The organism is Pseudomonas sp. SDO524_S393 (genome assembly GCF_054071875.1).
On the sequence record NZ_JBSVVZ010000002.1, the window covers coordinates 111,469 to 167,781 of the forward strand.

Annotated in this window: 58 protein-coding genes and 5 tRNA genes (2 of these 63 cut by a window edge); 17 read left to right on the forward strand and 46 right to left on the reverse strand. The window is 60.0% G+C overall.

Translation table 11 applies throughout. From position 1 onward, the window contains the following. The 13 genes from ACW9IB_RS01990 to thrS form a co-directional block, all read right to left on the reverse strand. On the reverse strand, positions 1–144 hold the 5' portion of the coding sequence (locus ACW9IB_RS01990; protein WP_457412064.1) for a DEAD/DEAH box helicase. The gene continues 2,001 nt to the left of window position 1, outside the view; the window shows 144 of its 2,145 coding nt (coding positions 1–144); it begins with the start codon at positions 142–144; the stop codon falls past the left edge of the window. Between the two features lie 6 nt (positions 145–150). Beyond that, a complete protein-coding gene (locus ACW9IB_RS01995; protein WP_457412065.1) occupies positions 151–1,797 on the reverse strand; it encodes a dsDNA nuclease domain-containing protein in 1,647 nt (548 codons plus the stop codon). Between the two features lie 233 nt (positions 1,798–2,030). After that, positions 2,031–2,183, reverse strand: a complete 153-nt coding sequence (locus ACW9IB_RS02000; protein ID WP_457412066.1) for a hypothetical protein — start codon at positions 2,181–2,183, stop codon at positions 2,031–2,033. 52 nt (positions 2,184–2,235) lie between these two features. Further along, on the reverse strand, positions 2,236–3,639 hold the full coding sequence (locus ACW9IB_RS02005) for a Shedu immune nuclease family protein (RefSeq protein ID WP_457412067.1): 1,404 nt from the start codon (positions 3,637–3,639) through the stop codon (positions 2,236–2,238). A gap of 259 nt (positions 3,640–3,898) precedes the next feature. After that, positions 3,899–3,975: transfer RNA gene (locus ACW9IB_RS02010), tRNA-Pro, on the reverse strand. 90 nt (positions 3,976–4,065) lie between these two features. Then, a complete protein-coding gene (locus ACW9IB_RS02015; RefSeq protein WP_003174972.1) occupies positions 4,066–4,422 on the reverse strand; it encodes a MerR family transcriptional regulator in 357 nt (118 codons plus the stop codon). Beyond that, positions 4,403–4,705, reverse strand: a complete 303-nt coding sequence (ihfA, locus tag ACW9IB_RS02020; RefSeq protein WP_002553164.1) for an integration host factor subunit alpha — start codon at positions 4,703–4,705, stop codon at positions 4,403–4,405. The genes ACW9IB_RS02015 and ihfA overlap by 20 nt, the downstream gene beginning before the upstream one ends. Before the next feature lie 3 nt (positions 4,706–4,708). Beyond that, positions 4,709–7,087, reverse strand: a complete 2,379-nt coding sequence (pheT, locus tag ACW9IB_RS02025; RefSeq protein ID WP_457412068.1) for a phenylalanine--tRNA ligase subunit beta — start codon at positions 7,085–7,087, stop codon at positions 4,709–4,711. 26 nt (positions 7,088–7,113) lie between these two features. Next, complete coding sequence (gene pheS, locus ACW9IB_RS02030) at positions 7,114–8,130, reverse strand: phenylalanine--tRNA ligase subunit alpha (protein WP_457367303.1); 1,017 nt, start codon at positions 8,128–8,130, stop codon at positions 7,114–7,116. Positions 8,131–8,239: 109 nt separating this feature from the next. Further along, positions 8,240–8,596, reverse strand: coding sequence for a 50S ribosomal protein L20 (gene rplT, locus ACW9IB_RS02035; RefSeq protein WP_002553161.1), 357 nt, complete (start codon positions 8,594–8,596; stop codon positions 8,240–8,242). A 30-nt stretch (positions 8,597–8,626) separates the two neighbouring features. Beyond that, positions 8,627–8,821 carry a 50S ribosomal protein L35 gene (gene rpmI, locus ACW9IB_RS02040; RefSeq protein ID WP_002553160.1) on the reverse strand — a complete coding sequence of 65 codons (195 nt, stop codon included), beginning with the start codon at positions 8,819–8,821 and terminating at the stop codon, positions 8,627–8,629. Positions 8,822–8,881: 60 nt separating this feature from the next. Further along, the gene (gene infC, locus ACW9IB_RS02045) at positions 8,882–9,433 is read right to left on the reverse strand and encodes a translation initiation factor IF-3 (protein WP_457367338.1); all 552 of its coding nucleotides are present in this window, start codon (positions 9,431–9,433) and stop codon (positions 8,882–8,884) included. Continuing rightward, on the reverse strand, positions 9,433–11,355 hold the full coding sequence (thrS, locus tag ACW9IB_RS02050) for a threonine--tRNA ligase (protein ID WP_457367302.1): 1,923 nt from the start codon (positions 11,353–11,355) through the stop codon (positions 9,433–9,435). The genes infC and thrS overlap by 1 nt, the downstream gene beginning before the upstream one ends. Before the next feature lie 364 nt (positions 11,356–11,719). Between thrS and ACW9IB_RS02055 the strand changes: the two genes are divergently transcribed. Together ACW9IB_RS02055 and ACW9IB_RS02060 are read left to right on the forward strand one after the other, a co-directional pair. Next, positions 11,720–12,046 (forward strand): hypothetical protein, encoded by a 327-nt coding sequence (locus ACW9IB_RS02055; RefSeq protein ID WP_457367301.1) that lies wholly within the window; start codon positions 11,720–11,722, stop codon positions 12,044–12,046. Between the two features lie 288 nt (positions 12,047–12,334). After that, positions 12,335–12,547, forward strand: coding sequence for a cold-shock protein (locus ACW9IB_RS02060; protein ID WP_003234260.1), 213 nt, complete (start codon positions 12,335–12,337; stop codon positions 12,545–12,547). 73 nt (positions 12,548–12,620) lie between these two features. Here ACW9IB_RS02060 and ACW9IB_RS02065 read toward each other — a convergent pair whose 3' ends face one another. Both ACW9IB_RS02065 and ACW9IB_RS02070 read right to left on the reverse strand, forming a co-directional pair. Further along, positions 12,621–12,941, reverse strand: coding sequence for an I78 family peptidase inhibitor (locus ACW9IB_RS02065; protein ID WP_457367300.1), 321 nt, complete (start codon positions 12,939–12,941; stop codon positions 12,621–12,623). Between the two features lie 142 nt (positions 12,942–13,083). Further along, complete coding sequence (locus ACW9IB_RS02070) at positions 13,084–13,392, reverse strand: hypothetical protein (RefSeq protein ID WP_457412070.1); 309 nt, start codon at positions 13,390–13,392, stop codon at positions 13,084–13,086. Between the two features lie 155 nt (positions 13,393–13,547). On the opposite strand from ACW9IB_RS02070, the gene ACW9IB_RS02075 reads away from it, so the two are divergent. Beyond that, on the forward strand, positions 13,548–13,760 hold the full coding sequence (locus ACW9IB_RS02075) for a hypothetical protein (protein ID WP_457367298.1): 213 nt from the start codon (positions 13,548–13,550) through the stop codon (positions 13,758–13,760). 33 nt (positions 13,761–13,793) lie between these two features. Here ACW9IB_RS02075 and ACW9IB_RS02080 read toward each other — a convergent pair whose 3' ends face one another. The 7 genes from ACW9IB_RS02080 to ACW9IB_RS02110 are packed head-to-tail and all read right to left on the reverse strand — an operon-like array spanning position 13,794 to position 20,761. After that, positions 13,794–14,822, reverse strand: a complete 1,029-nt coding sequence (locus ACW9IB_RS02080) for a nucleoside hydrolase (RefSeq protein WP_457367297.1) — start codon at positions 14,820–14,822, stop codon at positions 13,794–13,796. A gap of 26 nt (positions 14,823–14,848) precedes the next feature. Then, entirely contained in the window at positions 14,849–15,253 is a 405-nt protein-coding gene (rbsD, locus tag ACW9IB_RS02085; protein ID WP_457367296.1) for a D-ribose pyranase, read from the reverse strand. Then, positions 15,250–16,167, reverse strand: a complete 918-nt coding sequence (rbsK, locus tag ACW9IB_RS02090; RefSeq protein ID WP_457367295.1) for a ribokinase — start codon at positions 16,165–16,167, stop codon at positions 15,250–15,252. The genes rbsD and rbsK overlap by 4 nt, the downstream gene beginning before the upstream one ends. A gap of 29 nt (positions 16,168–16,196) precedes the next feature. After that, positions 16,197–17,213, reverse strand: a complete 1,017-nt coding sequence (locus ACW9IB_RS02095) for a LacI family DNA-binding transcriptional regulator (RefSeq protein ID WP_457412071.1) — start codon at positions 17,211–17,213, stop codon at positions 16,197–16,199. 3 nt (positions 17,214–17,216) lie between these two features. Then, positions 17,217–18,194, reverse strand: a complete 978-nt coding sequence (locus ACW9IB_RS02100; RefSeq protein ID WP_457412072.1) for an ABC transporter permease — start codon at positions 18,192–18,194, stop codon at positions 17,217–17,219. Further along, positions 18,191–19,744, reverse strand: a complete 1,554-nt coding sequence (locus tag ACW9IB_RS02105) for a sugar ABC transporter ATP-binding protein (RefSeq protein ID WP_457412073.1) — start codon at positions 19,742–19,744, stop codon at positions 18,191–18,193. The genes ACW9IB_RS02100 and ACW9IB_RS02105 overlap by 4 nt, the downstream gene beginning before the upstream one ends. Before the next feature lie 57 nt (positions 19,745–19,801). Further along, positions 19,802–20,761: a substrate-binding domain-containing protein gene (locus ACW9IB_RS02110; RefSeq protein WP_457412074.1), complete on the reverse strand. Its 960-nt coding sequence runs from the start codon at positions 20,759–20,761 to the stop codon at positions 19,802–19,804. A gap of 562 nt (positions 20,762–21,323) precedes the next feature. Here ACW9IB_RS02110 and ACW9IB_RS02115 point away from each other — a divergent pair. The 3 genes from ACW9IB_RS02115 to ACW9IB_RS02125 all read left to right on the forward strand — a co-directional run bounded on the left by ACW9IB_RS02115 (position 21,324) and on the right by ACW9IB_RS02125 (position 23,535). After that, entirely contained in the window at positions 21,324–22,412 is a 1,089-nt protein-coding gene (locus ACW9IB_RS02115; RefSeq protein ID WP_457367290.1) for an asparaginase, read from the forward strand. A gap of 177 nt (positions 22,413–22,589) precedes the next feature. After that, positions 22,590–22,841: a DUF1654 domain-containing protein gene (locus tag ACW9IB_RS02120; protein ID WP_457412076.1), complete on the forward strand. Its 252-nt coding sequence runs from the start codon at positions 22,590–22,592 to the stop codon at positions 22,839–22,841. Between the two features lie 4 nt (positions 22,842–22,845). Then, entirely contained in the window at positions 22,846–23,535 is a 690-nt protein-coding gene (locus tag ACW9IB_RS02125) for an endonuclease (RefSeq protein WP_457367288.1), read from the forward strand. A 33-nt stretch (positions 23,536–23,568) separates the two neighbouring features. On the opposite strand, the gene ACW9IB_RS02130 is transcribed toward ACW9IB_RS02125, so the two are convergent. Continuing rightward, positions 23,569–23,949 (reverse strand): SPOR domain-containing protein, encoded by a 381-nt coding sequence (locus tag ACW9IB_RS02130; RefSeq protein WP_457412077.1) that lies wholly within the window; start codon positions 23,947–23,949, stop codon positions 23,569–23,571. 247 nt (positions 23,950–24,196) lie between these two features. Here ACW9IB_RS02130 and csrA point away from each other — a divergent pair, with 247 nt between their 5' ends. Beyond that, on the forward strand, positions 24,197–24,391 hold the full coding sequence (csrA, locus tag ACW9IB_RS02135) for a carbon storage regulator CsrA (protein WP_457367286.1): 195 nt from the start codon (positions 24,197–24,199) through the stop codon (positions 24,389–24,391). Between the two features lie 252 nt (positions 24,392–24,643). After that, positions 24,644–24,913 (forward strand): hypothetical protein, encoded by a 270-nt coding sequence (locus ACW9IB_RS02140; protein ID WP_457367285.1) that lies wholly within the window; start codon positions 24,644–24,646, stop codon positions 24,911–24,913. 20 nt (positions 24,914–24,933) lie between these two features. On the opposite strand, the gene ACW9IB_RS02145 is transcribed toward ACW9IB_RS02140, so the two are convergent. After that, the gene (locus ACW9IB_RS02145; RefSeq protein WP_457412078.1) at positions 24,934–25,602 is read right to left on the reverse strand and encodes an HAD-IA family hydrolase; all 669 of its coding nucleotides are present in this window, start codon (positions 25,600–25,602) and stop codon (positions 24,934–24,936) included. A gap of 227 nt (positions 25,603–25,829) precedes the next feature. On the opposite strand from ACW9IB_RS02145, the gene ACW9IB_RS02150 reads away from it, so the two are divergent. The 4 genes from ACW9IB_RS02150 (at position 25,830) to ACW9IB_RS02165 (ending at position 29,084) form a co-directional block, all read left to right on the forward strand. Further along, positions 25,830–26,600, forward strand: a complete 771-nt coding sequence (locus tag ACW9IB_RS02150; protein ID WP_457412079.1) for an alpha/beta hydrolase — start codon at positions 25,830–25,832, stop codon at positions 26,598–26,600. Between the two features lie 112 nt (positions 26,601–26,712). Next, a complete protein-coding gene (locus ACW9IB_RS02155) occupies positions 26,713–26,973 on the forward strand; it encodes a DUF2790 domain-containing protein (RefSeq protein ID WP_457367282.1) in 261 nt (86 codons plus the stop codon). A gap of 42 nt (positions 26,974–27,015) precedes the next feature. Continuing rightward, positions 27,016–27,687: a heavy metal response regulator transcription factor gene (locus tag ACW9IB_RS02160; RefSeq protein ID WP_457367281.1), complete on the forward strand. Its 672-nt coding sequence runs from the start codon at positions 27,016–27,018 to the stop codon at positions 27,685–27,687. Next, positions 27,684–29,084 (forward strand): heavy metal sensor histidine kinase, encoded by a 1,401-nt coding sequence (locus ACW9IB_RS02165; RefSeq protein ID WP_457412081.1) that lies wholly within the window; start codon positions 27,684–27,686, stop codon positions 29,082–29,084. Before ACW9IB_RS02160 ends, ACW9IB_RS02165 begins: the two co-directional genes overlap by 4 nt. Before the next feature lie 7 nt (positions 29,085–29,091). Here ACW9IB_RS02165 and pcp read toward each other — a convergent pair whose 3' ends face one another. The 6 genes from pcp to ACW9IB_RS02195 all read right to left on the reverse strand — a co-directional run bounded on the left by pcp (position 29,092) and on the right by ACW9IB_RS02195 (position 34,638). Next, complete coding sequence (gene pcp, locus ACW9IB_RS02170) at positions 29,092–29,733, reverse strand: pyroglutamyl-peptidase I (RefSeq protein ID WP_457412083.1); 642 nt, start codon at positions 29,731–29,733, stop codon at positions 29,092–29,094. A 7-nt stretch (positions 29,734–29,740) separates the two neighbouring features. Then, the gene (locus ACW9IB_RS02175) at positions 29,741–30,691 is read right to left on the reverse strand and encodes a DUF979 domain-containing protein (protein ID WP_457412085.1); all 951 of its coding nucleotides are present in this window, start codon (positions 30,689–30,691) and stop codon (positions 29,741–29,743) included. Further along, complete coding sequence (locus ACW9IB_RS02180) at positions 30,688–31,407, reverse strand: DUF969 domain-containing protein (RefSeq protein ID WP_457367277.1); 720 nt, start codon at positions 31,405–31,407, stop codon at positions 30,688–30,690. The genes ACW9IB_RS02175 and ACW9IB_RS02180 overlap by 4 nt, the downstream gene beginning before the upstream one ends. A 241-nt stretch (positions 31,408–31,648) precedes the next feature. Then, positions 31,649–32,395: an IclR family transcriptional regulator gene (locus ACW9IB_RS02185; protein WP_457412086.1), complete on the reverse strand. Its 747-nt coding sequence runs from the start codon at positions 32,393–32,395 to the stop codon at positions 31,649–31,651. Between the two features lie 105 nt (positions 32,396–32,500). Further along, positions 32,501–33,700, reverse strand: a complete 1,200-nt coding sequence (locus ACW9IB_RS02190) for a CaiB/BaiF CoA transferase family protein (RefSeq protein WP_457412087.1) — start codon at positions 33,698–33,700, stop codon at positions 32,501–32,503. Next, positions 33,697–34,638: a hydroxymethylglutaryl-CoA lyase gene (locus tag ACW9IB_RS02195; protein ID WP_457412089.1), complete on the reverse strand. Its 942-nt coding sequence runs from the start codon at positions 34,636–34,638 to the stop codon at positions 33,697–33,699. The genes ACW9IB_RS02190 and ACW9IB_RS02195 overlap by 4 nt, the downstream gene beginning before the upstream one ends. A 268-nt stretch (positions 34,639–34,906) precedes the next feature. On the opposite strand from ACW9IB_RS02195, the gene ACW9IB_RS02200 reads away from it, so the two are divergent. After that, positions 34,907–36,193, forward strand: coding sequence for a CitMHS family transporter (locus ACW9IB_RS02200; protein WP_457412091.1), 1,287 nt, complete (start codon positions 34,907–34,909; stop codon positions 36,191–36,193). Between the two features lie 12 nt (positions 36,194–36,205). On the opposite strand, the gene ACW9IB_RS02205 is transcribed toward ACW9IB_RS02200, so the two are convergent. After that, positions 36,206–37,408 (reverse strand): ROK family transcriptional regulator, encoded by a 1,203-nt coding sequence (locus tag ACW9IB_RS02205; RefSeq protein ID WP_457367272.1) that lies wholly within the window; start codon positions 37,406–37,408, stop codon positions 36,206–36,208. Positions 37,409–37,614: 206 nt separating this feature from the next. Between ACW9IB_RS02205 and ACW9IB_RS02210 the strand changes: the two genes are divergently transcribed. Genes ACW9IB_RS02210 through ACW9IB_RS02220 form a run of 3 tightly spaced genes read left to right on the forward strand, consistent with a single transcriptional unit; the run spans position 37,615 to position 41,070 of the window. Continuing rightward, a complete protein-coding gene (locus ACW9IB_RS02210; RefSeq protein ID WP_457412093.1) occupies positions 37,615–39,018 on the forward strand; it encodes an APC family permease in 1,404 nt (467 codons plus the stop codon). 8 nt (positions 39,019–39,026) lie between these two features. After that, positions 39,027–40,058, forward strand: a complete 1,032-nt coding sequence (locus ACW9IB_RS02215; RefSeq protein WP_457412095.1) for an ROK family protein — start codon at positions 39,027–39,029, stop codon at positions 40,056–40,058. Then, a complete protein-coding gene (locus ACW9IB_RS02220; protein ID WP_457412097.1) occupies positions 40,039–41,070 on the forward strand; it encodes an SIS domain-containing protein in 1,032 nt (343 codons plus the stop codon). Before ACW9IB_RS02215 ends, ACW9IB_RS02220 begins: the two co-directional genes overlap by 20 nt. Positions 41,071–41,316: 246 nt before the next feature. Here the strand turns inward: ACW9IB_RS02220 and ACW9IB_RS02225 are convergent. Beyond that, positions 41,317–41,393: transfer RNA gene (locus tag ACW9IB_RS02225), tRNA-Val, on the reverse strand. A gap of 184 nt (positions 41,394–41,577) precedes the next feature. On the opposite strand from ACW9IB_RS02225, the gene ACW9IB_RS02230 reads away from it, so the two are divergent. Continuing rightward, entirely contained in the window at positions 41,578–42,861 is a 1,284-nt protein-coding gene (locus ACW9IB_RS02230) for an NAD(P)/FAD-dependent oxidoreductase (RefSeq protein WP_457412098.1), read from the forward strand. Between the two features lie 387 nt (positions 42,862–43,248). Here ACW9IB_RS02230 and ACW9IB_RS02235 read toward each other — a convergent pair. The 14 genes from ACW9IB_RS02235 to ACW9IB_RS02300 all read right to left on the reverse strand — a co-directional run. Next, positions 43,249–43,325, reverse strand: a tRNA-Asp gene (locus ACW9IB_RS02235). Positions 43,326–43,432: 107 nt separating this feature from the next. Beyond that, positions 43,433–43,509 (reverse strand) — tRNA-Asp (locus tag ACW9IB_RS02240). 56 nt (positions 43,510–43,565) lie between these two features. Then, positions 43,566–43,641: transfer RNA gene (locus ACW9IB_RS02245), tRNA-Val, on the reverse strand. A gap of 107 nt (positions 43,642–43,748) precedes the next feature. Continuing rightward, positions 43,749–44,513 (reverse strand): SDR family oxidoreductase, encoded by a 765-nt coding sequence (locus ACW9IB_RS02250; protein ID WP_457412099.1) that lies wholly within the window; start codon positions 44,511–44,513, stop codon positions 43,749–43,751. An 11-nt stretch (positions 44,514–44,524) separates the two neighbouring features. After that, a complete protein-coding gene (locus tag ACW9IB_RS02255; protein ID WP_457368870.1) occupies positions 44,525–45,736 on the reverse strand; it encodes an O-succinylhomoserine sulfhydrylase in 1,212 nt (403 codons plus the stop codon). Positions 45,737–45,800: 64 nt separating this feature from the next. Then, positions 45,801–47,306 carry an amidophosphoribosyltransferase gene (gene purF, locus ACW9IB_RS02260; protein WP_457412100.1) on the reverse strand — a complete coding sequence of 502 codons (1,506 nt, stop codon included), beginning with the start codon at positions 47,304–47,306 and terminating at the stop codon, positions 45,801–45,803. Positions 47,307–47,347: 41 nt separating this feature from the next. Continuing rightward, positions 47,348–47,905 (reverse strand): CvpA family protein, encoded by a 558-nt coding sequence (locus ACW9IB_RS02265; protein WP_457368871.1) that lies wholly within the window; start codon positions 47,903–47,905, stop codon positions 47,348–47,350. 257 nt (positions 47,906–48,162) lie between these two features. After that, entirely contained in the window at positions 48,163–48,831 is a 669-nt protein-coding gene (locus tag ACW9IB_RS02270; RefSeq protein ID WP_457412101.1) for an SPOR domain-containing protein, read from the reverse strand. Continuing rightward, entirely contained in the window at positions 48,815–50,122 is a 1,308-nt protein-coding gene (folC, locus tag ACW9IB_RS02275; RefSeq protein WP_457412103.1) for a bifunctional tetrahydrofolate synthase/dihydrofolate synthase, read from the reverse strand. The genes ACW9IB_RS02270 and folC overlap by 17 nt, the downstream gene beginning before the upstream one ends. Then, positions 50,119–51,039, reverse strand: coding sequence for an acetyl-CoA carboxylase, carboxyltransferase subunit beta (accD, locus tag ACW9IB_RS02280; RefSeq protein WP_457368874.1), 921 nt, complete (start codon positions 51,037–51,039; stop codon positions 50,119–50,121). The genes folC and accD overlap by 4 nt, the downstream gene beginning before the upstream one ends. 244 nt (positions 51,040–51,283) lie before the next feature. After that, positions 51,284–51,916 carry a phosphoribosylanthranilate isomerase gene (locus tag ACW9IB_RS02285; protein ID WP_457368875.1) on the reverse strand — a complete coding sequence of 211 codons (633 nt, stop codon included), beginning with the start codon at positions 51,914–51,916 and terminating at the stop codon, positions 51,284–51,286. A 63-nt stretch (positions 51,917–51,979) separates the two neighbouring features. Further along, positions 51,980–52,834, reverse strand: a complete 855-nt coding sequence (truA, locus tag ACW9IB_RS02290) for a tRNA pseudouridine(38-40) synthase TruA (RefSeq protein ID WP_457368876.1) — start codon at positions 52,832–52,834, stop codon at positions 51,980–51,982. A 267-nt stretch (positions 52,835–53,101) separates the two neighbouring features. Next, complete coding sequence (locus ACW9IB_RS02295) at positions 53,102–55,684, reverse strand: FimV/HubP family polar landmark protein (RefSeq protein WP_457412105.1); 2,583 nt, start codon at positions 55,682–55,684, stop codon at positions 53,102–53,104. Between the two features lie 163 nt (positions 55,685–55,847). After that, positions 55,848–56,313, reverse strand: the 3' portion of a protein-coding gene (locus ACW9IB_RS02300) for an aspartate-semialdehyde dehydrogenase (protein WP_457412106.1). 536 nt of this gene lie beyond the right edge of the window; only the last 466 of its 1,002 coding nucleotides appear in the window; its start codon lies beyond the right edge, outside the window; the stop codon is at positions 55,848–55,850.

A 56,313-nucleotide genomic window follows, 5' to 3' on the forward strand; every position in this document is an offset into this window, starting at 1 on the left:
GAGTGCACGGATGACGAGGTCTCGCCCTTCCCACTCTGGGTTCCCCCGATTCACGGCAACACTGATAGCTTGGAGAAGCTCGATCTTGGAGTTTGAATCTTCACCGAGCCGTTCGAGTCGTTCCTTAACTACTTCATATCTCATGTCAGCCTAAACCCTGCAACGTGAGTTGAACTCTTTGATCAAGTTCTGGATGCTTTCGATAGGAACAAGAAACACTGCAATTCGGATCTGGTCCATTTTCTTCGGCAGATGTACTTTTAATGAACTGTAGTGGTCGTTGATCTCGTGCCTCAGCCGATCAATATAGTCAGAGAGGTATCCAGAGGATAAGGCATCACTGTCGTAAGCTAGTAACACAGGAAAGCACAGCACCTTCAGCATCTCTTCAGCAGGCGCGTTCCGTTCCAACACTTTGTTGAAATCCTCCGAATTGGAGCGAAGGTGATTCGGTTCGCGCAGTGAGATGATGATCTCGCGCTCGTTAGTCAGTGCGGCTTTGTTAATTGTAGAATCCAGAGTGCTGCAAACCTGCGCTATAGTCTGGGCCATGGTTCCCACAGTAATCATCCTCGCCAACCCCAGCCAGAGTTGATCGACCTCGCCTGAGCGCTGAACAATATGGGCGTTCCCGAACTCGGATAGGCCTGTCTTTGAGGCAAAAAACACTTTGCACGCGATCGGCTCGCTATTTTCCTTATTTCTCAAAATCACATGCAGGATCAGTTCTGCAATTAACTTATCGCGCTCCATGCCATTCTGAGTGAACGTAGCAATCGCCTTCGACAGAATCGTCTGAGCATGATGAACTTGAAAATTCACGATCTCGCTGGCTTGCAAGCAGAACTCGGGGAGCCACTGAACCAGGTGCTCAGCGAGTTCCTTATGCCTCCACTCGCCAAAGTCATATTGAACGTCGTACCCGGTCAGGCTGCGTAGCAGTCCCTCCTCGGTTGCGGCATGGAACTCGACCAGAAAAGGTGGAGGCTTGGATTTATAGGGCTTCGAGTAGGTGATGTTTTTGCTATCAGCCGCCGCCAGGAGTGTATCGAGACGATCCATGGCAGCTGCGCGCGTAATGACTTTTTGTGTAGATTCGGAGATGGCGTTTGCAGTTGCCGCATCATCTGCCCAACCCAGAAATTCCGCGTAGATTGCCTGCTGTTGTTTGTGCGTAGGCCACGAGCCTTGAAGATCGATTATTTCTGCTAGCTTGCGCAGATTCACCGACTCCAGCGCATCCAAATCGCCACAGATCTGCCACACAAAATTGTCCGCCCAATAGCAAAAGTCGCGCCCCATGGGTGAGCGTGTTTTCTTGAACTTTTTAGCAAGGGCTGTCCCACGGCTGGTCGCAAGGTCAGGCTGAGTTCGCTTTTCAAGCTCCAGTTTGAAGCAACTCAAAGCTTTGGCGGTATCACGCTTGGTGACCATTCGGAACAGAGCTTTTCCAGGACGGCAGTCACAAAGCAGTGACTTCTGCAGTAGAGAAGTGTCAGCCCGACCGTTGTCCAGAGCGGTTGCTTCACTCTGGTTCCACTTGCTGTCACCCTCGGTAGTTTTGACCTGAATATATTCGTTAACCGTCTCACCAGACTGGCGAGAGACCAGTACGATGTCATCAGCAGTCTCACACTCGACCTGCTGGTAACTGCTATCGCGGAGCATCTTTAATATGAAGGAAACGGCAACGTGATCCTGATACTTGAAACCTTGCCTTGCCGCAGGCCCACCTTTGTTCGATGGGATTTTGATAAGCACCATGACGTCCCTGTTAGCCTGAATCGAGCCGGTCACGTCGGCATCCTGAGCTCACTCAGGGATAGCAGACGCGCGTGTTAGTGCGAAAGCTACCACTAATGGCAATTGGCCGACTATCCCTATTCCACAACCCTCGCGACGCCAGAGCCGCGACACTGAAACATTCATGGAGGAAGCATGCAGATCACACTGCAAGGTGAGAACGACCTGGAACAGGCACTTCGCGAGATATATCGACGAGCCTCCACGTATGAGGGGCCACTGATGCACTAGTTCATGGAGCAGGCCAGCTCAGCGCACCAATCAAGCCTCTGCGCCTCGATCAGCAAGAGCGCGGCTTGCGCATGCTCGTTGATCTGCTCCTGGCCCCAGTCGTCTCCATTGTCCAACACGTGGAACATGTGCGCCAGTTGCCCTGCCAACCTTGCCTGTCCTTCAGCTGAGATGTAGCTTTGACAACCCTGACCAAATTTCCTAGAAAGGCAGGTCATCCGGTGGTATATCGTCCAGCGGTTCTTCGCGTGGGGATAGGTGCTCCAACAACAATCGCAGCTTGCCCAGCAGTTCGTCGAAGGTGATTACTTCCACATTCTTGCAGGCATTTCGAAACACCTCGAAGCTTCGGCGCTGCATGTCTTCCTTGGGCATCATGCCGGCGATGACCACGCATCTGATGGCATCCGGACGTGAGTCTCGAAGCTCTGGACGTTGCTGATGAATCAGCCAGTTTTCGTGAAGCTTGCTCTGCTGGTAAAGCACTTGGGTAACCGCCCCACTTAGCTCCTCGTCAGGCGCGAACACTTCCCTGTTTCGGTAGGGCTTCGCACGCAGCAACGAACTGCCTGGCTTCTTGATTTCCACGATGGCTAGAGCGAGGCCTTGCTCGGCGAACAAATAGTCACCAATCTGTGCACCGGTCCCGTCCAGCCTCGAGCCCTGGGCATGGAACTGGGTGTGAAGCAACCTGACGGGACGGGCGAAAATCATGGTGAGGATGAAGATATTGCGCTCGAAAAACTTCTGCCAGGCATTTTCAGAAAGTTCTTTCTGGAGCATGCTTTCGTACTGTTCAATCATCTGGGCCAGGGTGACGCGTTCAATCTCGGCATGCAGCTCGATAAGTTCCTCGGGCGCCTCCGCCGCCAGCTTCTCCACATTGGAGCGCACCGCTTTGACCGTGGCTTTTCGCCCAGAGCGAGCGACTTCTTTGCTTTGTCTTCCCCGGTCCAGGCGGACCTCAACCAGTTGGCCTTCAGGGTTGACTTGGACAATCGGTGGAAATCTCTCAGAATCCAAAGGTGCCAAAAGCGCGTTGCGGATGTGAGCTGTTCTGGCCTGTTTCACGACGTCGCGCATTTTGCGAGTCGTGCGTTCGAAAGCCCGCCGTATCCCTTGAAGCTCATCCTCCGGAATTCGCACGGTATTGCCGTCCACCCGCAAAATGTCGTCACGCGCCAGCACGATGGTGTTGAGTTTCGGGAAGCTGGAAAGCCCCCGCCAAATGTCATCCAATTCCTTGGTAAGCCCTAGCCCATAGGTGCATGGGTTGGACGTGTGCCACGGAAGCGACAGCTCGATGTCAGAAACCGCCGATGCAGGATTATCCGGTAGGCTTTTCCCAAAGTACTTTTCATAAGTGATTGTTCGGAAGCGGCCATGCCGAGGCTTCAGGTAGCGCTGTGCATGAGGATTGGAAAACACAGGATAGGTGACAATCTGCTTCGGAAATACCCTCGCCAGCCAATGCCAATCGGGTTCGGGCTGACTCTGCCAACGACGAGGGTCAGAGGCATCCCGCACGAAAGTTTGCATGAACAGATCCCGGTACTCCAGGCCTTCATCGGTCACGCCAGCTTCAATCCGAAACGCTGGTTCCATGACCTCAACATCCGTGTACCACCTGCTTTGCCCCCGACGATGTTGCACTGCCATTGGTCTCCCTCCTGAGACTTGCACGAGATCTTTCCAAGAATCATGCAAGGTGATTATCACGGACAGTTGCGTGGATTTGTAGTGGTTCCGCGTACAGACGTCGAAGCCACCTAGATCCAGAATATTCGTGGGAGTAAATGTGGGAGTATTTTTCAGACATGAAAAAGCCCAACCTTTTCAGATCGGGCTAAGTCATTGAAAAATATGGTCGGGACGGAGTGATTCGAACACTCGACCCCTAGCACCCCATGCTAGTGCGCTACCGGACTGCGCTACGCCCCGACTAGGCGTGTTACTGGGTTCGCTTCGTAACGAAGCGAACGGGAATATACCGCAAGCTTTTGAAATGTGGAAGTATTTTAAAAGCCTGAATTACTTCTTGAGAACCACGAGTACATCTTCGAGCTCGGAGATCATCTGGCGGATCAGTTGTTTGTACTGGGTGGTGTCGTCTTTGGCTTCATCACCGGACATGCGCTGGCGCGCGCCGCTGATGGTAAACCCCTGGTCGTACAGCAACGCACGGATCTGCCGGATCATCAGCACGTCCTGACGCTGATAATACCGGCGGTTTCCGGTGCGTTTGACGGGGTTGAGTTGAGGAAACTCCTGCTCCCAATAGCGCAGCACGTGCGGTTTTACCGCACACAGCTCGCTGACTTCACCAATGGTGAAGTAGCGTTTGCCCGGGATGACGGGTAGTTCGTCGTTATGACTTGGTTCCAGCATAAGCCTCAACTCGGGCCTTCAACTTCTGCCCTGGACGAAAGGTGACCACACGGCGAGCCGTGATCGGGATTTCTTCTCCCGTTTTTGGATTGCGGCCAGGCCGCTGGCGTTTGTCCCGAAGGTCAAAATTGCCGAAACCGGACAATTTGACCTGTTCGTTGTCTTCCAGAGCGTGCCGAATTTCTTCGAAGAACAGCTCGACCAATTCCTTGGCTTCGCGTTTGTTCAGACCCAGCTCTTCGTACAGACGTTCCGCCATCTCAGCTTTCGTCAAAGCCCCCATACGTCACTTCCTTAACGTGGCGTTCAACCTTTGTTCGAGCGAGGTGAGGATATTTTGTGTCGTGGTATTCACCTCATCGTCATTAAGAGTGCGCGATGGATGCTGCCAGGTCAAGCCAACTGCAAGGCTTTTTCTATGCGGATCAATGCCTTTACCCTGATAGACGTCAAATAGCCTGAGGTCTGTCAGCCATTCCCCTGCATTTTCACGGATTACATCCAGAACAGCCGTGGCAGCCACGTCACGATCGGCGATCAGCGCCAAGTCGCGGCGCACTTCAGGAAAGCGCGACAACTCGCTGAATTTGGGCATTTTGCCCGATGCCACTTCAGCCAGGACCAACTCGAAAACGAAGACCGGACGGTCGAGACCGAGGGTTTTCGACAGCTCAGGGTGAAGCGCACCCACAAAGCCCACCAAACGGCCTTCACGCTCGATACGCGCGGTCTGGCCTGGGTGCAGCGCTGGGTGCTTGCCTGGAACGAAGGTGAAATCATCCAAGGCACCGGCAAAACCCAGCACGGCTTCCACGTCGGCCTTGACGTCGAAGAAATCCACCACATCACGGCCCTGGGCCCAGCCCTCAGGCAGACGGCTGCCGCAGACCACACCTGCCAGCATCGGCTCCTGCTTGAGGCCGTCCAGCTGACCGACAAAACGCAGGCCGCTTTCGAACATGCGCACACGGTCTTGCTGGCGGTTCAGGTTGTGGGACAAGGCTTTTACCAAGCCTGGCCACAGCGACGAACGCATGGCCGCCATATCGTTGGAGATCGGGTTGGCCAGCAGCAGCGGCTCAACGCCCGGGTTGAACAGTTCGAACTGTTTCGGGTCGATGAAGCTGTAAGTCACCGCCTCCTGATAACCACGGGCAACCAGCAGACGACGCAGTTCCGGCAGGTGCGCACGCGCCTCAGCCTTGGGTTGCGGCGCCAGGCGTGCTTGCGGGTAGCGAACCGGCAGACGGTTATAGCCGTACAGACGAGCCAGCTCTTCGATCAAGTCAACTTCCAGGCTGATATCGAAGCGATGGCTTGGCACTTCAACCTGCCACTGCCCTTCCCCGCTGGCGGAAATAGCCAAGCCAAGGGCGGACAACAGTTGCTCGATTTCAGCAGGCTCGATCACCAGGCCGAGCATTTGCTCAACGCTCTTGGCGCGCAAGGTGATCGGCGCAACGGATGGCAGAAACTGTTCGTTCACGGTCTCTGTGATCGGGCCGGCTTCGCCGCCGGTGATTTCCAGCAGCAGGCCAGTGGCGCGCTCCATGGCTTCACGGGCCAGCTTCCAGTCCACGCCACGTTCGTAGCGATGCGATGCATCGGTGTGCAAGCCATAGGAACGGGCCTTGCCGGCGATAGCGATCTGATCGAAGAACGCGCTCTCAAGGAACACATCACGGGTGGTAGCGGACACGCCGCTGTGCTCACCGCCCATTACGCCGGCAATCGCCAAGGCGCGGGAATGATCGGCGATGACCAGGGTGTCGGCACGCAGGCTGACTTCCTGGCCGTCGAGCAATACCAGTTTCTCGCCCTCTTCCGCCATGCGCACGCGGATGCCACCGTTGATTTCGGCGAGATCGAAAGCATGCAGCGGCTGACCCAGCTCCAGCATCACGTAGTTGGTGATGTCGACGGCAGCGTCGATGCTGCGTACGTCGGCACGGCGCAGACGCTCGACCATCCACAGCGGCGTCGGCTTGGACAGGTCGACATTGCGAATCACGCGACCAAGGTAACGTGGGCACGCATTGGGGGCCAGCACGTCGATCGGGCGCACTTCGTCGTGCACGGCAGGTACGGCGGCAACCACTGGACGGGTGACCGCGGCGTTGTACAACGCGCCCACTTCACGGGCCAGACCGGCCAGCGACAGGCAATCACCGCGGTTCGGTGTCAGGTCGACTTCAATACTGGCATCGTCCAACTCCAGGTAAACACGGATGTCCTGACCTACCGGCGCGTCGGTCGGCAACTCCATCAGACCATCGTTACCTTCGCCAACTTGCAGCTCGGCCTGGGAACACAGCATGCCGTTGGACTCGACGCCGCGCAGCTTGGCTTTCTTGATCTTGAAGTCACCGGGCAGCTCGGCGCCGATCATGGCGAAAGGGATCTTCAGGCCCGGACGCACATTGGGCGCTCCGCACACGACCTGGAAGGTTTCCGAACCATTGCTGACCTGGCACACACGCAATTTGTCGGCATCGGGATGCTGCTCGGTGCTCAACACCTCGCCCACCACCACGCCACTGAAAACACCGGCAGCCGGGGTGACGCTGTCGACCTCAAGGCCTGCCATCGACAGACGGGCCACCAGCGCGTCACGATCTACCTGCGGGCTTACCCAGCCGCGCAGCCATTGTTCACTGAATTTCATCCTGCTCTCCTAAAGATTCGTTACGACTAGCGAAATTGCGCGAGGAACCGCAAGTCGTTGTCGAAGAACAGACGCAAGTCGTTCACGCCGTAACGCAGCATGGCCAGACGCTCGACCCCCATGCCGAAGGCAAAGCCCGAGAACTCTTCCGGGTCGATGCCGGACATGCGCAGCACGTTGGGGTGAACCATGCCGCAGCCCATCACTTCCAGCCAGCCGGTCTGCTTGCAGACACGGCAACCTTTACCGCTGCACATCACGCATTCCATGTCGACTTCGGCGGACGGCTCGGTGAACGGGAAAAACGATGGACGGAAACGCACCGCCAGCTCTTTCTCGAAGAACACGCGAAGAAACTCTTCGATGGTGCCTTTGAGGTCGGCGAAGTTGATATCGCGATCAACCAGCAGGCCTTCGACCTGATGGAACATCGGCGAGTGGGTGATATCGGAGTCGCTGCGGTACACACGGCCTGGGCAGACGATGCGGATCGGCGGCTTGTTCGCTTCCATGGTGCGGACCTGTACCGGCGAGGTATGGGTGCGCAACAGCATGTTGGCGTTGAAATAGAAGGTGTCATGCATCGACCGGGCCGGATGGTGGCCTGGGATGTTGAGCGCCTCGAAATTGTGATAATCGTCTTCGACCTCAGGACCTTCGGCAATGCCGTAGCCGATATGGGTGAAGAACTGCTCGATACGTTCCAGAGTCCGGGTGATCGGATGCAGGCCGCCCGAGGTCTGGCCGCGACCCGGCAGGGTCACGTCAATGGACTCGGCGGCGAGTTTGGCCGCAAGTTCGGCCTCCTCGAGCGACGCCTTGCGCGCATTGAGAACCTCTGTGACACGCTCCTTGGCGACGTTGATCAGCGCGCCGACTTGCGGACGCTCTTCAGCCGGCAAATTCCCCAGGGTCTTCATCACCTGAGTCAATTCACCCTTTTTGCCAAGGTAGTGAACCCGGATTTGCTCCAGGGCATTGATATCTTCAGCGCTTTGCACAGCCTCAAGAGCTTGAGCGACGAGCGCGTCCAGGTTTTCCATGTACAGACTCCAGATACGAAATAGGGGAAGAGCTTGAAGGCTCTTCCCCTATTTATGACGTTTAACACCTTGGGCCACAGGAGTGACCCAGGGTGACTGTCGGGGGTACTTAAGCCAAGGTGGCTTTAGCTTTCTCGACAATCGCAGCAAACGCCGCTTTTTCGTTCACTGCCAGATCAGCCAGAACCTTACGGTCGATCTCGATGGACGCTTTTTTCAGGCCAGCGATGAAACGGCTGTAGGACAGACCGTTAACACGAGCACCAGCGTTGATACGAGCGATCCACAGAGCGCGGAACTGACGTTTTTTCTGACGACGGTCACGGTAGGCGTATTGGCCTGCCTTGATTACCGCTTGCTTGGCAACACGGAATACGCGTGAACGCGCGCCGTAGTAGCCTTTAGCAAGTTTCAGAATTTTTTTGTGACGTTTACGGGCAATGACGCCACGCTTTACACGAGCCATGAGTTACTTCCTCTATTCTTGATCCAAAAATTAACGAAGGCGCAGCATGCGCTCGACTTTTGCCACGTCAGACGGATGCAGCAAGCTGCTACCGCGCAGTTGACGCTTACGCTTGGTCGACATTTTGGTCAGGATGTGGCTCTTGAAAGCGTGCTTGTGCTTGATACCGTTAGCAGTTTTCAGAAACCGCTTAGCAGCACCACTTTTAGTCTTCATCTTTGGCATGTTCGGATACTCCGCATTCAGTTGATAAACATAATCAGAAGGCCTGCCGTGCCCTGTTGATTACTTCTTCTTTTTCGGGGCGATGACCATGATCAGCTGGCGTCCTTCCATCTTAGGATGCTGTTCGACCGAACCGTACTCGAGCAGGTCAGCTTCAACCCGCTTGAGGAGTTCCATCCCCAGCTCCTGGTGGGCCATCTCACGGCCGCGGAATCGCAAGGATACCTTGGCCCTGTCCCCATCACTCAGGAAACGTACCAGGTTGCGCAGTTTTACCTGGTAATCCCCTTCCTCCGTCCCTGGACGAAACTTGATTTCTTTAACCTGCACTTGCTTCTGGTTTTTCTTCGCAGCAGCAATTTGCTTTTTCTTTTCGAAAATCGACTTGCCGTAGTCCATCACCCGACAAACAGGTGGCACTGCATCGGCGGAAATTTCCACCAGATCCAGCTTGGCTTCTTCAGCAATTCGAAGCGCTTCATCAATCGAGACGATGCCAATCTGCTCGCCGTCAGCGCCAATTAACCGAACCTCGCGTGCCGAGATATTCTCGTTGATCGGGGCTTTCGGTGCAGTTCGTTTATCTTGTCTCATATCACGCTTAATAGTAATTACTCCGAATCTGGGCGACCACGCCGGGAAACCGCTTGCGCGAGGAACTCCGCGAATTGGGCGACGGGCATCGAGCCCAGGTCTGCACCTTCACGGGTACGCACAGCGACAGTCTGCGTCTCGACTTCCCGATCTCCGATAACCAAAAGATAGGGAACCTTGAGCAAAGTATGCTCGCGGATTTTAAAGCCGATTTTTTCATTTCTCAAGTCAGACTTGGCACGAAATCCGCTTTCATTGAGAGTTTTTTCAACGTCAGCCGCAAAATCTGCCTGTTTATCAGTGATATTCATGATCACTGCCTGAGTCGGAGCCAGCCATGCAGGGAACGCGCCCTCATAGTGCTCGATCAGGATTCCGACAAACCGTTCGAACGAACCGAGGATCGCCCGGTGCAACATCACCGGGTGTTTACGACTGTTGTCTTCGGACACGTATTCGGCGCCCAGACGGATCGGCAGGTTAAAATCGAGCTGCAGGGTACCACACTGCCAGACGCGGCCAAGGCAATCTTTCAGCGAGAACTCGATCTTCGGACCGTAGAACGCGCCTTCGCCCGGTTGCAGATCGTACGCAAGGCCCGCACTGTCAAGCGCTGCGGCCAGTGCAGCTTCGGCGCGATCCCACAATTCGTCGGAACCGACGCGTTTTTCCGGACGAGTGGACAATTTCATCTGAACATCGGTGAAACCGAAATCGCGGTAGACGTCCATGGTCAGCTTGATGAATGCGGCGGACTCGGCCTGCATCTGCTCTTCGGTGCAGAAGATGTGAGCATCGTCCTGGGTAAAGCCGCGCACGCGCATGATGCCGTGCAGCGCCCCGGATGGCTCGTTACGGTGGCAGGCACCGAACTCGGCCAGGCGCATCGGCAGCTCGCGGTAGCTCTTCAGGCCCTGATTGAACACCTGCACGTGGCACGGGCAGTTCATGGGCTTGATGGCGTAGTCGCGGTTTTCCGACTCGGTGGTGAACATATTGTCGGCGTAGTTCGCCCAGTGCCCGGACTTTTCCCACAGGCTGCGGTCAACGACCTGCGGAGTCTTGATCTCCAGGTAGCCGTTTTCACGCTGCACCTTGCGCATGTACTGCTCAAGCACCTGGTACAGGGTCCAACCGTTAGGGTGCCAGAACACCATGCCCGGCGCTTCTTCCTGAAGATGGAACAGGTTCAGGCGCTTGCCGATCTTGCGGTGATCACGCTTTTCAGCTTCTTCGATGCGCTGAACATAGGCAGCCAGTTGCTTCTTGTCAGCCCAGGCCGTGCCATAGATACGCTGCAGTTGTTCGTTCTTCGCGTCGCCACGCCAGTAGGCGCCGGACAGCTTGGTCAACTTGAACGACTTGAGGAAGCGCGTATTCGGCACGTGCGGCCCACGGCACATGTCCACGTACTCTTCGTGGTAATACAGACCCATGGCCTGCTCGTCAGGCATGTCTTCCACCAGACGCAGCTTGTAGTCCTCACCGCGCGCAGTGAACACGTCGATCACTTCAGCACGCGGAGTGACCTTTTTGATCACGTCGTAGTCTTTCTCGATCAGCTCGTGCATACGCGCTTCGATCGCGGCCAGGTCGTCCGGGGTGAAAGGACGCTCATAGGCGATGTCGTAATAGAAGCCTTCGTCGATGACCGGGCCGATCACCATCTTCGCGGTTGGGTACAGTTGTTTGACCGCGTGGCCAATCAAGTGCGCGCAAGAGTGGCGGATGATCTCCAGCCCCTCCTGATCCTTGGGCGTGATGATCTGCAGGCTCGCGTCACCGGTGATCAGGTCGCTGGCATCCACCAGCTTGCCGTCGACCTTGCCGGCCACGGTGGCCTTGGCCAGGCCTGCACCAATGGACGCGGCGACATCGGCTACGGAAACCGAATGATCGAATGAACGTTGACTGCCGTCGGGAAGAGTAATAGTTGGCATGGCGCCTCCTCTCCTAGTGGTGACCCCTACCAAAGGTCACGTGGGTTGGGATGAGCCAGTACAAGATCCAACACCAGGCCGTTCAGTGATGAACGCCTGCCTTACAGCGGCAGGAGCCTTTCGGCCAACCGATAATCGAACCAGAGTGACTGGAGTGAACAAAAGCATCTGGCACGGCGGCAAATGGCACACCGGGAAATAGCCAGGCGAAAGATGCTAGCACAGATGAACGGTCGTCGGTTCGACGCTACGCTATGAATCATCGATTGCGGTCTTTATAGCTGCAAAAGTGAACTTGAGCTGTACGCACTGCCTCAAACCCACTGAGAATTGCCGTTCGTCCCCGACCCAAAGGAGCATCCCCATGATGCGTTTTACCTCGACTTTCGCCTTCGCAGCTTCCCTGACCCTGCTTTCCCTTGGCGCGCAGGCAGCAGCCCCGTCGAACTGGCCTGCCGGTGCGCGGGACTCTTTCATCAAGGATTGCAGTGGCGCCGCGCAGCAGCAAATCAAAAGCAAAGATGCCGCAAAGATTGCCAAACAGCATTGTGAGTGCGGTGCAGACAAGATCAACGCCGAATTGAGCACTGCGGAAATCAAGGAATTGATGACCAACCCCAACGCCAGTCCCGACCTTAGAAACAAAGCGGTATCGGCAATTTCGTCCTGCAAGGTCGTGCAAAAAAACTAGTTTCCACCCTTGATCAGACGGTCGCTTCGCTGAAAAACAGCTCGAAAACTGCCATTTCTCACAAATTACGCAGCTTTTACGGCTTTTTTTAACAGCATATATTTCGCGTGAAAGCCCCGTAGGCCGGGGCTTTCAGCCGACCTCAGCGTTAAACGCAACGCTATTGATTAGCAAACAATGCCTTGGGGGGGCTCCCAAGCCGAACATTTCGACTATGATAGCCCGGTGTGCCCAGTTGGCCTGAGCAGCACAGCACTACTGAAAATATATGTTTCTTGGAGATACACCATGTCTAATCGCCAAACCGGCACCGTTAAATGGTTCAACGATGAAAAAGGCTTCGGCTTCATCACTCCTCAAGGTGGCGGTGACGACCTGTTCGTACACTTCAAAGCTATCGAAAGCGACGGTTTCAAAAGCCTGAAAGAAGGCCAAACCGTTTCCTTCGTGGCTGAGAAAGGCCAAAAGGGTATGCAAGCTGCACAGGTTCGCGGCGAGTAATTCTCCGCCGAGCTAAAAAAACCCCGTCCATGTGACGGGGTTTTTTATGGGTGCTACAAAAGCCCTGAAAGACTCAACCGCAATTGACCCGCGTGATCACCAGGTTGTCATCGGTGTTCAGGTTCAGGCGGTCGGAGCGGTACTCCAGAGTGATCATGTCGTTGGGCTTGAGGATGCGTGCGTTCTGCGCGCCGGCACGGGTGCGGGCCTGCTCCAGCAACTGGGGCGAAGCTTTCTGGCCAACGGTGAATTCGGCGGCCTTCGACTCACAACGGCTATGGCCGGCATCAGCCACGGCGGCGTCTTTGGCTGGCTCAGAGGTACCCGGGGTGCTGCAACCCGCCAATGCGAGTGCCGCCAACAAAGTACCGAATGATGCGAGCTTCCAAGGCATGAAGCCTCCTATGATAAAAATGGACAGAGATCGTGCGACAGCGATTGGGCGGATTGGTTTCAAGACGTTAACCGCCGCCGGCAAGTCTGCCTGACTCTCGACAGGCATTCGCCCGGGCAATCGTGACCAGATATGAACAGGCTCAGTAGATATCGATGTAGTCAGACGACGGCGTCGGCCAGTTCTGCTTCAGTGCATTGAAAACCTGCGTGACCCAGACTTCATCGCTGGCGGCCACGTTGCCTACATAACCCGAGCCTTTGGCCCATGTTTCCAAGCGAAACAGCAGACCATCGATCTCTACACCACCGACCATCCTGCCGCTGGAAATATAGGCAATGCCAGCCTTGGTCACGCGCAACTGGGCATGTTCGTCGTCACTGGCGCTGGCAAGCAACTGGCGCACGGCAGTCAGGGTCAGGCTCTCGGGATCATTCAGATCTATTTGCACACGGCGCTCTCGGCAATTGAACGGACGGACAGTGTCGCACAGCCCTTTCCTGATGCCTAAGTAGCAGTGCCAAACGCAGCGCAAAATGGTTAACTGCCAGAGTAAGAGCCGCGCTCCAGAGCGCCCCACAGTACTTTCTACCCCGCGAGACCTCCATGACCACCGTAACGCTCCAAGCCGACATCAAAGCCAAGTGGCCCCAGGGACAAAGCTCCTACAGCCCCGGAAGCCCGGAAGAACTGGCGATCATCGGTATCGACCTGCTGGTCAAGGAACTCGGCACCCAGGCTGCCCAGGCGTTCATCGGCCAGGTATTCGAGAAATACCCGGCCGATCACATGGGGGTGCACGACCCCGAGCGCGAATAAGAGCCGATCGGCGAACGCCAACCGGTGAACGCTTTACTTCAGGCGCGCCAGACGCTCGGTCAGTAAATCAAAGAAGCCCTGAGCGTCGCCGTCCGCCACCCAGAACGCATTCTTTTCCTGCTTCAGGCCATCGTACCAATCGACGATGGTCTGCCCGAAGGTCGGACCTTCACGACTATCCACCACTACATTGACCTGGCGACCGCTGAACAGTGCAGGTTTGAGCAGGTAGGCAACGACCGTTGCATCATGCACAGGGCCGCCCGGAATACCGTAGTGCTCCATGTCACCCTTGACGTATTCGTTGAGAATATCGCCCACCACCTTGCTCGCATTGTTCTTGATGTCGGCGATCTGTTTCAGACGCGCCTCGCTGGTCAACACCTTGTGGGTCACGTCCAGCGGCAGGTAGGTCAACTTGACGCCACTCTTGAGCACAATCTCCGCCGCCACCGGATCGGCGAACAGGTTGAACTCCGCAACCGGCGTGATATTGCCGCCATTGAAGTGTGCACCGCCCATCACCACCACCTCCTTGATGCCTTGAGTGATTTCCGGGGCCTGGGTCAACGCCAGCGCCAGATTGGTCTGCGGGCCGAGCATGGCGAGCGTAATGCTATGGGGCTTGGCAGCCGTGAGAGTCCTGATCAGGTAGTCAACCGCATTGCCATCAGCCAGGCCCTTTTTCGGTTCATGCACAGTGACGCCGGAAATACCCTCCTTGCCGTGGATATTTTCGGCATAGATCGGCTGGCGCAACAGCGGTTTTGAGGCACCGGCATACACCGGGATATCTTCGCGCCCTGCCCACTCACGGGCCAGGCGCGCGTTACGCGCAGTCTTGTCCAGGCGCACATTGCCGGCAACGGTCGTCAGCGCGCGGATGTTCAACTCTTCCGGAGAAGCCATGGCGAACAGCAAAGCCACCACATCGTCGGCACCAGGATCGGTGTCGATGATCAGGTCGATTTTTTCCGCTGCCTGGGCGCTTGCGGCTGTGAGCGCGGACATGAGCAAGACACTCCGAAACAGATTTCGCAGGATTGGGAGACCACGTTGCATGAAACACTCCTTGTCATTGGGAAACTCTAGAAGGTTACGCCGGACACCAGCGCAATATTGCAATAAGGCTGACACTCACCTGTGCGCACCACGGCGCGCGCCTTGCGGCTCAGCTGTTTGAACTCCTCATGACTGACCAGACGCCGCTCACCCAAGGCCGCCTGCTCTGTCAGGGTATTGAGCGCCGTCAGCGCCGGCGGTTGCTTGAGCAGGATTTCTTCCGCCAGCCAGTGGCTTTCCACCTGCATCTCACTCAGCACGATACGCAAGGTACTGATGAAGTCGGGGATGCCCTGGGTCAGGGCCAGATCGACCAATTCGACACCCGGCGGCACCGGCAGACCGGCATCACCGATCACCAGGATGTCACCGTGCCCCAAGGAGGCAATCACACGCGAGAGGGCAATATTGAGCAGCGGGGTCTTTTTCATGGGGACACAAAACCTTGTACGTCGTGCAGCGAGGGAATGGAGGGTTGCGCGCCGGCACGGGTGACCGACAGCGCCGCCGCGACCTGGCCGAAACGAATGGCCTCCGCTTCGCTCTGGCCGCTGGCCAGTGCGGCGGCAAAACCACCGACAAAGGTGTCACCGGCAGCGGTGGTGTCCACCGCCTTGACCTTGGGTGCCAACAAATGCTCGAACCCTTTGCCGTCAGCGAACAACGCACCTTCGGCACCCAGGGTGATGATGACTTTGCGCGCCCCCGCCTTGATCAGTTGCGTAGCGGCTAAACGGGCGCTATCGAGGGAGTCGACCGTCACGCCACTCAACGCCGTGGCTTCACTTTCGTTGGGGATCAGGTAATCGATGGACGCGTACCAACCGGCAGGCAAAGGACCACTGGCAGGCGCCGGATTGAGAATCACCGTCTTGCCCAGCCTACGACCGCGTTCAAGTGCATACCCGACGGTTTCCATCGGCACTTCCAGTTGGCACACAATCACATCGGCGGCTTGCAACACGGCATCGAATGCTTGCAATGAAGCCGGTTTCAGCTCGCCATTACTGCCGGCAACAATCACGATGGCGTTCTGACTGCTGTCATCCACGACGATCAACGCCACGCCGCTGGAGCCCTCTACGGTGCTGACTGCCTGGCAATCGATGCCCTCCACCAAGAGCGCATCACGCAACTGGCTGCCATAGGCATCCGTGCCGACGCAGCCGACCATCGCGACTTCAGCCCCCAGCCGCGCCGACGCCACCGCCTGATTGGCGCCCTTGCCGCCGGGTACCGTGGAAAACGATTGGCCGATCAGGGTTTCACCGGCATGGGGCAGACGGCTGGCGCGGGTCACCAGGTCCATGTTCAGACTGCCTATTACCACTACTTTTGCTGGCATACATCAGTACTCATCAATTCGGTTGTGCGCTATCGGGCCAACACGCTCGCGAACGGTGCAGTGGACTCACGCAACACAATGCTAGGCGTCACGATACGCTGGTCGACTGCTATCTGCGGGGAGGCGATTCGTCGCAATAAAAGCTCGGCCGCCGTCTCGCCCAACTGCACGATCGACTGCCCGACCGTGGTCAGCGCCGGGTAGACATAACGGCCCATTTGAATGTCATCGAAGCCGATCACCGACAGCTCGCCGGGTACGCGCAGATCACGTTCGGCCGCGGCACGCAGCACGCCGAAACCGATCATGTCGTTGCAGGCAAAAATCGCGCTTGGCGGGTTGTGCGCCAGTAACTTCACGGCGGCGGCGTAACCGCCCGTGCTGGTGAAATCGCTTTCTTCGGTGCGGTTGGCGAGCACTTCGACGCCGGCCTCCCGCAGTGCCCGGCGATACCCTGCCAGACGCATTTGTGCGACCCGGGTATGACCCGGGCCACCGATGCACGCGATATCGCGGTGGCCCAGCTCGAGCAGATGACGAGTCGCCAGATAGGCGCCCTCTTCATGGTCGATACGCACCAGGTCCACGTCGATGCCATCCAGCGCGCGGTCGACAATCACCATGGGCGTACGCACCGCGCTCAGGCCGACCGCAAGCCCGCTGTCATCACCCCCTACCGAGGTCACGATCAAGCCGTCGATGCGTTTCTCCAGCAACACGCGCAGATAGTTGCGCTGCTTTTCGGCGTTGTCATCGGAGTTGCACAGGATCACGCAGTAGCCATTACGCTCACAGTAGTCCTCGATCCCTCGGGCCAGTTCCGCGAAATACGGGTTGAGACTGTTGGGCACCAGCAAGCCGATGGTGGCCGTGGTCTTGGCCTTGAGCGAGCGGGCGACGGCGCTGGGCACGTAGTCGAGCTGCTTGATCGCCGCTTCGACCTTGATGCGTACCGGTTCACTGACCGGGCGCGTCTTGTTCACCACGTGAGACACCGTGGTGTAGGAGATGCCCGCAAGCGCTGCCACATCCTTGATCGTCGCCATGATTCAGCCTCGCCGACTGGCGCGCTGGCTGCGGTAAGTATCGAGAATCACGGCAATCACGATCACGGCACCGGTAATGATGCGTTTAGTGGGTTCCGTGGCACCGATCTGCGCAAGGCCTGCCGCCAGTACCGAAATGATCAATACGCCGAAGAAGGTGCTGATGACCGAGCCGCGCCCCCCCATCAGGCTGGTCCCGCCGATCACCACCGCCGCGATGACTTGCAGCTCAAGGCCGGAACCGGCATTCGGGTCCGCCGCTTCCAGGCGCGAGATCTGGAACAGTGCCGCCACACCGGCCAGCAGTCCCATCAGGCTGAACACCAGGATCTTGTAGGGTTTGGGATCGATCCCCGCCAGGCGCACCGCTTCTTCATTGGTACCGATACCGATCAGGTAACGACCGAATACAGTACGGGTCAACACCAATTGAGCGGCGATGATCACCAGCAACGCAATGATGAACGAAGGTGAAATGCCGAAGGCAATCGGGTTGGACAGCCAGGCAAACGAATCACCGATATAAGCGGTGCGCGAACCGGTCATTTGGTACGCCACGCCCCGGGCCATTTCCAGTACACCCAGAGAGACGATGAACGACGGAATGCGCCAGGCCACGGTGATCGAACCGGTAATGGTACCGGCTAACGCCGCGCACCCCATGCCCAGCACGGCGGCCGGCAGGACGCTCCAGCCCCAGCCAAGGATCGCCACGCTGACCGCCGAGGCTGCCAACGCCAGCACCGAGCCCACCGACAGGTCGATGCCGCCGATGATCAAGATGAAGGTCATGCCCACCGCCAGCACCATCAGATCGGGGATCTGGTTGGCCAACGTGCTGAACGTGTCGTAGGACAAGAAGTGATCGCTGAGCACAGAGAACAGCGCGATCATCGCGAGCAAGGCGCCCGCCAGGCCCAGGTAAGTGCCCAGGCCGTAGAAATTGCCGCCAGTCTTGCCGGGGGAAGTAGTGGTTTTCATGGGGTATCCCTCAGCACTGCGTCATTGAGCAGCGCATCACGTTTCTGATAGCCGGCAAAGGCGGCAGCAAGCAATTCGTCCTGAGTCCAGTTGTCGCGCTCGAACGTCTCGATCAGGCGCCCTGCGGACAACACGCCGATGCGGTCACAGATCAGCATGAGCTCTCGCAGGTCACTGGACACCACCACCAGCGCTTTGCCCTGGCGGGTCAACTCGCCGAGCAAGGCATAGATGTCGAACTTGGCGCCCACGTCGATGCCCCGGGTCGGCTCATCGAACAGCATCACCGAGCAGTCGCGCTCCAGCCAGCGGCCAATCACCACTTTCTGCTGATTGCCACCCGACAGCTCGGACACCAATTGCGCCGGTCCGGAACTGCGGATACGCATCGCATCGATCTGGCGTTTGGCCAGGGCGGTTTCGTCTCGGCTATTCACCACGCCACCGCCGGAAATCTCCGGCATGTTGCCCAGGGCGATATTGGCACTGATCGACTGGGTCAACAGCAGGCCTTCGCCCTTGCGGTCTTCGGTAATCAGGGCAATGCCATGCCCTACCGCGTCCACCGGCGAGCGAATGCTCACTACCTGGGCCGGCGAGCCGAGCGCGACGGTGCCGCTGTCGGCAAGGTCTGCGCCGAAGATCAGGCGCAACAATTCGGTACGGCCAGCGCCGATCAGGCCGGAAATGCCAAAAATCTCGCCGGCGCGCACTTCAAAGGACACATCGCGGACCTTGTCCGAGCGGCTCAACCCTTTCACCGTCAAGGCCGGGCCACCGATAGTGCGCGGGCCGAGATCGATCTGCTCACCCAACTCGCGTCCCACCATCAAGGTGACGAGCTGTTCACTGTTGTAGTTGGCCATCGGCTCGACGCAGACCAGCTTGCCATCACGCAATACCGCAATGCGCTGGGCGACACGGGCCAGCTCTTCCAGCCGGTGTGAAATGTAGATGATCGCCACGCCCCGGGCCTGCAGGCGGGTGATCTGCTCGAACAGCATCTCGACTTCACGGGCGGTCAACATGGCCGTGGGTTCGTCGAGGATCAACACGTGGCAATCGCCGATCAGGTTGCGGGCGATCTCGACCATCTGCTGGTGACCGATGCCCAGGCTACCAACAAGAGTGTCCGGGTCGATCGCGTCCAGACCGACTTGGGCCATGGCTTCGATCGCGGCCTTGCGCAGCTGTTTGCGACTGATCCAGCCACCATGGCTGGGCAGGTTGTCCAGGAACAGGTTTTCGGCAACCGTCAGCGTCGGCAGCAGGTTGAGCTCCTGCATGACCATGCGCACACCCAGCTCTTCGGCCTGGGTACGGCTGCCGGGACGGTAGTCCTGACCGTTGAATTGCATGTGCCCGGTGGTCGGGGTGACCAGCCCACCAATGATCTTCGACAACGTGCTTTTACCTGCGCCGTTCTCACCGGTCAGCGCCAGCACTTCTCCGCGATTGAGCGTCAGGGTGATGTCGGACAGAACCGGTTGGGCATAGGTCTTGCCGATACCGCTGACCGAGAGGACAGCGTTCGGGGCGGAAGATGACATAGGAAAATCTCCAGGCGCCCGCTCAGGACGAGCGGGCGCTGTTGGGTGCTGCCAGGATTACTTCTTGAGGACGAGTTCGACCGGCGTTTCGATCACACCATCCTTGGCATCGACTTTCTCACCCTTGACCAGCTTCAGCGCGTTCTGGATACCGAACACGGCTTGCTGGGCAGCCGCCTGATCGGCGGTCGCCAGGACACGACCGTCCTGCAGCATCGGCTTGATGGCTTCGATGTTGTCGTAGCCGACCACAAGCACTTTGCCCGCCTTGCCTGCCGCACGCACGGCAGAGACCGCACCCAGGGCCATGTTGTCGTTACCGGCCAGCAGGGCTTTGAGGTCCGGATATTCGCTCAGCATGGCCGAGGCGACCTTCTGGCCCTGGTCGATTTCCCAGTTGCCGGATTGGGTGGAAACGATCTTCATGCCAGCCGCATCCATCGCATCCTTGTAGCCCGCAGTACGCTGCTGGGCATTGGTGGTGGTCGGCACACCTTCGATGATGGCGACCTTGTCACCCGCCGTCAGTTGCTTGGCCAGGTAATCGCCCACCAGCTTGGAGCCTTTGCGGTTGTCAGGGCCTACGAAGGGAATATCGAGGTTCTTGCTTTTCAGCACGTCCGGATCGAGACGGTTGTCGATGTTGACGACCTTGATACCAGCGTCGGAGGCTTTCTTCAGTACGGTGACCAGCGCCTTGGAGTCGGCAGGCGCAATGACGATCGCGTTCACTTTCGCGAGGATCATCTGGTTGACGATGTCGATCTGCGCGCTGGTATCGGTTTCGTTCTTGATCCCGTTGGTGATCATGTCGAAGTCGGCAGCGTGTTCTTTCTGATACGTCTTGGCACCGTCCTGCATGGTGACGAAGAATTCGTTGGCCAGGGATTTCATGACCAGACCGACCTTGGGCTTGGCGGCGGCGTCATCAGCGAACGCAGAGGAGAGAGGCAGGGCAGCGGATGCGGCAGCAAGCACAGCAACAGCAAGAAGACGTCCGGCAAATGGCAGCTTCATGGGTTCACTCCGATCTTATGATTATTGTGAGCAACGCTTGCACCGAGAGACTTCGGCAGCCCTCCCACCCGGGTGGCTGATACGAGAAGTCACGATACGCCAGGAGAGCGTCGTGAAACATCTCGCAAACGTTTGCGTTAAGCAAACTATGAGAACCTTGTCGAGATTTGTCAACGGTAGAAAAACGACTTTCATCAAAGCCCTCTTGCGCCAGCCGCCGAGACCTGTCGTAGGAATTCAACCACGGACCGCGTACTTCCCTCACTCTCTAAAACGACAGATGTCAGCACCATTACGCTCGGATCACCCAAGGTTATTCCATCATTTTTTCGGTTGACCGAACGGGATGTCGCCCAATGTTCGGAATGCCGGACACCCGTGTACCGAGCCCCTGATTAAAAATAAAAATAAACATTAAAAATCAATAATTTAAATACAACCCCCACGTTCCCTCAGACTGGTACAGATCCTGCTCTCACACTGCACCTCGCGGCGTTCAGAACCGCCCGGGCGTTCTAGATGAACCTGCAACAGCACTCATCAAAAACCAGAGAGAAAAATAATGAAATCTGCACTGAAGTCCTTTGTTCCGGGCGCGTTAGCCCTCCTGCTGCTGTTCCCCGTTGCCGCACAGGCAAAAGAAGCTCAAACCCAGACCAAATTGTCCAACGTGGTGATTCTTGCCACCGGCGGCACCATCGCTGGCGCTGGCGCCAGCGCAGCCAACAGTGCCACTTACCAGGCGGCCAAGGTCGGCATCGAACAATTGATCGCCGGTGTTCCTGAGCTTAGCCAGATCGCCAACGTACGCGGCGAACAAGTGATGCAAATTGCATCCGAGAGCATCAACAACGAAAACCTGCTGCAACTGGGCCGTCGCGTGGCTGAGTTGGCTGACAGCAAGGACGTGGACGGCATCGTGATTACCCACGGCACCGACACCCTGGAAGAAACCGCCTACTTCCTGAACCTGGTGGAAAAAACCGACAAGCCGATCATCGTCGTCGGCTCCATGCGCCCAGGCACCGCCATGTCGGCGGACGGCATGCTCAATCTCTACAACGCCGTGGCCGTGGCCGGCAGCAAAGATGCACGCGGCAAGGGTGTGCTGGTGACCATGAACGACGAGATCCAGTCGGGTCGTGACGTCAGCAAGATGATCAACATCAAGACCGAAGCGTTCAAAAGCCCATGGGGCCCGCTGGGCATGGTGGTCGAAGGTAAATCCTACTGGTTCCGCCTGCCCGCCAAGCGTCACACTCTGGATTCGGAGTTCGACATCAAGACCATCAAGAGCCTGCCAGACGTCGAAATCGCCTACGGCTACGGCAACGTGAGCGACACCGCCGTCAAGGCCCTGGCCCAGGGCGGTGCCAAAGCCATCATCCACGCCGGCACCGGCAATGGCTCGGTTTCGTCCAAGGTCGTACCGGCCCTGCAGGAACTGCGCAAACAGGGCGTGCAGATCATTCGCTCCTCCCACGTGAATGCGGGCGGTTTCGTCCTGCGCAACGCTGAGCAGCCTGACGACAAGTACGACTGGGTCGCCGCCCATGACCTGAACCCGCAGAAAGCCCGCATCCTGGCGATGGTCGCCCTGACCAAGACCCAGGACAGCAAAGAGCTGCAGCGGATGTTCTGGGAATACTGATTCCTCAAGAAACACCGGTAGAGGCGGATTCACCCGCCTCTACCCTTCCCCCGATGCGCCTCCTGCCTACACCCTGCCCCCAATCTGCTGTCAGACCTATCCCTTGAATTTTAAGCAGTTGCGAAATAGCCTACAGTTAAATACTGTATGCACGTACAGCTTATTAAGGATTATTCCGTGCCAACGTCCTCTTCCGTAGCGCCAACCCCGCCTGATGCCTACGAGCGCCTGGCCATTCGTGTGCAAAAGATCATCAACTCGACCAACGCCCAGAAAGCCAAGGCAGCCTTGCTCTTCCGTTTACCCGACGAGCCGAAGGATGAATGGGAGCGCTTGCTCGAGGAAATTGCGGAGAACGACAACGTGACCCTCGCCTATCGGGACGACGGTGGCGTACAGATTTTCTGGGTCGTACCGAAGGAAGACTGATTCAATGACTGCCCGTTTCATTGCACTGTGTTGTATGTTTTTTGCCGTTACCGCCCAAGCCCAGGCCCCACAGACGTTCAGCGAAGCCAAGAAAATCGCCTGGAAACTCTACGCGCCACAATCCACGGAGTTTTATTGCGGCTGCAAATACACCGGCAATCGGGTGGACTTGAAAGCCTGCGGTTACGTCCCACGCAAGAACGCCAACCGCGCCGCTCGTATCGAGTGGGAGCATATCGTCCCGGCCTGGCAGATCGGGCACCAGCGACAATGCTGGCAAGACGGCGGACGCAAGAACTGCACACGCCATGACACGGTATTCAAGCGCGCCGAAGCCGACCTTCATAACCTGGTGCCGAGCATCGGCGAGGTCAACGGCGATCGCAACAATTTCAGTTTTGGCTGGTTGCCGGTGCAGCGTGGGCAATACGGCTCATGCCTGACCCAGGTGGACTTCAAGGCCAAGAAGGTCATGCCGCGCCCGTCCATCCGGGGCATGATCGCGCGAACGTATTTTTATATGAGCAAACAATACGGCCTGCGCCTGTCGAAACAGGATCGTCAACTTTACGAAGCCTGGGACAAGACTTACCCCGTGCAGGCCTGGGAGCGCCAGCGCAACCAGACCGTGGCCTGCGTGATGGGACGTGGCAATGCGTTCGTCGGCCCGGTGGATCTGAAAGCCTGCGGCTGAACAGGGGCGCGGTTTGCGCCCGCATTCCGCCTGTTACTGTGCAGCCTTGTGCTCGATCACCTGCGACTCGGTGTCGGTTTTCTTGGCGCGGGCCATCTTCTCGTTGAGCAGCGCTTGCTTGGCTTCGGCTTCAGCCTTGGTTGCGAACGGCCCCAACAGCACTTCGTCCTTGCCATCGACTTTTACGATGTAAAAATTGAAACCATGTTCCAGCAACCAGGCCGTGAGGTCGGTGATCGCCTGCAATTTGTGGTCAGGCGGGCCCACCCGCACGTCCCATTCCTGTGCGGCGATCGTACCGCTCTGGGGCTGGCTATCCGTCACGACAGGCTTGGCCTTGGGGGCATCGACCGGCTTTCCTTCACCGCAACCGGCCAACGCCAACACCGCAATTGCCATCGCTACTTTACGCACTGCCCTGCTCCTTTGAGGATAAAGAGGCGACTTTATCATCCACTGTCTATTCTGGCCGTCATAAACGTTCGCTTAAACAATGCGAATGATGTATCGCAGACCTGTATGATGCCGCCATGGGAATTAATGCCGCCTCTATGCGTCCTAAAAGAGGCAGTCACAGGGAAGCGCTTAGCAGTAAGCTACACACATCTGACATCTGCCCTGTCTGAAACATGTGTCCTTAAAAGTAATCAAGGAGAAGTCCATGCTTATACTCACCCGCAAACTTGGTGAAAGCATAAACATCGGTGAAGACATCATAGTCACCGTTCTGGGCGTCAACGGCAATCAAGTACGACTCGGCATCAACGCCCCCAAGAGTGTTGCCGTGCATCGCGAGGAAATCTACCAACGCATCCAGGCCGGTCTGACTGCCCCGGATAAAAACCAGACGCCTTAATACCCCTCTCAGTAGCCAGCCTTTTCGTTCACTGTAACGGCTGGCGAAAACCTTTCGTCCTCTCGCACTTCAACCACCTGAACAAGGCCTCATCTTCGCGGCAAGATGAAACTGCCCTGACGGCGGAAACTTGTCCCGCCATTCAATGCGATGACTGACACTGCAAAATCCACTACCGGATTGCTGGTATTTACAGCCCTGCGGCAAGATCTATGCTTGGGCTTGCACGGTCAGTCGAAGGCGCTAGCGCAGATGGACACCCTTACCAAATCCGAAATCGAATCGGCCCTGGCGGCTCGCCTGCCCAGCTACACGATTGCTTGCACGCTGCATGCGGACGGCACGCTTTCGGCCATGCTCAGTGGCCCGGAAACCGACCATTTCGCAATTACCGGCATTGTCCGCGCGCACTACCGGGGAGCCGAGGCGATTGCCCGCCTCGCCAATGAAATCCTGCGGGAGATGGTGCTGTCTCGCCAAGGCATGCGCAGCAACCGGTTACAGACGCCACCCGAGGGATGATGGCGTCCAAATGTTTGGTATCAGCGTGTCAGCCTCAGCAGGCCGTCCTCGTCGCGCTTGACCTGTAACCGCTCGTACCCGTCGATCGAGGGGTGACGGGTGACCATGGGCGTCAGGTGCGTTGACGTCACCACCATCACATCCGCACCCGCCGCCTCCCCGGCACGGATCCCCACGCCCGCGTCCTCGAACACCAGGCAATCCTGCACCGGCACGCCCAGGCGTTGCGCCCCCAGCACATAACAGGCCGGGTCGGGCTTGCCGCTGGCCACATCCTCGGCGGTCACCAGGACCGCCGGCGGATGGATGCCGGCCGCCTGCAGTCGGCGCAAGGCCAACTCACGGGGTGCCGAAGTGACCAGCGCCCATTGATCGTCCGGCAACTGCCTCAGAAATCCGACAGCGCCAGGAATGGCCACCACCCCCTCCACATCGTTGATTTCCGCCTCGGTAATCCACTGGGCTTCCACCTCGGGATCGACACCGGGCAAAGCCTGGCGGGTGATGGTGTCGATGGCCCGCGCGCCATGAATCGTCTTCAGGAAAGCGGGCACATCCAGGCCATGACGTTCAGCCCAGGTGCTCCACACCCGCTCGGCGGCGGCGATGGAATTGAGCAGGGTCCCGTCCATATCGAACAGAAAGGCACGGTAACGCTGGGCAAGTACGGCTGAACCTGGGATGGACACTGCTGGGCTTCCTCTTGAGCGGAGACACGGATGGGCTCGATGCAATCTACGGATCACGTCGGTGCTTGTAAACGACGCGACCACCCGGGACGCCGTCGAGGCGATTGCATTACAGGTTTGTAATGGAGCTGTAAGCGTTGTCAGCACCCTCCTTTCATACAGTGGCGGCGTCAGTCACCCACAACGGTTGACGCAATCTCCCACTTAAGATGAGAAGGGCCCGCTCCATGAAACCTGCAAGCAAACTCTGCCTGATCGCCGCCAGCCTGCTGATGCTGGGCACCGGCACCGCCATGGCCGGCACTGTCGCGCCGGTCAAAGCCAACAACGTCGTGCTGGTACACGGCTCATGGGCTGACGGTTCGAGCTGGTCCGAAGTGATCACCCGCCTGCAAGCCGCCGGCCTGCATGTGACGGCGGTACAAAACCCGCTGACCTCGGTGGCTGACGACGTAGCCGCCACCAACCGTGTGCTGGATCAACAGGACGGTCCTACCGTACTGGTCGGCCACTCCTACGCAGGCACCGTGGTCAGCGACGCCGGGGTCAACCCGAAAGTCAGCTCGCTGGTCTACGTCGCAGCCCGTGCGCCGGATGCCAATGAAGACTTCGTCGCCCTCTCCGCCAAGTACCCGACCATGCCCGTGCGGGCCGGTGTCGAGGAGCACGACGGCTACCTCACGCTGAACCAGGACGCCTTCCTCAAATATTTCGCCGCCGACGTACCGCGCGCCAAGGCACTGCAACTGTTCGCCGTGCAGCAGCCGATCGCCAAGACCCTGTTCAGCGGTCGCACCGTGAACGCCGCCTGGCACACCAAGCCGTCCTGGTACGCCGTGTCGAGCAACGACCAGACCATCAACCCGGACCTGGAACGTTTCCTCGCCAAGCGCATGAACGCCAGCACCATCGAACTGCCTTCGAGCCACTTGTCGCTGGTGTCCCACGCCAAGGAAATCGCCGACCTGATTCTCGAAGCATCCGGTCGCCAACCTTGATCCCCCGAATGACGAACTTGTAATGAACCTGTTGGTTGGCTGTTGGGTACCGCTGGTTAACGTGAACTCACTGCCACGACCTGGCAGCCACCCCTTAAAGAGAGAGACCACCATGAAACTGTTTACCCTGGGCTTCGCCGCTTTGATCGCCACCGGTTCCGCCTTCGCTGCCGACACCACCCCGGCCACGAACGTGATCCACGACAAGACCGGCTTCTTCGTGCACCTGGACATCGACAAAGTGCTGTCGAGCACCGACACCTACGGCCAGTGCGGCATCGTCCCCGCCCGCCTCAACTACCTCGACCACCAGGGCCGCGAGCACGTGCTGGACTACCAGGTACAAGGCATCGGTTGCGCCAGTGACAATTGATCGGGCTACACTTGCGCCACGTACAGAACCAGGGCACTTCCCATGAACATTCTCGTAGTCGAAGACGAACCCAAGGCCGGCAATTACCTGCTCAATGGCCTGCAGGAACTGGGTTACTCGGTGAGCCTGGCCCGCGATGGCGTGGACGGCTTGCACCAGGCCCTGGAAACGCCGTTCGACGTGATCGTGCTGGATGTGATGATGCCGAAAATGGATGGCTGGGAAGTGCTGCGACGTCTGCGCAAGGAGGCCGACACCCCGGTGCTGTTCCTCACCGCGCGGGATGACATCGCCGACCGCATCAAGGGCCTGGAACTGGGCGCCGATGACTACCTGATCAAGCCGTTCTCGTTCGCCGAACTGGTGGCACGCCTGCGTACTCTCACTCGTCGCGGTCCCACCCGTGAAGACGAGCAACTGCAGATCGCCGATCTGCAGATCGATGTGTTGAAGCGCCGCGTCACCCGCGCCGGAACACGCATTACCCTCACCAACAAAGAGTTCGCCTTGCTGCACCTGTTCGCCACCCATCAGGACCAGGTGCTCTCGCGCTCGATGATCGCCTCGCGGGTATGGGACATGAATTTCGACAGCGACACCAACGTGGTGGACGTGGCCGTACGGCGCTTGCGCCTGAAGATCGACGACCCGTTCCAGCTCAAGTTGATCCACAGCGTGCGGGGCATTGGCTACCGCTTCGATACCCAGCCATGAACAATCGCCGCCCCTATTCCCTGACCCTGCGCCTGGCGATGATCTTCGCCCTGCTCGCCTTCGCCCTCCTCGCGACCCTGGGCGTGGCGCTGTACCGCGAGCTTGAACGTGAACTGGTCATGCGCGACGACGCTGCGCTGATCTATCGCATCGACCAACTGCGCAACCTGCTCAACGACAGCAACACCCTGGAATTGATCAAGACCAAGGCCGAGTTGTTCCAGAACATGCTGGGCAACCGTGAGTCGGTACTGACCATTGCCGCCCCGGGTAAAACGCCTTTGCTGGTGGTGAACCCCAGCAACATGAAATTACCGAGTGTGCCCGCCGTGCCGAAGAACCACGAACTGGTGTTTGCCGATGTGCATCACTTTACCGGTGAGAATGGCATACCGTTCGCCGCAGTGGCGGCCTCCATCGACTCCGGTGACCTCGGCAGCCTGCAAATCACCACCGGGCGCCTGATGACCGAACGCACCGCCGTGCTCGCCAGTTACCGCCTGAGTGTCTTTATCCTGGCCAGTATCGCGGCGGTCATCCTCGCGCTGGTGGGTTATCTGTTGGTGCATCGCGGGCTGGTGCCGTTGCGTCGCCTGGCCAGGCACACCCGGGGGATCGGTGTGGGCAACCTGGCCGAACGGCTCGACGGCCAGGGCGCGCCCAAGGAACTGCTGCCGATGATCGATTCCTTCAACACCATGCTCGAACGCCTCGCCAAAGGGTTCGTGCAACTGGGCCAGGTGTCCACCGACATGGCCCACGAACTGCGCACCCCTATCAACAACTTGCTGGGGGAAACCCAGGTCGCCCTGCAACAGAACCGCAGCATCGAGAGCTATCAGCAACTGCTGGCGTCCAACGTCGAAGAGCTGGAGCGCCTGGCGCGCATGCTCGACAACATGCTATTCCTCGCCCGCACCGACCCGGCCAGCGCCTTGCGCCAACGCCAGGAGCTGAACGCCGCGGATGAAGTGGAGCGCATGGCCGATTACTTCGAGGGCCCGGCAAGTGATGTGAACATCACTATCCTCGCCGAAGGCGACGGGGTGATCTGGGCTGAGCCGATGCTCTTGCGTCGCGCCCTGGCGAACCTGTGCGCGAACGCGATCAAGTATGGCGCTGCCGACTCCGAACTGTTGATCCAGGCCGTGCCCGATGCCGAGGGCATTCACCTGAAGGTCAGCAACCAGGGCGAAACCATTCCGGCAGAGCATTTACCGAGGCTGTTCGAACGGTTTTACCGCGTGGATGAATCACGCGAGCGCTCAGCGCAATCCAACGGGCTGGGCTTGTCGATCGTGGCCACCATCATGCAATTGCATAACGGGCGTTACAGCGTGAGCAGCGAAGCGGGCGTGACGTGTTTCGAACTGTTCTTTCCACGACGGGAGGACTGACAGCAGATCAACTGACCTGCCCGCCCGCTTCAGTTACATCCACGCCGGTTTCCCAGGCTGCCCTCACGGCCACCTGCAAACCTTCGACCATCGTATCCAACGCCATCGAGGGCCGGGCCGATTGGCCCACTTGCTCCGGCAAGTTCGGCACATGGATAAACCCGCTGCGTATGCCTGTCCCTTCAAGCAGGTGTTGCAGCCGGTAAAACACCTGGTTGCACACGAAGGTACCGGCCGTTTGTGAAACCGACGCCGCAACCCCTGCCTCACGCACCGCCTTGACCATCGCCTTGATCGGCAAGGTGCTGAAGTAGGCGGCGGGGCCACCGGCTACCACCGCTGTATCGACGGGCTGTTCGCCCAGGTTATCGGGAATGCGCGCATCGTTGATGTTGATCGCCACCCGCTCCACGGAGATATCGCTGCGACCAGGCCCGAGACCAGTCGCAATGACCATCGAGGGGCGCAGTTCGTCGATCAATTGAACCAGGCGCTCCCCTGCTGTCGAGAAGGCACAGGGCAAACAATGCGCAACAATCTGCACACCCTCGGCCAGTTGCACACCGTCCAACAAGCGTACGGCTTCCCACGAGGGGTTGACCGAATCTTGATCAAAGGGCTCGAAGCCCGTCAGCAGCAACGTTCGCATCCTGACCTCACATCAGCAGGTAAAGCAGCACGATATTGACCACCAGCATCATCAACGCCGTCGGCAGTTGGGCCTTGATCACCGCATTCTTGTCCGGCAACTCCAGCAACGCCGCCGGCACGATATTGAAGTTGGCAGCCATCGGGGTCATCAGGGTACCGCAATAGCCGGAGAACATGCCGATGGCCGCCATCACTGCCGGGTTGCCACCGTAGATACCGACCAGCACCGGCACACCGACGCCGCCGGTCATCACCGGGAACGCCGCAAAGCCATTGCCCATGATCACTGTGAACAGTGCCATGCCCAGCACATACACCATCACCGCCACCAACTTGAAATCCAGGTTGATGTAGGTGGTAGTGACGTGCGCCACGGCGGTGCCCACCCCGGCCTCATTGAACAGCAACCCGAGCATCGCCAGCATCTGCGGCAGCACCATGGCCCAGCCCAGGGCTTCGGTCAGGCGCCGGGATTCACGCAAGGCTTGCACCGGCGTATCGCGAGTCAGCCAGCACGCCAGGCCGAGTGCAATCAGGCAACCGATGCCAAGGGAAACGAAGGTGGTGTTTTTCGGGTCCAGCAGTGGCACACCCGCGACTTCGGTGTGCTTGAGCAAGACCGAGCCGATCACGGTGGTCAGCGGAATGGCCAGCGCCGGGATAAACAATTTATGCCCCAGACGGCCAGCGCTGGCACGGGACGCCTTGTCATGCAGCTCGGCATGCGCACCACGGCCCACGCCACCCAGGCCGGCGATCAACGCCATCACCACCACACCTGCGCCGATCGCCACCGGTGGCAAGCGCTCGCCGATCAGGAACGGAATCGCGAACAACAGCCAGAACACCGCGCTGGACCAACGCTTGGGGTGCGTGCGGTCCATCAGGATCATGCCGGCGGTGATCAGTAGCAGCACACCGGCCAGCCAGTACAGGTATTGAATGGAAATGATCATTGCGCGGCCTCCACGGCGGGAGCGCCAGCGGGCGTCAGCTCACGGTTGAGCCTGCGGTCAAAGCGGTGCAGGCGAATCGCGTGGATGATAAACGCGCAGATCGCCGTGGGAATGCCCCACACCGCAATGTGCAGCGGCTCGACATCGATTCCCGACCCCAACAGGAAAGTGTGCATCAGGGCGATCGCACCAAAGGCGACGAAAATGTCTTCGCCAAAAAACAGCCCGACATTGTCCGTAGCGGCACACATGGCCAGCACCTTGTGGCGCAATTTTTCCGGTAGTTTGCCGAAGCGTTTCTCCGCCGCGCCTTCAGCCATCGGCGCCAGCAGCGGGCGCACCATCTGCGGATGTCCGCCCAGGCTGGTCAAGCCCATGGCTGCTGTGGATTCGCGCACGAACAGGTACATGATCAACAAGCGCCCGACCGTGGCCCGCTCGAAACGAGCGATCCAGTTTTGCGCATGCAAGCGCAGCCCGTGACGCTCCAGCAGGCCAATGACCGCCAGGGGCAACAGCAAGATCAATTGCAGGGCACGGGTCTGAAGGAAACCATCGCCCATGGTGGCGAGGATCTTTTCCAGCGGAAAATGCGCGGCCAGCCCGGTGGCAATGGCGGCAGCAGTGACGACAAGCAACGGATTGAAGCGCAAGACAAAGCCAACGACGATCACAAGCACGCCGATCAGCGGCCATAGGTTCACAACAGTCTGCATGGCGAAAAGGTCCTTGAGTGCGCGCTGCGGCGCCATTACGGCAGGACGTGAACAAAGGGGTTCACAACGTAAATGGGGCGTGCAGTCGGCTCGGTTTTTTATTGTTGACCCGGAAGGTCGAGCGTCAGTGGCGGCAACTTTGCTGCCTGCAGGCGGGAGGTGTCCAACAAGAAAAATTGTTGCTGCACACCAATAAATCTTGTGAGCGAGAGGCGCCGGAAAAACCGGCGCAAAAAGGGGGTCAGCTGCGGTTGAGGTTGTCCAGGGCCACACGCAGTTCGCGGCTGTTGCCTCCCAATGCACTGGTGGCAATGATGGCATTGCGCAACAGAATCGAGGCGACATGGGGGATATGCTCTTTGAGCAAGCGGTCGGAAGGCCCCGACAAGGTCAGCGCCCCTTTCAATTCGCCGCCCATGGCAAATACCGGGACCGACACCGCCGTGGTCTCCGGGTCGCGCTCGCCGAAGGAACAGGCCCAGAGTTGCTCACGCTCCTGCTCCAGTGCCGCGTCACCCTGGCGCGAGAATGCCCGCAGCACTTTGCCGGAAGCGCCGGCATGCAGGGGGAAGCGTGCGCCTTCGAGTACCGACACCCGCACCGCACGCTTGGGTTCGACCCGAAACAATACGACACGGCTGCCGTTTTCATACACGTAGAACGAGGACGTTTCGCCACTTTCCTCAGTGATCGCCTCAAGCAGCGGATGAATCACATCCCGCAAGCGGAACGACGCTTGATACAGCTGCGACAAACGCAACGGTTCCGGCCCGACCGAGTATTGGCCATCACTCAGGCGCCGCACGAAACCGGCTTTTTCCAGGGACGTGATCAGGCGCAGGATCGTGCTTTTGTACAGGCCCGTGCGCCGTGCGATCTCCGCCAGGCTCAGGCTTTCCTGATCGAAAGCGGCAAGGATGGCAAAGGCACGGTCGACGGCGGCGACGCCGCCCTCGGCGGGAAGGCTGGTTTGCGGTTCGTTACTCATGGCCACTCATTGTGTATTCATCGCCCGCGGTGGCGACGGCTTCATGCCGTCGCGACAAGGCGCGGGTCACGCTCGGTGGCCGTAACATACCCTTTTTCAGCCGCCCTAGCGAACCACCCCGCGCATGCGCAGCGCGTCGACCTCATCGACGCTGTAGCCGAGCTGTTCGAGCACTTCGTGGGAATGGCTGCCCAGCGCTGGCACATTCAGGCGCGTATCGAACCGCCGGCCATTCATTTCGAAAGGCAGCATCGGTACTTTCACCTCATCACCGTTTTCCAGAACCAGGTGTGCCAGGCCACCGGACGCGTTCAGGTGCGCATCGTCAAACAGGTCTTCCGGGCGCTGGATCGGCGAAAACGGTAAGCCTGCCTGCTCGCACAGCGCCATGATCACCCCCTTGTCCAGGCCGGCCAGGCGCTCGCGCACCCACGGCAGGATCTGCGCGCGCGCATGCACCCGCTGGGTGTTGCGGGCCAGTTCCGGGTCGCTGCCCAATTGGGCGAAACCAAACACCTCGCAGAAACTCTGCCATTGGCTGTCGCTCACCACGCCCATGAACACCTGCTGGTCATCGGCGGTGTTGAACACGTCGTAGATCGCCCAGGCCGACAAGCGGCTCGGCATCGGCGCCGCCGGTTTGCCGGTGGTCGCCATTTGCATCATGTGCTGCCCCACCAGGAACGCCGAGTTCTCGAACAGACCGGTCTGCACGAATTGCCCCTGCCCCGTGGCCTTGCGTTGCCACAGCGCGGCCAGGATCGAGATGGCGCTGAACATGCCGCCCATCACGTCGTTCACCGAGGCCCCCGCACGCAATGGCCGGCCTTCGGGCCCGGTCATGTAGGCCAGGCCGGACATCATCTGTACCACTTCATCCAGCGCGGTGCGGTGTTCGTAGGGGCCGGGCAGAAAGCCCTTCATCGAGCTGTAGATGATGTCGGGCTTGATCGCCTTCACCTGCTCAAAGCCCAGGCCCAGCTTGTCCATGGCCCCGGGGCGGAAGTTCTCGGTGACCACATCGGCGCTCTCGATCAGCTTGCGCACCGCCGCCATGCCCTCCTCGCTCTTGATGTCCACGGCGAAACTTTTCTTGTTGCGGTTGTAGGTCATCCAGTAGCCGGCACCCGAGCCGGTCAGCCGGCGGGTATTGTCGCCTTCGGCCACCGGCTCCACCTTGATCACCTCGGCACCGAGGTCCGCCAGCACCAGCCCGCAGGTCGGGCCCATGACCATGTGCACAAACTCGATCACCCGGATCCCGGCCAGTGGCAGGCCCAGGTCGGGTTGATTCGACGCGTTCATCGGGCACCTCCGGCGTAATGGAAATTCTTGCCAACGCCGGCGTCGGGGATAAACCCGTAGAGCGGCTCGCCCGGCAAACCGCGCTTGAGCCATTCGCGCGCAGCCACCAGCTTGTCGATGTTTACCCCGGTGCGCAGGCCCATGGACTCCAGCAGGTAAACCAGGTCTTCGGTGACGATATTGCCCGACGCGCCCGGCGCATACGGGCAGCCGCCCAGGCCACCGAGCGACGCATCAAACGTAGTGACCCCCACATCCAGCGCCGCCAGCACATTCGCCAGGCCCTGCCCCCGGGTGTTGTGGAAGTGCGCACTGCCGGCCTTGCTGCCGATTTCAGTGCGCAGGCGGGTGAACACGCGTCGCACCTGAGTCGGGTTCGCATAGCCGACAGTGTCCGCCAGCCCCACTTCATCTACGCCCAGTTCGGCCATGCGCAAGGCCATGGTGATGACATCGTCTTCGGGCACCTCGCCCTGGATCGTGCAGCCGAACACCGTGGACAACCCTGCCTCGATCTCCACCTGGGGAAAGTGCTGGTTACGCAACGCGACCACCGCGCGCACTTCTTCGAACACCTGGAGATGGGTCTTGCGAATATTGCTCAGGGAATGGGGTTCGCTGACGGAAATCGGCAGGGTGACTTTCTGCACCCCGGCGTCGAACGCCGCCTGCGCCCCCTTGAGGTTGGGCACCAGCGCGGTGACGAACACCTCGGGGCGCTGACGCATATGCACCACCAGTTGTGCGGCATCGGCCATTTGCGGCAACAGCTTGGGCGACACGAAGGAACCAATCTCGATTTCCCTCAGGCCGCTGTCGGCCAGCGCGGTCAGCCACTGCAGTTTCAACTCGGTCGGCAGAGTGGTCTTGACGCTTTGCAGGCCGTCGCGGGGGCCGACTTCGCTGATCAGAATGTCGATGGTTTTTTCAGGGGTCATCACCGGGCCTTTTGCGGTCGATTCATAATTGTTCTATCTAGCAGAACACTGTTCTGAAATAAATAATGAGCGCCAAATTTTTAGCTGTCAACGCCTTCGCCTATCCGCGCAACCTAAACGGACTACACAGGCGCTCCACCGGTTGAACAACGGTAGAGACGCAAAATCTTCAGTTGACACCAGGGAAATTAACCTCGACATTTGTTCTGTCAGAAAGCATAGCGTTCTATCTGATAGAACAATAACAAGATCGCCACAAGGTATACCCATGCTGATATTCCTGAGCTACGCCATGATCGTTTGCTTCATGTACCTGATCATGAGCAAGCGCCTGTCGCCCCTGGTGGCGCTGCTGTTGGTACCGATTGTCTTTGGTAGCCTCGCGGGCTTCGCGCCGCAGTTGGGCGGCATGATGTACGACGGCCTGAAGATGCTGGCGCCCACCGGCATCATGCTGACGTTCGCCATCCTGTATTTCTGCATGATGACCGACGCCGGCCTGTTCAACCCGCTGATCAAAGTGATCCTGCGCCTGGTCAAGGGCGACCCGCGCAAGATCGTGGTAGGCACCGCCGTGCTGGGCCTGTGCGTGGGCCTGGATGGCGATGGCGCCACCACGTATATCATCGCCACCGCTGCCTTCCTGCCGCTGTACCGTCTGACCGGCATTCGCCTGCAGGTGATGGCCACCGTACTGCTGATGGCCATCGGCGTGATGAATATCCTGCCCTGGGGCGGGCCGTTTTCCCGCGCCGCCGGTGCAATGCACGTGGACATCACCGAGCTGTTCATCGCCATGGTGCCGATCATGCTGGCCGGCGGCGTTTGGGTGTTGTTTGCGGCGTGGTGGCTGGGCCGCATGGAGTTTCGTCGCCTGGGCGTGGTGAACATCAGTGCCGACGAGGTACTCAAGGGCTACGCCCATGTTCGTCTGAACGACCCGCGCTTCCTGTTCAACGTGGCGCTGACCGTGGCGCTGATCACCTGCATGATGATCAACCTGATGCCATTGCCGATTCTGTTCATGATCGCTTTCGGCCTGGCGTGCCTGGTGAACTTCCCGTCCCTCAAGCAGCAGAAAGAAGTGATCGCGCGGCACGCGGAAAACGTCATGGCGGTGAGCCTGCTGATTTTCGCGGCGGGTATCTTTGTCGGCATCATGAGCGGTACGGGTATGGTCAAGGCGATTTCCGACAACCTTATCGAAATCCTCCCGCAGCAGTCCGGCCCCTACCTGTCGGTGATTACCGCGCTGCTGAGCATGCCGTTCACTTACGTGTTGTCCAACGATGCCTTCTACTTCGGCGTGCTGCCCATCTGGGCACAGACCGCTGCGCATTACGGGATCGACGGGCAGGAAATGGCGATCGCCTCATTGATCGGTCAACCGGTGCACCTGCTCAGCCCGCTGGTGGCGTCTACCTACCTGCTGTGCGGGCTGCTGGACATCGACTACGGCGACAACCAGCGCGTATCGCTGAAATGGACGGTGGGCACGGTCTTGGTGATGCTGGTCGTCGCCATTGCGATCGGCGCGATCACGGTGGTCAACTGAAACTTGCCCGGCCTACTCCGGCTTGAGCAGCGCCTCGTAGTCCGGGCTGATTTCCGCAAGGATCATCAACGCCGCCGCCCCCAACGCTACCGCATCGTGGCCGGCGGTCCCCATTTGAATGCGCGGGTAGCGGCGGTCGGAGCGGCTGCTGATTGAACGGCTCAGCGGCTCCAACCGGGAGATCAGGCGGGCCAACAACGCCTCGGGCAGAAAGCCGCTGATCAGGATGGTCTGCGGGTCGAGCACCGACTCGAGAATGTTGATGGCCTGGCGCAGTGCCGGCGCGGCCTCGTCCAGCCAGCGCTCGATGGACTGGTTGAGCGCCGGGTCCTCGGCGTCCCAGGCATGCAAGTCATGTTCGGTGGGATAGCCCAGGTGTTCCAGCAACGCGGCAATCGAGATGTAACGCTCCAGGCAACCCTGATTGCCGCAATAGCAGGTCTTGCCGCCCGGGATGACCGTCATGTGACCGATCTCACCAGCGTTGTGCCAATGCCCGGAATACAGTCGGTTATCCAGGTACAAGCCCGCGCCCAGCCCACTGCCGATAAACAAATGCACAAAATGGTTCAAGTCGCTGGCGAGGCCATACAGACGCTCGCCCATGGTGGCGGCGGTGGCGTCGTTTTCGATCAGCACCGGTAGGCCGATGGCGTGCTGCAGGTGCTGTGGGATGTTCGGGTCATCCCACCCAGACATTGCCGTAGGACCCACTGCGGTCATGCCTTCGACACTGAACGGGCCGGGCAAGGCAACGCCAACGCCGAGGAAACGCCCTGCCGGGCGTTGCTGCCGAAAGCCGTTCACGGTGTCGAGCATCAGCGGCAGCGCCTGCTCGAACGTCGGATAGCTGACTGTCAGGTTGACCTGGCCCACCGTCTCGCCCAGCAGGTCAAGCAGCACGCCAATGATGCGGTGTTGTTCCACATGGATGCCAATCGAATACCCGCCCTCGGGGTTCAGCGACAAGGGTACCGGCGGCTGGCCGCGCCCGCCCTTTTCGGCAGCGTGGGCCAGCAAGATGCCTTCGTCCTGCAACTCGGTGACGATGTTGGAAATGGTCTGCGCCGTCAGCGACGTCAGCCGCGTGAGGTCTGCGCGGGTCAAGCGGCCGTTCTGACGGATGGCTTCGAGAACTACCCGGCGGTTATGCAAGCGGGCGTGTTCGGCATTGGTGCCGGTGGTGACAGTGCGTTGGATCCGGGGACTTTTCATGGGGCGATCATCCGTGCCTTGGATTAATTAAATCAAGTTGAATTAATACTTGTGCTGTGGTTTTCTAGGCGCCTCGGTCCCGCAGCCAATGCGAACACCGGTTACGTCCCATAACAACAATGACGGGTCGACAGAACCCTCGATGGCACGGAATGCCCCTTGCTGACTGCCCTTCGCTTCTGTCACCCGAACAAGAGGTCGTCCCCATGAGTACGCTGACACCCGTCGATCCGGATTTGCCCAACGGCAAGCGCAAGATCGGTCTTTTCCCCGCCATCACCCTGAACATGAGCCAGATGTGCGGCGTGGGCCCCTTCATCACCATCCCGGCCATGATCGTGATCATGGGCGGTCCCCAGGCCTACCTGGGTTGGATTCTCGGCGCGTTGCTGGCGCTGTGCGACGGCCTGGTCTGGGCCGAACTCGGCGCGTCGTTGCCGGGAGCCGGCGGTACCTATGTGTACCTGCGTGAAGCGTTCGGCAAACGCACCGGCAAGCTGTTGCCTTTCCTGTTCGTGTGGACGGCGATGTTGTTTATTCCGCTGATCATGTCCACCGGCATCATCGGTTTCGTGCAATACCTGACCTGGTTCTGGCCGGACATGAGCCCTACCGCCGGCAACCTGATCGGTCTGGCAGTGATCTGGCTGATCGTCGCCATGCTCTGGCGCAAGATCGAATCCATCGCCAAATTGAGCATCGTGCTGTGGGTGATCATGCTGGTGAGCATCGGCGCGCTGATCGCCGCCGCCCTGTCGAACTTCCACGCCGACCTGGCGTTCACCTTTCCCGAAGGCGCGTTCAACCTGGCCGACAGCGGCTTCTGGTTCGGCATGGCCGGCGGCCTGACCATCGGCATCTATGACTATCTGGGCTACAACACCTCGGCGTACCTGGCCGGTGAAGTCGAACAGCCGGGTCGGGTGATTCCCAAGTCGATCATTCTGTCGATCATCGGCATCCTCGCGATCTACCTGGTGATGCAAGTGGGCGTGCTGGGCGTGGTGGATTGGCACCGCATGCTCGATCCCGACTCCGCCGCCTACAAATCCGTGGCCTCGGTGGTGCTCAGCGAAACCTGGGGCAATACCGCCGCCGGCATCGTCACCGTGCTGATCCTGATCACCGCTGTCGCCTCGGTATTCGCCGGCTTGCTGGGCGGCTCGCGCGTGCCGTTCGAAGCGGCAAAGGACAAGGTGTTCTTCAACGCCTTCAGCCAGACCCACCCCAAGCACGCGTTCCCCACCTGGGGCATCCTGAGCATGGGGCTGCTGACGTCGGTGGGGTTCATGATCGGGCGCCTGACCGACCTGAACACGCTGATCCAACTGCTGACCACTGTGATGATCCTGGTGCAGTCCGTTGCGCAGATCGTGTCGTTGCTGGTGCTGCGCAAAACCAAGCCGCACCTGGCACGGCCTTACAAAATGTGGCTTTACCCCATTCCCGCCGTGATTGCGCTGCTGGGTTGGGTCTATATCTATCTGGCGTCCAACCACAATGCGCCCGGCGCCTACCCGATCCAGTGGTCGCTGGTGTGGGTACTGGCGGGCAGCGTGGCCTATCTGTTCTGGGCACGCATCCAACGGCTGTGGCCTTTCAATAAGTGATCAATGCAATGCACGAACCTTTGGAATCAACGGGCGCTGCGGCGCCCCGGCGAGGCGTGTTGCTGGCCATCGATGTGGGCGGCACCAAGACCCAGGTCGCCTGCTACGACAGCGCCCGCCAGCGCATGAATACGCGGATCCTGGCGACCCACGCCGACGGCCTGTCCGGCGTACCCGCGCTGGAACGTATCCTGTGCGCGGCACGCGATTGCGTGGCCGAGTTCGACAACGCCCAGGTCCTGAGCGTGGCCGCGGTGTTCCCCGGGGTGGTGCGCGGCCCTGCTTTGCTGATGGCGCCCAACACACCGGGCTTTGAGGGCCTGGACCTGCAGGCGCTGATCGCCCAAGCCTTCGGCAACATCGCCGTGAACCTCGACAACGACGTGAAGGCCGGCGCCCTGGCGGAAGTCCGCTGGGGTTCGCTGGCAGGCATCGACAATGGGCTCTACCTGAACCTCGGCACCGGCCTGTCCGCCGCCGCCATTATCAATGGCAAGCTGGTACGCGGGCACAACGGCGCGGCCATGGAGATCGGTTACCTGTTGTCGCCCTTTCTCGATCCGGCGCAGCCCGAGCAATGGGCCACTTACCAGAACGGCCACGCACCGCTGGAAGAGCTGTTCTCGGGCAATGCCCTCGATCAATTGGCCAGCGACCTGCTCGGGCACGGCAACCAGGCGCTGGACCTGTTCGCCAGCGCCGACCCGATCGTGAACCTGGCGCTGCAACGGCGTATCGCCGCCTGCACGGTGCAGGTGGCCAACCTGGCGGTGGCCCTGGATGTCGAGCGCATCGCCATCGGCGGCGGCCTGTACCGTCAGGCGGCGACACTGGCGCCGGTCATCGAGCAGTTGATCCATCGCGTGGTGCCCTTCCCGCCCGACATCGTTGCCGCCCATTTCACCCACGATGCGCCGCTCTGGGGCGCCTTGAGCATGGCCATGGAGGCAGCCGGGCTGAACGCCATTGCCCACCAAGTGCTCGCCGCCGGCGAATCCCTCGACGCTACTGGAGTCAAACATGTCGTTCATGTTGAGTGAGACCCTGTCCATCCCGTCGATCGTGCAACGCATGCTCGATGATGACCAGGCCCTGCGCGCCCTGAGCCAACAATGGGCGCAGGCGCTGCCCGAGCTGGTGATCACCGTGGCGCGGGGCAGTTCGGACCATGCCGCGGCGTATTTCGGCTATGCGCTGATGAGCCAGATCGGCCTGCCCAGCCTGTCGATCCCGCTGTCACTGGTCAGCTTGCAGCAGCCACCGCTGCGCCTGAAAAACACTTGGGTGGCGGCATTTTCCCAGTCCGGCAAAAGCCCCGACCTGATCGACAGCGTCCGCTACCTGCAACAGCGCGGCGCGCAGTCGGTGGCATGGGTCAACACCGACAACTCGCCGCTGGCCGCTGCCAGCGATCATGCCGTGCTGCTGCCCGCAGGCCACGAGCAGAGCGTGGCCGCCACCAAAAGCTACGTGGCAATGTTGACGGCCGGCGCGCAAGTGGTGGCCCATCTGGCCAACGCGCTGGACCTCGACAATGGCCTGAGCGCAGCCCTGCAACAGCTGCCCGGGCAGCTGAGCGACGTCGCCGCTGACGACTGGGCGCCAATGCTCGAAGTGCTGGCGAATGCCGACAAAATGATCGTCATCGGCCGAGGCGCCGCGCTGCCCATCGCCCAGGAGGCCGCCCTCAAGCTCAAGGAAACCGCCGGCATCCAGGCCGAAGCATTTTCCAGCGCCGAAGTGCGCCACGGCCCCATGGAAATCATCGAAGCCGGCTACCCCGTGCTGGTCTTCGCCCCGTCCGGCCCGGAACAACCCGGCACCCTGGCGTTCGCCGACGAAATGCGCGCGCGCGGTGCCCAGGTACTGGTCGTGGCGCCACGCGGTACCCCCTGCGAAGGGCTACTGCCCAGTGTGTCGACCGCGCATCCACTGCTGGAACCGTTCACGATGATCCAGGGCTTTTACCTGAACGCCGCACAACTGGCCGTGGCACGCGGGCGCGATCCTGATCAGCCGAGGTTTTTGAAGAAGGTGACGCAGACGCGGTGAGGTGGAGCAGAGGTTAAAAGCGCTCCCCATCAACGTCTTGTAACTCAAAAATAAACCCAGAGAGGCGTCAGAAAACTAGTCTTTGATACCGCACACCGTCATGACCTCCCCCGGGACAGAACGATACTCAGCCATGCACGACATCACTCGCGAAGAATAAATGACTGTTTTGCAAATCGCAGGCAACAAAAAAGGGCCCACCTTTCGGTGAGCCCTTCCAGACCGCCCAGCAGAGCGGATTTTGTTTGGTAGGCGCGATTGGACTCGAACCAACGACCCCCACCATGTCAAGGTGGTGCTCTAACCAACTGAGCTACGTGCCTGCTGTGAGGCGGCATTCTACGGAATTCCGGAGGGGTGTCAACATCTTTTTTGCAGCTAACCCTATGAATATGCGAATTTTTTATTTGCGACAGGTGCTCTCGTGTTTTTCGGGTGGCTGGCAGGCAATTTTCAACTCAGGTAGGATCGGGCCACTCGTAAAAAATATAAAACAGAGGTTCCAGGATGGCGAACACCCCCTACCCCCAGTCCTATTACGCCGCATCCGCGAATGCGGTGCCGCCACGCCCGGCGTTGCAAGGCGAGGTTGAAACCGATGTGTGCGTCATCGGCGCTGGCTATACCGGCCTCTCCAGCGCGCTGTTCCTGCTGGAAAGCGGTTTTCGCGTGACGGTGCTGGAAGCCGCCAAGGTGGGTTTCGGCGCGTCAGGCCGCAACGGTGGACAGATCGTCAACAGCTACAGCCGTGATATCGACGTCATCGAGCGCAGCGTCGGACCGCAACAGGCGCAGTTGCTGGGGCAGATGGCGTTCGAAGGCGGCAGGATCATCCGCGAGCGTGTGGCCAAATATCAGATCCAGTGCGACCTGAAGGACGGTGGCGTATTCGCAGCGCTCAACAGCAAGCACATGGGCCATCTGGAATCGCAGAAGCGCCTCTGGGAACGCTTTGGTCACACACAACTGGAACTGCTCGACGAACGCCGCATTCGCGAGGTGGTGGCCTGTGACAACTATGTCGGCGGACTGCTCGACATGAGCGGCGGGCATATCCATCCGCTCAACCTGGCACTGGGTGAAGCGGCGGCAGTGGAGTCCCTGGGTGGCACGATCTACGAGCAATCGGCGGCGGTGCGCATCGAGCGCGGCGCCAACCCGGTGGTGCACACCGCCGAGGGCAAGGTCAGGGCCAAGTTCATCATCGTCGCGGGCAATGCCTACCTGGGCAACCTGGTGCCGGAGCTGGCGGCCAAGTCGATGCCTTGCGGCACGCAAGTCATCACTACTGCGCCGTTGGGCGATGAACTGGCCAAGACCCTGCTCCCGCAGGATTATTGCGTGGAAGACTGCAACTACCTGCTCGACTACTACCGCCTCACGGGCGACAAGCGCCTGATCTTCGGTGGCGGTGTGGTGTATGGCGCGCGCGATCCGGCAAATATCGAAGCGATCATCCGACCGAAGATGCTCAAGGCGTTCCCGCAACTCAAGGACGTGAAGATCGACTACGCGTGGACCGGTAATTTCCTGCTGACCCTGTCGCGCTTGCCGCAGGTCGGCCGCCTGGGCGACAACATCTATTACTCACAGGGGTGCAGCGGCCATGGCGTGACGTACACACACCTGGCAGGCAAGGTATTGTCGGAGGCTCTCAAAGGCCAGGCAGAGCGTTTTGATGCGTTTGCCGACCTGCCGCACTACCCGTTCCCGGGCGGGCAACTGTTGCGCACGCCGTTTGCGGCGCTGGGGGCCTGGTACTACGGACTGCGCGATAAACTGGGCTTCTGACCCCAACATACCCTGGGACGGGGTTGCGTGGTTTGCCCGCGATGCAGAAACCTTGGTGTGTTAGTCACACTGCGGTGATGCCATCGCAGGCAAGCCAGCTCCCACAGAGGTTGCCAGTGGCTAAAGAAACTCGATTAGCAGGGCCATCGCATCGAGCACGTTCTCACCAACGATAGAGAACCAATGTGGGAGCTGGCTTGTCGGGTCGCCGCATCGCTGCGAAGACGGCGGCACAGCCGACACAGATACCGCCTGACCCACTGCCTTCGCAGCCAAATCCCGGAAACAAAAAACCCCGGTCTTTCGACCAGGGTCTTTGCTATCGGATCAAAGCTGCCTGTGGCTTGCTTTGTGCTTCAAGGCGTTCAGTGGTCCTTGAAGCAGATATGGCGCAGCGGACGGGACTCGAACCCGCGACCCCCGGCGTGACAGGCCGGTATTCTAACCGACTGAACTACCGCTGCGTATCGCTTGACTGACTGAGCAGATAACCCTCAATCATCTTTTAAACATCTGATTGACCAGCCTTGGCTGTTCAATCTCAGATCCGACGCATCGAACCTGGAAAATATGGCGCAGCGGACGGGACTCGAACCCGCGACCCCCGGCGTGACAGGCCGGTATTCTAACCGACTGAACTACCGCTGCGCGTCGGTGCAACCTATTAGCGTTGCGTCTTGCCCTAGGGCAAAACTCTCACGAAGTGGTGGGTGATGACGGGATCGAACCGCCGACCCTCTGCTTGTAAGGCAGATGCTCTCCCGGCTGAGCTAATCACCCTTTGCTTCGTTGAGGCCGCGAAATTTACGCAGGTACCGAACCTAAGTCAATAGCCTGCTTGAAGTTTTTCTGAAAAAGACAAAATAACTTCAACACGGCCACCTGCCCTACTCGCTGTAAATCATCTTCTTGCTCATGCCGCCGTCCACGACAAACTCCTGCCCGGTGACAAACCCGGCCTGACGCGACAGCAACCACGCGACCATCGCCGCCACATCCTCCACCGTCCCGACCCTGCCCGCCGGGTGCTGGGCATGATCGGCGTCGCTCAGCGGCTCGGCACGGCGTGCCGCGGGGTCACGGGCATCGATCCAGCCAGGGCTCACGGCATTGACCCGCACCTCCGGCCCCAGGCTGATGGCCAGTGCATGGGTCAAGGCCAGCAAACCGCCCTTGCTCGCCGCATAGGCTTCGGTGTCCGCCTCCGATTGACGGGCCCGGGTCGACGCCAGGTTGACGATCGCTCCGCCATGGGCGCGCAGGTAGGGCGCACAGTGCTTGGCCAGCAGCATCGGCCCGCTGAGGTTCACCGCAAGCACTCGGTTCCAGTACGCCAGGTCGAGGCTTTCCAGCGTGATGTTGTGCGGGTCGGCCACTGCCGCGTTGCACACCAACGCATCCAACCGTCCAAACTGCCCCAGCACTTCAGCCACACCCTGGGCCACTTGCTTCTCGTCAGCGACGTCCATGGTGATGAACCACGCGTTGTCGCCCAATACCTTGGACACCCGGGTGCCGCGCTCGCGGTCCAGATCGGTCAACACCACCTGCCAGCCTTCGCTGATCAGCCACGCCGCAATCCCGAGGCCAATGCCCCGCGCCGCGCCTGTGACCAGCGCAACGCGCCCGTTACTGGCTGTCGCGGCTTCCATGGACCACTCGATCACAAGGCCGCCAGCCCGCGCGCCAGGTCTGCCTGCAAGTCGATCACGTCTTCCAGGCCCACCGCGATGCGAATCAGGCTGTCACGGATGCCCGCCGCCTCACGCTCCTGCGGCGCCAGACGCCCATGGGAGGTGGTGCTCGGGTGAGTAATGGTGGTCTTGCTGTCGCCCAGGTTGGCAGTGATGGAGATGAGGCGCGTGGCATCGATAAAGCGCCAGGCGCCCTCTTTGCCACCCTTCACTTCAAAGCTCACCACGGCGCCGAAACCGCGTTGCTGGCGCTGGGCCAACTCGTGTTGCGGATGGCTCTTGAGGCCGGCGTAGTGGACCTTTTCGATGCCGTCCTGCTGTTCCAGCCACTCGGCCAGTGCCTGGGCGTTGGCGCAATGCGCGCGCATGCGCAGGTTAAGGGTTTCCAGGCCCTTGAGGAAAATCCAGGCGTTGAACGGGCTCAGGGTCGGGCCCGCGGTGCGCAAGAAGCCCACCACTTCCTTCATCTGATCGCTGCGACCGGCAACCACACCGCCCATGCAACGGCCCTGGCCATCAATGAACTTGGTGGCCGAATGCACCACGATGTCCGCACCCAGTTTCAGCGGTTGCTGCAATGCAGGCGTGCAGAAGCAGTTGTCCACCACCAGCATCGCGCCCTTGGCGTGGGCCACTTCGGACAATGCGGCGATGTCCACCAGCTCGGCCAGCGGGTTCGACGGCGACTCGACGAACAGCAACCTGGTATTGGCCTTGATCGCCGCATCCCAACCGGAAAGATCCGCCAGGGGCACGTAGTCCACTTCGATGCCGAAGCGCTTGAAATACTTCTCGAACAGACTGATGGTCGAGCCGAACACGCTGCGCGAGACCAGCACATGATCACCGGCGCTGCACAGGCTCATCACCACCGCGAGGATTGCCGCCATGCCAGTGGCCGTGGCCACGGCCTGCTCGGCGCCTTCCAAAGCCGCAATGCGCTCTTCGAACGCACGCACAGTTGGGTTGGTATAACGCGAATAAACGTTGCCCGGCACCTCACCGGCAAAGCGCGCGGCGGCGTCGGCAGCGGTGCGGAACACATAGCTGGAGGTGAAGAACATCGGATCGCCGTGCTCACCTTCCGGTGTACGGTGCTGACCAGCACGCACAGCCAGGGTATCGAAAGCTACGCCATCGAGGTCGCTGTCCAACCGACCGGCATCCCATTCCTGACTCATGCTGCCACTCCTTACTCAATGCTTTATTTAGATACAAAACCGGCCCCTCAGGGCCGGTTGTCACTCAGTTGTTGTACAGATCGATGATCGCGCTGACCGCCTGGGTCTTGATCTTCGAGGAGTCGTTACGCGCCTGCTCGATCTTGTTCAGGTAGGCCTCATCGACATCACCGGTCACGTACTTGCCGTCGAATACGGCGCAATCGAACTGGTCGATCTTGATCTTGCCGCCGCCGACCGCTTCGATCAGGTCCGGCAGGTCCTGGTAGATCAGCCAGTCAGCACCGATCAGGTCGGCAACGTCCTGGGTCGAGCGGTTGTGAGCGATCAGCTCGTGGGCGCTTGGCATGTCGATGCCGTAGACGTTCGGGTAACGCACGGCAGGTGCCGCCGAACAGAAGTACACATTCTTCGCACCGGCTTCGCGCGCCATCTGGATGATCTGCTTGCAGGTGGTACCGCGCACGATGGAGTCGTCCACCAGCATCACGTTCTTGCCGCGAAATTCCAGCTCGATGGCGTTGAGCTTCTGGCGTACCGACTTCTTGCGCGCCGCCTGGCCCGGCATGATGAAGGTGCGGCCGATGTAGCGGTTCTTCACGAAACCTTCGCGGAACTTGACGCCCAGATGGTTGGCCAGCTCCAGCGCTGCGGTACGGCTGGTGTCCGGGATCGGGATCACCACGTCGATGCCATGTTCCGGACGCTCGCGCAGGATCTTCTCGGCCAGCTTCTCGCCCATGCGCAGACGCGCCTTGTACACCGAAACGCCGTCGATGATCGAGTCCGGACGCGCCAGGTAGACGTGTTCGAAGATGCACGGAGTGAGTTTCGGCGCCACGGCGCACTGACGGGTGTGCAGCTTGCCGTCTTCGGTGATGTACACCGCTTCGCCCGGCGCGAGGTCGCGGATCAGGGTGAAGCCCAGCACGTCCAGGGACACGCTTTCGGACGCAATCATGTACTCGACGCCTTCGTCGGTGTGACGCTGGCCGAACACGATCGGGCGAATGCCATGGGGGTCACGGAAGCCGACGATGCCATAACCGGTGATCATCGCCACCACGGCATAACCGCCGACACAGCGGTTGTGTACGTCGGTGACGGCGGCGAACACGTCTTCTTCGGTCGGTTGCAGCTTGCCGCGCTGGGCCAGCTCGTGAGCGAACACGTTGAGCAGCACTTCCGAGTCGGAGCTGGTGTTGACGTGGCGCAGGTCAGATTCGTAGATCTCCTTGGCCAGTTGCTCAACGTTGGTCAGGTTACCGTTGTGCGCCAGGGTGATGCCGTAAGGCGAGTTGACGTAAAACGGCTGGGCCTCAGCCGAAGTCGAGCTGCCGGCTGTCGGGTAACGCACGTGGCCAATGCCCATGTGCCCGACCAGACGCTGCATGTGACGCTGATGGAACACGTCACGCACCAGGCCATTGTCCTTGCGCAGGAATAACCGGCCGTCGTGGCTGGTCACAATACCGGCAGCATCCTGGCCGCGGTGCTGGAGCACGGTTAGCGCGTCATACAGCGCCTGATTGACGTTCGACTTACCGACGATACCGACGATGCCACACATGCGACGCAACCCCTACTTAATGAAACTTGACTGAACACGACTTACTGAGGCGTTTTGGCCGGCAAGAGGTGTTCCTTGAACGGAATGTCAGCGGGTACGCTGATTCCACTGGCCAGCCACTGACTGCTCCACCCCAATATGAGGTTCTTGGACCAATCTGCAACCAATAGAAATTTTGGCACGAGTACCGACTCCTGCCACCACGAATCCTGCTGTACCGGCCCAAGGCTCAACAGCCCGACCGCCACGACCACCAGCAACGCGCCACGCGCGGCGCCAAAGGCCATGCCGAGGAATCGATCGGTCCCGGACAGACCGGTGACGCGTATCAACTCGCCAATAAGATAATTGACCATTGCTCCCACCAGCAGCGTGGCGATGAACATGATGGCGCAGCCCGCGATGACGCGAGCCGAAGGTGTCTCGATGTATCCGGCCAGGTAAACCGACAATGAACCCCCGAACATCCAGGCTACGACGCCTGCAATGACCCAGGTCACCAACGACAGTGCTTCTTTTACAAAGCCGCGGCTCAGACTGATCAAAGCGGAGATGGCGACGATCGCTACGATCGCCCAATCAACCCAGGTAAATGGCACGTTTGAGCCTACGGACGGATAAGGCGGCGCATTTTAGCAGAGCGTCGAGCTGTCGGTAAGCGGTGATTGCGGCTGCTTTGCAAATCAATAGGTTGTGGCGAGCACACCCAATCTCAACCCCACACAAAAACCAATGTGGGAGCTGGCTTGCCTGCGATGGGGGCGGCACATTCAACATCACTGTTGACTGACCCACCGTCATCGCAGGCAAGCCAGCTCCCACCTTTGGCTTGCATTCCAACCCGAGATTGGCGGTATTAACCGCGCTCAGGCTGGAACCGGGTAACGAACCCCTTCAGGTTCTGCTGGCGATCCAGCAGGTCCCGCAGGCGATCCGCCTCGGCGCGCTCGATCAGCGGCCCGATAAACACCCGGTTCTTGCCATCCGCCGTGCGGATATAGGCGTTATAGCCCTGGGCACGCAATTTCTTCTGCAAGGCATCGGCGCTTTCGCGGTTGCCGAGGCTCGCGACCTGGATCGACCAACTGATCGGCAAGCCGTTCGGGTCGATACGGCTCTGGCCCACGTCCGGCTTGCCCGGCGCGGCTGGCTGTGGCACAACCGGCTTCGGCACAGGCGCAGGCGCTGCCGGCTTGGCCGCAGCGACCGGCGCAGTCGGAGCAGGCGCCGGCTTGACCACCGGCACGCTGGGCTGCACAGGCACCGAAGGGGCCTGCTGGGCCGCCACTTCATCGTCGCTCGGCACAGGCTCTTCCTCAGGCAACGCCTGCGGCTCGGGCACCACCACCGGCTGGACCTGCACTTGCGGCATCACAGGCGCCTGGGGTGCAGCCGGCGCTTCGACCACGACCTGGCGCTCTTCGTCCTGGCGGGAAAACAGCATGGGCAGGAAAATCACCGCCAGCGCCACCAGCACCAGGGCGCCGACCATGCGCTGCTTGTATGCGCTATCCAGTAATGCCATGTGCAGCTTCCTCCGTGGAGCGCCGGGCCAACCACTCGAGCGCCTCGGCAACACAATAAAATGACCCGAACAACAGAATCTCGTCATCAGCGGTCGCTAGCGTACATTGCGCCTCAAGGGCCGCAGTGACACTGGCATACGACGCCACCGGCGCGCCAAGGTTCTGCAACGCCACCATCAGCTCGGCAGCCGGCCGGCTGCGTGGCGAATCCAGCGGCGCCACGGCCCAGGCCTGAACGCTGCCCAGCAACGGCGCGACCACACCTTCAAGATCCTTGTCGGCCAACAAACCGAAGACCGCCAGACGACGACCGACCGGCGGCGTACGCGACAAGCGCTGTGCCAGGTACTCGGCAGCGTGGGGGTTATGGCCTACATCCAGCAACAGGTTCAGTCGCTTGCCTTGCCAGTCGAACGTGCGACGATCCAGACGCCCTACGACGCGGGTCGCCAACAACGTCGCGGCAATCTGCTCGGCGTTCCATGGCAGGTCCAGCAGCAAATAGGCCTGCAAGGCCAGCGCGGCGTTTTCCATCGGCAGGTTCAACAGCGGCAGATCGCGCAGCGTCACGGCCTGGCCACGGGCGTCTCGCCCATGCCATTGCCAGTGCTGCGCACCGATCTCGAGACCGAATTCGCGGCCACGCAGGAAAAACGGGCAGTCCAGCTCGCGCACCTTGTCCAGCAGGGTGTGCGGCGGCTCCAGATCACCACAGAGTGCCGGCTTGCCCTGACGGAAGATCCCGGCCTTTTCATAGGCCACGGACTCCCGGGTATTACCCAGGTAGTCGGCATGGTCGATGCCGATACTGGTGACCAGCGCCAGGTCGGCGTCCACCACGTTGACCGTGTCCAGGCGCCCACCCAGGCCGACTTCCAGCACCACCGCATCCAGCTGTGCACGCTCGAACAGCCAGAACGCCGCCAGGGTGCCCATCTCGAAGTAGGTCAGGGAAATATCGCCACGCCCGGCATCCAGCGCAGCAAAAGCTTCGCAGAGCTGCTCATCGGTGGCTTCGACACCATTGAGCTGCACCCGCTCGTTGTAACGCAGCAGGTGCGGGGAATTGTAGACGCCGACTTTCAGCCCTTGGGCCTGCAGCAGCGCCGCGACAAAGGCACAGGTCGAGCCTTTGCCGTTGGTACCGGTCACCGTGATCACGCGCGGTGCCGGGCGGCCCAACCCGAGGCGGGCCGCTACCTGTTGCGAGCGCTCCAGGCCCATGTCGATGGCGGACGGATGCAACTGCTCAAGGTAGGCGAGCCATTCGCCCAGGGTACGCTGGGTCATAGGTTTGCAGGCACCGGCGGCACAACGATCGGCTCGACTTTGGGCGCGACATACACAGGTGTCGGCAGGCCCATCATTTGCGCCAGCAGGTTGCCCAGACGCGGACGCAGTTCGCCGCGCGGGATGATCAGGTCGATGGCGCCGTGCTCCAGCAGGAACTCGCTGCGCTGGAAGCCTTCCGGCAGTTTTTCGCGCACGGTCTGCTCGATCACGCGCGGGCCGGCAAAGCCGATCAGCGCTTTTGGCTCGCCGACGATCACGTCACCCAGCATCGCCAGGCTCGCGGAAACACCGCCGTAGACCGGGTCGGTCAGTACGGAGATGAACGGGATGCCTTCTTCACGCAGCCGCGCCAGTACCGCAGAGGTCTTGGCCATTTGCATCAGGGAAATCAGGGCTTCCTGCATGCGCGCACCACCGGAGGCGGCGAAGCACACCATCGGGCAGCGGTTTTCCAAGGCGTAGTTGGCGGCGCGCACGAAGCGCTCACCGACGATGGCGCCCATGGAACCGCCCATGAAAGAGAACTCGAACGCCGAAACAACGACAGGCATGCCCAGCAGCTTGCCGCTGACGGAGACCAGCGCGTCTTTCTCGCCGGTCTGCTTCTGGGCTGCGGTCAGGCGGTCCTTGTACTTCTTGCCGTCGCGGAACTTGAGGCGGTCGACCGGTTCCAGGTCAGCGCCCAGCTCGGCACGACCTTCGGCGTCCAGGAAAATATCGATGCGGGCGCGGGCGCCGATACGCATGTGGTGGTTGCACTTGGGGCAAACGTCCAGGGTCTTTTCCAGCTCCGGACGGTACAGCACCGCGTCGCAGGAGGGGCACTTGTGCCACAGACCTTCAGGAACCGAGCTTTTCTTCACCTCGGAACGCATGATCGAAGGGATCAGTTTGTCTACTAACCAGTTGCTCATGCTTTCTTTCTCCAGTACCGGTGGCTTGAACACAGCCCCGCGTATGCCCTTGAGCTCAATTCATATGTGGCGATGACACATGCTGGACGGGGTCAGACGTTCGACCGGCCATTTCCCGCATGAGTCCTCAGCCTTCCAGACAACCTGCCAGCGCAGGGTTGCCACTTCATGTCCGGACCGCCCGCAGGCGGCACCGGTCTGTTTTACACAGTGGTAGTTATGGACGGCGGCAGACTGCGCGCCGTCACATCCTGTCACTGCTGTTGCGCACGGCCTGCATGAACGCGCGAATCCTGTGGTGATCCTTGATGCCCTTGCCCTGCTCCACGCCACCGCTGACGTCCACGGCGTAAGGTCGCACCTGTTCGATCGCCGCCCCGACATTCTCGGGGTTGAGCCCGCCAGCCAGGATGATCGGCTTGCTCAGGCTGGCCGGTATCAGCGACCAGTCGAACGCTTCGCCGGTGCCGCCGGGCACGCCTTCGACGTAAGTGTCCAGTAGAATCCCGCGCGCCCCGCTGTAGGCAGCGCATGCGGCAGCGATATCATCCCCGGCCTTGACCCGCAGCGCCTTGATATAAGGCCGTTGATAGCTTTCGCATTCGCCTGGGGTTTCATCGCCATGGAACTGCAGCATGTCCAGCGGTACGGCATCCAGGGTTTCGTTGAGTTCGCAGCGGCTGGCGTTGACGAACAAGCCCACGGTGGTCACGAACGGCGGCAGCGCGGCGATGATCGCCCGTGCCTGCAACACGTTCACCGCCCGCGGGCTCCTGGCATAAAACACGAAACCGATGGCGTCCGCCCCCGCTTCCACAGCCGCCAGCGCGTCTTCCGTGCGGGTAATCCCGCAAATCTTGCTGCGAACGGCTGACATGTCGTGAAAACCTCAGGGTTGAACCGAGAAAGTCCCGGATGGTAACAAAAGCTTTTCCGGGCGTCAGCCGCCAAGTTCGCTGAAACCGGTGAGGAAGTGCGGACCGAGGAAGCGATCCGGCAATTCGAATTCGTCGCGGTATTCCACCCCCACCAGGTACAGGCCAAAAGGATGCGCGGTCACGCCACCCGTGCGGCGGATGCGACTTTCCAGCACCTCTTTGGCCCACTCCACCGGGCGCTCGCCGGCGCCGATGGTCATCAGCACTCCGGCAATGTTGCGCACCATATGATGCAGGAACGCGCCGGCACGGATATCCAGCACGATCATCTTGCCGTGGCGCGTCACCCGCAGGTGATGGACTTCCTTGATCGGTGACTTGGCCTGGCACTGGCCCGCCCGGAACGCGCTGAAATCATGGGTGCCCACCAGGTGCTGCGCCGCCTCGGCCATACGCTCGACGTCCAGCGGACGGTGGTTCCAGGTGATTTCTTCGTTGAGGTGTGCCGGGCGGATCTGATCGTTGTAGATCACATAACGATAGCGCCGGGCGATGGCCTTGAAGCGCGCATGAAAGTGCGCCGGCATGACCTTGGCCCAACTGACGCTGATGTCGTGGGGCAAATTGATATTGGCGCCCATTACCCACGCTTTCAGGGAGCGCTCGGCCTGGGTGTCGAAGTGCACCACCTGCCCGCAAGCATGTACGCCGGCATCGGTACGCCCGGCACACATCAGCGAGACCGGCGAATCGGCGACTTTCGACAAGGCATTCTCGAGGGTTTCCTGCACCGTCGGCACGCCCGACGCCTGGCGCTGCCAGCCGCGATAGCGCGAGCCTTTGTATTCCACGCCCAGGGCGATCCTGTAAAAGCCTGCGGCCGCTATTTCGGCGGCCGCGTTATCTATATTTGCCAAGAGCTGAGAGCCTGATGAGTTGCGCAAAGGCAGCCATTATAAAGGCCGAAGTAGCGTGATGGGCGCTTTTGTTAACGCCGGGTTCCAAGGCAGATGTGGGAGCGGACTTGCCCGCGAATACGGTGATTCAGTCAACATTGACGGTGACTGACACTCCGCATTCGCGGGCAAGCCCGCTCCCACATTGGGAATACCGCCCTGGGCACCCCGCCTGCGCCTTTGAAGCCATCAAAGACAGTTGTTCCCACATTGGATTGCTGTCGCCCGTCAGATACGGCCGAGCATTTCCTTGGCTTCGCCGCGCTGAGTCTCGTCACCTTCGGTCAGCACCTCGGTGAGGATATCCCGCGCTCCGTCCGCATCGCCCATGTCGATGTAGGCCTGGGCCAGGTCGAGCTTGGTGGCAACTTCGTCGGTACCGGAGAGGAAGTCGAATTCCGGTTCATCATCGCCCAACGCCGCATCTTCCGCAGTGAAGGAGGGCTCGATGGACGGATGCTCCAGGCTCTGGGACAAACGATCCAGCTCGGCGTTGACGTCGTCCAGCTCCGAAGTGAAGGCATCCGGCTCGGCAGACGGGGTCTGCGGCTCGTCGGCCAGGGACAGGTCAAAATCTTCCGGCAGGTCGAAATCGTCCAATGCGGCCGGAGTGAGGGTCGGCGGCTCGACCGCCGGCGAGTCCTTCATCGCATCCTCAAGACCCGAGAGGAAGTCGTCGTCCGATTGCGCCGTGCCAGGCGCGTCCAGTTGCAGGTCCAGGTCGAAATCCGACAAGTCATCGGGGCTGGCCTTGGCCTCGGTCTGCTGTTGCAGGACCGACTCGAAGCTCAAGTCGTCCGGGCTGACCACGGCCGGCGAAGCGGCTTCCAGGTCGTCAAGGCTCAAGTCGAAATCGGTGTCAAAAGCATCGGCCTCGGGCTGGGCAGCCGGCGCCTCGGGCTTGTCTTCGAGCAAATCCTTGACGTACTGGGCATCCAGCGCCGCAGCGGCGACCACGGCACTGACGCCCGCCGCCAGCACCGCCATGGCCGGGAAGCGACTCTTGAGCTGTTCGACCTGGGCATGGTTTTCACCATTGGCCACCAGTTGACGCTCCTGGCCGACAAAACCGTCCTTGTTGTCCTGCAGGCCGTAGACCTCCATCAACTTCAAGCGCAGGTCGCTGCGTTTGGGTTCGTGCTTGATCGCTTGTTCCAACACATCGGCGGCCTGGTTCAGGTGACCACGGTCGATATGGGATTGAGCCTGCGCCAGCGCGTCGCTGGAGTTCTGCGGATTGACGGCCACGGCCAGTGGCGCGAGTACGGAAGCCACGGTCGGTACCACCACCGGCTCCACCACAGGCGCAGGCGCCGGAGCGGGTGCCAGCTTGACGCTCGGCGGCGGCACTTCCAGGCCTTCGAAGCTGTCTGGCGGCAGGTCATGATCGATGTTCGAGGCAAAGACCGGCTCTTCCGCCAGCGCACGCGCCATGCGCAGGTGTTTTTCCTCTTCACGGCGGGCGTTGCGATGGCGCAACAACAGCAGCAGGAGCAGCAATGCCAGCAACCCTGCGGCGCCACCGACGACACCCAGCACCACCGGATTGGTCAGCAGTTCGTTGAACTTGCCTTCGTCGCTGGCTGCAGGCGTGGCGTCCGCTTTGGTCGGCTCAGGCGCGGGGGCTGCCGGCGCAGGCGCCGCTTGCGGCGTTGCCGGGGCGGCAGGTGCAGCGTCAGGCGCGTTGGCCAGTTGCGCCGGGATCACCGCCGTCGGCGCTGTCGACTGGGCAGCCGGGTCAGCCTTTTCAGCCTGCAAGCGGGCCAGTTGGTCGTTTTTCAGCTGGATCAGCTTCTGCAACTTGTCCAACTGGCTTTGCAGGTCGGCTGCACGGCTTTTCAGTTCGGCATTGTCACGACGCGCGGTGTCCAGCTCTTCCTGGGTCATCGCCAGCTTGTCGCTCAAGGCACGGCTGTCAGCGGCCTTGCCTTTCACACCTTTCTTGGCCGACTCGGCCGATACCAGACTCAGGTTGTCCTGGGTATTGGTACTCGAAGGCGCGTTGCCGGCCTGGGTGCGCTTGGTGGCGTCCAGTTGTTGCTTGCCCGCCGCCGGGTTGGTCGCCGTGCGGCGGCCCTGACGCCAGGCATTGTTCTGCGCGGAAACTTCGGCAATCGCCTTGGATTGCGGCAATGCGGTGCTTTGAACGGTGTCCGGCAGGCGCAGGACCTGGCCGGTTTTCAGACGGTTGATATTACCGTCGATAAAAGCGTCCGGGTTCAGCGCCTGAATGGCCAGCATGGTTTGCTGCACCGAGGCGCCATGGCGGTTCTTCTCGGCGATCTCCCACAACGTATCGCGAGAGGTGGTGGTGTGCTGGGCCGGTTTGCTCACCGCGGGTGCCGGGCTGGCCGGGGCACTCTGGCGCGGCGTTGGAGCAGGTGCGGCAGCAGTCGGCGCAGGCTGGTCGAACTTGGCCGGGTCGAGCAACACGCTGTAGTCACGCATCAACCGGCCATTGGGCCACTGCACTTGCAACAGGAAACGGATGTAGGAATCGGGCAGCGGTTTGCTGGAGGTGACACGCACCACGCTGCGGCCGTTGGGGTTGATCACCGGGGTGAAGGTCAGCTCATCGAGAAACTTCTGACGGTCGACGCCTGCGTCAACAAAGGCCTGGGACGATGCCAGGCTCGGGGTGATCTCGGAAGCGGTGAGGCCACCGACATCGAGCAATTCGATTTCCACCGACAGCGGCTGGTTCAACTTCGACTTGAGGGTCATTTCCCCCAGCTGCAGCGCTTGCGCCATACCGGAGGACAGCGCCGAGGCGGCCGCTATTGCTAACACCAGTTTGCGAACTTGAACCATAGCCTCATCCTTTGTTTGAACACTCCCCGACCTGCGAGAAGGTTGGTAACCGCTGCCATTAAGGCATGGCGAGCCGATAGGTCACCGACGCGCAACTGTTCCTGCCTGGGGCCAAGCATAGCGCCTGGTTAGAATCAATCTACAAATTGCCGCCAAGTATCTTTTACACAAGGCGTTTTATCAACAACTGCGCCAGCTGTACGGCGTTTAGTGCCGAACCTTTGCGTACGTTATCTGACGTCAGCCACAGATTTAGTTCCGCCGGGTCATCCACCCCGGCGCGAACCCGACCGACATACACCACATCCTGGCCGACCGCATCGCCAACCGCTGTAGGGAAATCCCCGTCTTCAACCAACTCGATGCCCGGCGCCGAATCCAGCACGCGGTTGACCGCCGCCAGATCGACCGCCCCGCCCAGTTGCAGCGACACTGTCAGGCTATCGCCAAAAAACACCGGGGCTTGAACGCAGGCAGCGGAAATCTTCAGCGACGGCATGCCCAGCACGGCACGCAGCTCGTGCACCAGGCGCTTCTCCAGTGCCGTGTGCCCCTCGGCGTCCGGCGTGCCGACCTGTGCCAGCAGGTTAAAAGCCACTTGCCGATCAAAGAACTGCGGCTCCAGCGGG

Bases quoted from the DNA above. Each gene is read 5' to 3' on its own strand.
- ACW9IB_RS02005 (WP_457412067.1), bottom strand. From the start codon at position 3,639: ATGGAACCAGCGTTTCGGATTGAAGCTGGCGTGACCGATGAAGGCCTG.
- ACW9IB_RS02015 (WP_003174972.1), bottom strand. From the start codon at position 4,422: ATGCTGGAACCAAGTCATAACGACGAACTACCCGTCATCCCGGGCAAA.
- ihfA (WP_002553164.1), bottom strand. From the start codon at position 4,705: ATGGGGGCTTTGACGAAAGCTGAGATGGCGGAACGTCTGTACGAAGAG.
- pheT (WP_457412068.1), bottom strand. From the start codon at position 7,087: ATGAAATTCAGTGAACAATGGCTGCGCGGCTGGGTAAGCCCGCAGGTA.
- pheS (WP_457367303.1), bottom strand. From the start codon at position 8,130: ATGGAAAACCTGGACGCGCTCGTCGCTCAAGCTCTTGAGGCTGTGCAA.
- rplT (WP_002553161.1), bottom strand. From the start codon at position 8,596: ATGGCTCGTGTAAAGCGTGGCGTCATTGCCCGTAAACGTCACAAAAAA.
- rpmI (WP_002553160.1), bottom strand. From the start codon at position 8,821: ATGCCAAAGATGAAGACTAAAAGTGGTGCTGCTAAGCGGTTTCTGAAA.
- thrS (WP_457367302.1), bottom strand. From the start codon at position 11,355: ATGCCAACTATTACTCTTCCCGACGGCAGTCAACGTTCATTCGATCAT.
- ACW9IB_RS02055 (WP_457367301.1), top strand. From the start codon at position 11,720: ATGATGCGTTTTACCTCGACTTTCGCCTTCGCAGCTTCCCTGACCCTG.
- ACW9IB_RS02060 (WP_003234260.1), top strand. From the start codon at position 12,335: ATGTCTAATCGCCAAACCGGCACCGTTAAATGGTTCAACGATGAAAAA.
- ACW9IB_RS02065 (WP_457367300.1), bottom strand. From the start codon at position 12,941: ATGCCTTGGAAGCTCGCATCATTCGGTACTTTGTTGGCGGCACTCGCA.
- ACW9IB_RS02075 (WP_457367298.1), top strand. From the start codon at position 13,548: ATGACCACCGTAACGCTCCAAGCCGACATCAAAGCCAAGTGGCCCCAG.
- ACW9IB_RS02080 (WP_457367297.1), bottom strand. From the start codon at position 14,822: ATGCAACGTGGTCTCCCAATCCTGCGAAATCTGTTTCGGAGTGTCTTG.
- rbsD (WP_457367296.1), bottom strand. From the start codon at position 15,253: ATGAAAAAGACCCCGCTGCTCAATATTGCCCTCTCGCGTGTGATTGCC.
- rbsK (WP_457367295.1), bottom strand. From the start codon at position 16,167: ATGCCAGCAAAAGTAGTGGTAATAGGCAGTCTGAACATGGACCTGGTG.
- ACW9IB_RS02095 (WP_457412071.1), bottom strand. From the start codon at position 17,213: ATGGCGACGATCAAGGATGTGGCAGCGCTTGCGGGCATCTCCTACACC.
- ACW9IB_RS02100 (WP_457412072.1), bottom strand. From the start codon at position 18,194: ATGAAAACCACTACTTCCCCCGGCAAGACTGGCGGCAATTTCTACGGC.
- ACW9IB_RS02105 (WP_457412073.1), bottom strand. From the start codon at position 19,744: ATGTCATCTTCCGCCCCGAACGCTGTCCTCTCGGTCAGCGGTATCGGC.
- ACW9IB_RS02110 (WP_457412074.1), bottom strand. From the start codon at position 20,761: ATGAAGCTGCCATTTGCCGGACGTCTTCTTGCTGTTGCTGTGCTTGCT.
- ACW9IB_RS02115 (WP_457367290.1), top strand. From the start codon at position 21,324: ATGAAATCTGCACTGAAGTCCTTTGTTCCGGGCGCGTTAGCCCTCCTG.
- ACW9IB_RS02125 (WP_457367288.1), top strand. From the start codon at position 22,846: ATGACTGCCCGTTTCATTGCACTGTGTTGTATGTTTTTTGCCGTTACC.
- csrA (WP_457367286.1), top strand. From the start codon at position 24,197: ATGCTTATACTCACCCGCAAACTTGGTGAAAGCATAAACATCGGTGAA.
- ACW9IB_RS02140 (WP_457367285.1), top strand. From the start codon at position 24,644: ATGGACACCCTTACCAAATCCGAAATCGAATCGGCCCTGGCGGCTCGC.
- ACW9IB_RS02150 (WP_457412079.1), top strand. From the start codon at position 25,830: ATGAAACCTGCAAGCAAACTCTGCCTGATCGCCGCCAGCCTGCTGATG.
- ACW9IB_RS02155 (WP_457367282.1), top strand. From the start codon at position 26,713: ATGAAACTGTTTACCCTGGGCTTCGCCGCTTTGATCGCCACCGGTTCC.
- ACW9IB_RS02160 (WP_457367281.1), top strand. From the start codon at position 27,016: ATGAACATTCTCGTAGTCGAAGACGAACCCAAGGCCGGCAATTACCTG.
- ACW9IB_RS02165 (WP_457412081.1), top strand. From the start codon at position 27,684: ATGAACAATCGCCGCCCCTATTCCCTGACCCTGCGCCTGGCGATGATC.
- pcp (WP_457412083.1), bottom strand. From the start codon at position 29,733: ATGCGAACGTTGCTGCTGACGGGCTTCGAGCCCTTTGATCAAGATTCG.
- ACW9IB_RS02175 (WP_457412085.1), bottom strand. From the start codon at position 30,691: ATGATCATTTCCATTCAATACCTGTACTGGCTGGCCGGTGTGCTGCTA.
- ACW9IB_RS02180 (WP_457367277.1), bottom strand. From the start codon at position 31,407: ATGCAGACTGTTGTGAACCTATGGCCGCTGATCGGCGTGCTTGTGATC.
- ACW9IB_RS02185 (WP_457412086.1), bottom strand. From the start codon at position 32,395: ATGAGTAACGAACCGCAAACCAGCCTTCCCGCCGAGGGCGGCGTCGCC.
- ACW9IB_RS02190 (WP_457412087.1), bottom strand. From the start codon at position 33,700: ATGAACGCGTCGAATCAACCCGACCTGGGCCTGCCACTGGCCGGGATC.
- ACW9IB_RS02195 (WP_457412089.1), bottom strand. From the start codon at position 34,638: ATGACCCCTGAAAAAACCATCGACATTCTGATCAGCGAAGTCGGCCCC.
- ACW9IB_RS02200 (WP_457412091.1), top strand. From the start codon at position 34,907: ATGCTGATATTCCTGAGCTACGCCATGATCGTTTGCTTCATGTACCTG.
- ACW9IB_RS02205 (WP_457367272.1), bottom strand. From the start codon at position 37,408: ATGAAAAGTCCCCGGATCCAACGCACTGTCACCACCGGCACCAATGCC.
- ACW9IB_RS02210 (WP_457412093.1), top strand. From the start codon at position 37,615: ATGAGTACGCTGACACCCGTCGATCCGGATTTGCCCAACGGCAAGCGC.
- ACW9IB_RS02215 (WP_457412095.1), top strand. From the start codon at position 39,027: ATGCACGAACCTTTGGAATCAACGGGCGCTGCGGCGCCCCGGCGAGGC.
- ACW9IB_RS02220 (WP_457412097.1), top strand. From the start codon at position 40,039: ATGTCGTTCATGTTGAGTGAGACCCTGTCCATCCCGTCGATCGTGCAA.
- ACW9IB_RS02230 (WP_457412098.1), top strand. From the start codon at position 41,578: ATGGCGAACACCCCCTACCCCCAGTCCTATTACGCCGCATCCGCGAAT.
- ACW9IB_RS02250 (WP_457412099.1), bottom strand. From the start codon at position 44,513: ATGGAAGCCGCGACAGCCAGTAACGGGCGCGTTGCGCTGGTCACAGGC.
- ACW9IB_RS02255 (WP_457368870.1), bottom strand. From the start codon at position 45,736: ATGAGTCAGGAATGGGATGCCGGTCGGTTGGACAGCGACCTCGATGGC.
- purF (WP_457412100.1), bottom strand. From the start codon at position 47,306: ATGTGTGGCATCGTCGGTATCGTCGGTAAGTCGAACGTCAATCAGGCG.
- ACW9IB_RS02270 (WP_457412101.1), bottom strand. From the start codon at position 48,831: ATGGCATTACTGGATAGCGCATACAAGCAGCGCATGGTCGGCGCCCTG.
- folC (WP_457412103.1), bottom strand. From the start codon at position 50,122: ATGACCCAGCGTACCCTGGGCGAATGGCTCGCCTACCTTGAGCAGTTG.
- accD (WP_457368874.1), bottom strand. From the start codon at position 51,039: ATGAGCAACTGGTTAGTAGACAAACTGATCCCTTCGATCATGCGTTCC.
- ACW9IB_RS02285 (WP_457368875.1), bottom strand. From the start codon at position 51,916: ATGTCAGCCGTTCGCAGCAAGATTTGCGGGATTACCCGCACGGAAGAC.
- ACW9IB_RS02295 (WP_457412105.1), bottom strand. From the start codon at position 55,684: ATGGTTCAAGTTCGCAAACTGGTGTTAGCAATAGCGGCCGCCTCGGCG.